The 54789-nt window shown below is 63.8% G+C and carries 57 protein-coding genes, 2 tRNA genes, 1 pseudogene and 1 riboswitch (1 of these 61 cut by a window edge); of the genes and pseudogenes, 14 read left to right on the top strand and 46 right to left on the bottom strand.

What is annotated here, in order from left to right; all coding sequences use genetic code 11:
- The 14 genes from ACTNBK_RS01545 to ACTNBK_RS01480 all read right to left on the bottom strand — a co-directional run.
- A protein-coding gene (locus ACTNBK_RS01545) for an ethanolamine ammonia-lyase reactivating factor EutA (RefSeq protein ID WP_441143003.1) crosses the window boundary here: on the bottom strand, nucleotides 1-1242 show its 5' portion. 144 nt of this gene lie to the left of the window's left edge; the window shows 1242 of its 1386 coding nt (coding positions 1-1242); the start codon lies at nucleotides 1240-1242; its stop codon lies beyond the left edge, outside the window.
- Nucleotides 1243-1438: 196 nt separating this feature from the next.
- Nucleotides 1439-2515 carry an iron-containing alcohol dehydrogenase gene (locus tag ACTNBK_RS01540; RefSeq protein WP_441143001.1) on the bottom strand — a complete coding sequence of 359 codons (1077 nt, stop codon included), beginning with the start codon at nucleotides 2513-2515 and terminating at the stop codon, nucleotides 1439-1441.
- A 141-nt stretch (nucleotides 2516-2656) separates the two neighbouring features.
- The gene (locus ACTNBK_RS01535) at nucleotides 2657-3940 is read right to left on the bottom strand and encodes an ATP-binding protein (RefSeq protein WP_441142999.1); all 1284 of its coding nucleotides are present in this window, start codon (nucleotides 3938-3940) and stop codon (nucleotides 2657-2659) included.
- Between the two features lie 30 nt (nucleotides 3941-3970).
- Entirely contained in the window at nucleotides 3971-4639 is a 669-nt protein-coding gene (locus ACTNBK_RS01530) for a response regulator transcription factor (protein ID WP_441142998.1), read from the bottom strand.
- Nucleotides 4640-4750: 111 nt separating this feature from the next.
- The gene (gene phoU / locus ACTNBK_RS01525; RefSeq protein WP_441142997.1) at nucleotides 4751-5389 is read right to left on the bottom strand and encodes a phosphate signaling complex protein PhoU; all 639 of its coding nucleotides are present in this window, start codon (nucleotides 5387-5389) and stop codon (nucleotides 4751-4753) included.
- Nucleotide 5390: 1 nt separating this feature from the next.
- Nucleotides 5391-6146, bottom strand: coding sequence for a phosphate ABC transporter ATP-binding protein PstB (gene pstB, locus ACTNBK_RS01520; RefSeq protein ID WP_441142995.1), 756 nt, complete (start codon nucleotides 6144-6146; stop codon nucleotides 5391-5393).
- Nucleotides 6147-6156: 10 nt separating this feature from the next.
- The gene (pstA, locus tag ACTNBK_RS01515; protein WP_441143031.1) at nucleotides 6157-7023 is read right to left on the bottom strand and encodes a phosphate ABC transporter permease PstA; all 867 of its coding nucleotides are present in this window, start codon (nucleotides 7021-7023) and stop codon (nucleotides 6157-6159) included.
- 15 nt (nucleotides 7024-7038) lie between these two features.
- On the bottom strand, nucleotides 7039-7905 hold the full coding sequence (pstC, locus tag ACTNBK_RS01510; protein WP_441142993.1) for a phosphate ABC transporter permease subunit PstC: 867 nt from the start codon (nucleotides 7903-7905) through the stop codon (nucleotides 7039-7041).
- Nucleotides 7906-8008: 103 nt separating this feature from the next.
- Nucleotides 8009-8878, bottom strand: a complete 870-nt coding sequence (locus ACTNBK_RS01505; protein WP_441142991.1) for a phosphate ABC transporter substrate-binding protein PstS family protein — start codon at nucleotides 8876-8878, stop codon at nucleotides 8009-8011.
- 359 nt (nucleotides 8879-9237) lie between these two features.
- Nucleotides 9238-9888, bottom strand: a complete 651-nt coding sequence (locus ACTNBK_RS01500) for an HAD family hydrolase (protein WP_441142989.1) — start codon at nucleotides 9886-9888, stop codon at nucleotides 9238-9240.
- Nucleotides 9889-9922: 34 nt separating this feature from the next.
- Nucleotides 9923-11287: an RNA polymerase factor sigma-54 gene (gene rpoN / locus ACTNBK_RS01495; protein WP_441142987.1), complete on the bottom strand. Its 1365-nt coding sequence runs from the start codon at nucleotides 11285-11287 to the stop codon at nucleotides 9923-9925.
- A gap of 152 nt (nucleotides 11288-11439) precedes the next feature.
- Nucleotides 11440-11793, bottom strand: coding sequence for a sigma-70 family RNA polymerase sigma factor (locus tag ACTNBK_RS01490; RefSeq protein ID WP_441142985.1), 354 nt, complete (start codon nucleotides 11791-11793; stop codon nucleotides 11440-11442).
- On the bottom strand, nucleotides 11774-12004 hold the full coding sequence (locus ACTNBK_RS01485; RefSeq protein ID WP_441142983.1) for a hypothetical protein: 231 nt from the start codon (nucleotides 12002-12004) through the stop codon (nucleotides 11774-11776). Before ACTNBK_RS01485 ends, ACTNBK_RS01490 begins: the two co-directional genes overlap by 20 nt.
- Entirely contained in the window at nucleotides 11991-12191 is a 201-nt protein-coding gene (locus ACTNBK_RS01480; RefSeq protein ID WP_441142982.1) for a hypothetical protein, read from the bottom strand. Before ACTNBK_RS01480 ends, ACTNBK_RS01485 begins: the two co-directional genes overlap by 14 nt.
- 103 nt (nucleotides 12192-12294) lie before the next feature.
- Here ACTNBK_RS01480 and ACTNBK_RS01475 point away from each other — a divergent pair.
- Together ACTNBK_RS01475 and ACTNBK_RS01470 are read left to right on the top strand one after the other, a co-directional pair.
- A tRNA-Thr gene (locus ACTNBK_RS01475) sits at nucleotides 12295-12370 on the top strand.
- An 11-nt stretch (nucleotides 12371-12381) separates the two neighbouring features.
- Nucleotides 12382-12466, top strand: a tRNA-Tyr gene (locus ACTNBK_RS01470).
- A gap of 597 nt (nucleotides 12467-13063) precedes the next feature.
- Here ACTNBK_RS01470 and ACTNBK_RS01465 read toward each other — a convergent pair.
- Nucleotides 13064-14722, bottom strand: a complete 1659-nt coding sequence (locus ACTNBK_RS01465) for a ribonuclease J (RefSeq protein ID WP_441142980.1) — start codon at nucleotides 14720-14722, stop codon at nucleotides 13064-13066.
- A 357-nt stretch (nucleotides 14723-15079) separates the two neighbouring features.
- A riboswitch (cobalamin riboswitch) is annotated at nucleotides 15080-15258 on the top strand.
- A gap of 108 nt (nucleotides 15259-15366) precedes the next feature.
- Here ACTNBK_RS01465 and ACTNBK_RS01460 point away from each other — a divergent pair.
- The 5 genes from ACTNBK_RS01460 (at nucleotide 15367) to ACTNBK_RS01440 (ending at nucleotide 18983) form a co-directional block, all read left to right on the top strand.
- Complete coding sequence (locus ACTNBK_RS01460) at nucleotides 15367-16491, top strand: ABC transporter substrate-binding protein (RefSeq protein ID WP_441142978.1); 1125 nt, start codon at nucleotides 15367-15369, stop codon at nucleotides 16489-16491.
- The gene (locus tag ACTNBK_RS01455; RefSeq protein ID WP_441142976.1) at nucleotides 16478-17566 is read left to right on the top strand and encodes a FecCD family ABC transporter permease; all 1089 of its coding nucleotides are present in this window, start codon (nucleotides 16478-16480) and stop codon (nucleotides 17564-17566) included. Before ACTNBK_RS01460 ends, ACTNBK_RS01455 begins: the two co-directional genes overlap by 14 nt.
- Complete coding sequence (locus ACTNBK_RS01450) at nucleotides 17563-18351, top strand: ABC transporter ATP-binding protein (RefSeq protein ID WP_441142974.1); 789 nt, start codon at nucleotides 17563-17565, stop codon at nucleotides 18349-18351. Before ACTNBK_RS01455 ends, ACTNBK_RS01450 begins: the two co-directional genes overlap by 4 nt.
- Nucleotides 18352-18425: 74 nt before the next feature.
- Nucleotides 18426-18647, top strand: coding sequence for a DUF1653 domain-containing protein (locus tag ACTNBK_RS01445; RefSeq protein WP_441142972.1), 222 nt, complete (start codon nucleotides 18426-18428; stop codon nucleotides 18645-18647).
- 3 nt (nucleotides 18648-18650) lie between these two features.
- Nucleotides 18651-18983 carry an arsenate reductase family protein gene (locus ACTNBK_RS01440; RefSeq protein WP_441142970.1) on the top strand — a complete coding sequence of 111 codons (333 nt, stop codon included), beginning with the start codon at nucleotides 18651-18653 and terminating at the stop codon, nucleotides 18981-18983.
- A gap of 739 nt (nucleotides 18984-19722) precedes the next feature.
- On the opposite strand, the gene ACTNBK_RS01435 is transcribed toward ACTNBK_RS01440, so the two are convergent.
- From ACTNBK_RS01435 to ACTNBK_RS01395, 9 genes and pseudogenes are all read right to left on the bottom strand, one after another.
- The gene (locus ACTNBK_RS01435; RefSeq protein ID WP_441142969.1) at nucleotides 19723-20634 is read right to left on the bottom strand and encodes an NYN domain-containing protein; all 912 of its coding nucleotides are present in this window, start codon (nucleotides 20632-20634) and stop codon (nucleotides 19723-19725) included.
- A 21-nt stretch (nucleotides 20635-20655) separates the two neighbouring features.
- On the bottom strand, nucleotides 20656-21465 hold the full coding sequence (locus ACTNBK_RS01430) for a M55 family metallopeptidase (RefSeq protein WP_441142967.1): 810 nt from the start codon (nucleotides 21463-21465) through the stop codon (nucleotides 20656-20658).
- 108 nt (nucleotides 21466-21573) lie between these two features.
- A complete protein-coding gene (hpf, locus tag ACTNBK_RS01425) occupies nucleotides 21574-22119 on the bottom strand; it encodes a ribosome hibernation-promoting factor, HPF/YfiA family (RefSeq protein WP_441142965.1) in 546 nt (181 codons plus the stop codon).
- A 167-nt stretch (nucleotides 22120-22286) separates the two neighbouring features.
- Nucleotides 22287-23444, bottom strand: coding sequence for an amidohydrolase (locus ACTNBK_RS01420; protein ID WP_441142963.1), 1158 nt, complete (start codon nucleotides 23442-23444; stop codon nucleotides 22287-22289).
- 108 nt (nucleotides 23445-23552) lie between these two features.
- Nucleotides 23553-24032, bottom strand: a complete 480-nt coding sequence (locus ACTNBK_RS01415; protein ID WP_130848279.1) for a S1 RNA-binding domain-containing protein — start codon at nucleotides 24030-24032, stop codon at nucleotides 23553-23555.
- A 58-nt stretch (nucleotides 24033-24090) separates the two neighbouring features.
- A complete protein-coding gene (ftsL, locus tag ACTNBK_RS01410) occupies nucleotides 24091-24369 on the bottom strand; it encodes a cell division protein FtsL (protein ID WP_294515640.1) in 279 nt (92 codons plus the stop codon).
- Between the two features lie 232 nt (nucleotides 24370-24601).
- Nucleotides 24602-24859 (bottom strand): annotated as a pseudogene (gene yabQ, locus ACTNBK_RS01405) (spore cortex biosynthesis protein YabQ); the annotation flags it as partial.
- Between the two features lie 6 nt (nucleotides 24860-24865).
- A complete protein-coding gene (gene yabP, locus ACTNBK_RS01400) occupies nucleotides 24866-25156 on the bottom strand; it encodes a sporulation protein YabP (protein ID WP_130848281.1) in 291 nt (96 codons plus the stop codon).
- A gap of 63 nt (nucleotides 25157-25219) precedes the next feature.
- Nucleotides 25220-25759: a biotin transporter BioY gene (locus ACTNBK_RS01395; protein WP_441142960.1), complete on the bottom strand. Its 540-nt coding sequence runs from the start codon at nucleotides 25757-25759 to the stop codon at nucleotides 25220-25222.
- A gap of 139 nt (nucleotides 25760-25898) precedes the next feature.
- On the opposite strand from ACTNBK_RS01395, the gene ACTNBK_RS01390 reads away from it, so the two are divergent.
- From ACTNBK_RS01390 to ACTNBK_RS01380, 3 genes are all read left to right on the top strand, one after another.
- Complete coding sequence (locus ACTNBK_RS01390) at nucleotides 25899-26894, top strand: biotin--[acetyl-CoA-carboxylase] ligase (RefSeq protein ID WP_441142958.1); 996 nt, start codon at nucleotides 25899-25901, stop codon at nucleotides 26892-26894.
- Between the two features lie 16 nt (nucleotides 26895-26910).
- On the top strand, nucleotides 26911-27423 hold the full coding sequence (locus ACTNBK_RS01385; RefSeq protein WP_441142956.1) for a transcription repressor NadR: 513 nt from the start codon (nucleotides 26911-26913) through the stop codon (nucleotides 27421-27423).
- Between the two features lie 120 nt (nucleotides 27424-27543).
- On the top strand, nucleotides 27544-28650 hold the full coding sequence (locus ACTNBK_RS01380) for a PTS transporter subunit IIC (protein ID WP_441142954.1): 1107 nt from the start codon (nucleotides 27544-27546) through the stop codon (nucleotides 28648-28650).
- A gap of 67 nt (nucleotides 28651-28717) precedes the next feature.
- On the opposite strand, the gene ACTNBK_RS01375 is transcribed toward ACTNBK_RS01380, so the two are convergent.
- The 11 genes from ACTNBK_RS01375 to ACTNBK_RS01325 form a co-directional block, all read right to left on the bottom strand.
- Nucleotides 28718-30562, bottom strand: a complete 1845-nt coding sequence (locus ACTNBK_RS01375) for a M28 family metallopeptidase (RefSeq protein ID WP_441142952.1) — start codon at nucleotides 30560-30562, stop codon at nucleotides 28718-28720.
- A 140-nt stretch (nucleotides 30563-30702) separates the two neighbouring features.
- Nucleotides 30703-31995, bottom strand: a complete 1293-nt coding sequence (locus tag ACTNBK_RS01370; RefSeq protein WP_441142950.1) for a S1C family serine protease — start codon at nucleotides 31993-31995, stop codon at nucleotides 30703-30705.
- A 21-nt stretch (nucleotides 31996-32016) separates the two neighbouring features.
- A complete protein-coding gene (locus tag ACTNBK_RS01365; RefSeq protein ID WP_441142948.1) occupies nucleotides 32017-33462 on the bottom strand; it encodes an ATP-binding protein in 1446 nt (481 codons plus the stop codon).
- Nucleotides 33463-33491: 29 nt separating this feature from the next.
- Entirely contained in the window at nucleotides 33492-34190 is a 699-nt protein-coding gene (locus ACTNBK_RS01360; protein ID WP_441142946.1) for a response regulator transcription factor, read from the bottom strand.
- A gap of 120 nt (nucleotides 34191-34310) precedes the next feature.
- The gene (locus ACTNBK_RS01355) at nucleotides 34311-35483 is read right to left on the bottom strand and encodes a cation diffusion facilitator family transporter (protein ID WP_441142944.1); all 1173 of its coding nucleotides are present in this window, start codon (nucleotides 35481-35483) and stop codon (nucleotides 34311-34313) included.
- Between the two features lie 14 nt (nucleotides 35484-35497).
- On the bottom strand, nucleotides 35498-35740 hold the full coding sequence (locus ACTNBK_RS01350) for an RNA-binding S4 domain-containing protein (RefSeq protein WP_441142942.1): 243 nt from the start codon (nucleotides 35738-35740) through the stop codon (nucleotides 35498-35500).
- 97 nt (nucleotides 35741-35837) lie between these two features.
- Complete coding sequence (locus ACTNBK_RS01345; protein ID WP_294515374.1) at nucleotides 35838-36113, bottom strand: HU family DNA-binding protein; 276 nt, start codon at nucleotides 36111-36113, stop codon at nucleotides 35838-35840.
- Between the two features lie 106 nt (nucleotides 36114-36219).
- Nucleotides 36220-37014, bottom strand: a complete 795-nt coding sequence (gene mazG, locus ACTNBK_RS01340) for a nucleoside triphosphate pyrophosphohydrolase (RefSeq protein WP_441142939.1) — start codon at nucleotides 37012-37014, stop codon at nucleotides 36220-36222.
- Nucleotides 37015-37056: 42 nt separating this feature from the next.
- Entirely contained in the window at nucleotides 37057-38685 is a 1629-nt protein-coding gene (locus ACTNBK_RS01335) for a putative polysaccharide biosynthesis protein (protein WP_441142937.1), read from the bottom strand.
- Between the two features lie 52 nt (nucleotides 38686-38737).
- Nucleotides 38738-40039: an amidohydrolase family protein gene (locus ACTNBK_RS01330; protein WP_441142935.1), complete on the bottom strand. Its 1302-nt coding sequence runs from the start codon at nucleotides 40037-40039 to the stop codon at nucleotides 38738-38740.
- Between the two features lie 31 nt (nucleotides 40040-40070).
- Nucleotides 40071-40895: a purine-nucleoside phosphorylase gene (locus tag ACTNBK_RS01325; protein WP_441142934.1), complete on the bottom strand. Its 825-nt coding sequence runs from the start codon at nucleotides 40893-40895 to the stop codon at nucleotides 40071-40073.
- Nucleotides 40896-41105: 210 nt separating this feature from the next.
- On the opposite strand from ACTNBK_RS01325, the gene ACTNBK_RS01320 reads away from it, so the two are divergent.
- The gene (locus tag ACTNBK_RS01320; RefSeq protein WP_441142932.1) at nucleotides 41106-41870 is read left to right on the top strand and encodes a (4Fe-4S)-binding protein; all 765 of its coding nucleotides are present in this window, start codon (nucleotides 41106-41108) and stop codon (nucleotides 41868-41870) included.
- A 758-nt stretch (nucleotides 41871-42628) separates the two neighbouring features.
- Here the strand turns inward: ACTNBK_RS01320 and ACTNBK_RS01315 are convergent.
- The 10 genes from ACTNBK_RS01315 to ACTNBK_RS01270 all read right to left on the bottom strand — a co-directional run bounded on the left by ACTNBK_RS01315 (nucleotide 42629) and on the right by ACTNBK_RS01270 (nucleotide 51114).
- Complete coding sequence (locus ACTNBK_RS01315) at nucleotides 42629-44395, bottom strand: NADH-dependent [FeFe] hydrogenase, group A6 (RefSeq protein WP_441142930.1); 1767 nt, start codon at nucleotides 44393-44395, stop codon at nucleotides 42629-42631.
- Nucleotides 44396-44410: 15 nt separating this feature from the next.
- Nucleotides 44411-46210: an NADH-ubiquinone oxidoreductase-F iron-sulfur binding region domain-containing protein gene (locus tag ACTNBK_RS01310; protein WP_441142928.1), complete on the bottom strand. Its 1800-nt coding sequence runs from the start codon at nucleotides 46208-46210 to the stop codon at nucleotides 44411-44413.
- Between the two features lie 16 nt (nucleotides 46211-46226).
- Nucleotides 46227-46595: a (2Fe-2S) ferredoxin domain-containing protein gene (locus ACTNBK_RS01305; RefSeq protein WP_294515469.1), complete on the bottom strand. Its 369-nt coding sequence runs from the start codon at nucleotides 46593-46595 to the stop codon at nucleotides 46227-46229.
- Between the two features lie 42 nt (nucleotides 46596-46637).
- Nucleotides 46638-47177 (bottom strand): ATP-binding protein, encoded by a 540-nt coding sequence (locus tag ACTNBK_RS01300; RefSeq protein ID WP_441142926.1) that lies wholly within the window; start codon nucleotides 47175-47177, stop codon nucleotides 46638-46640.
- Between the two features lie 44 nt (nucleotides 47178-47221).
- Nucleotides 47222-47716: an NADH-quinone oxidoreductase subunit NuoE gene (nuoE, locus tag ACTNBK_RS01295; RefSeq protein ID WP_294515465.1), complete on the bottom strand. Its 495-nt coding sequence runs from the start codon at nucleotides 47714-47716 to the stop codon at nucleotides 47222-47224.
- 160 nt (nucleotides 47717-47876) lie between these two features.
- Entirely contained in the window at nucleotides 47877-48587 is a 711-nt protein-coding gene (locus ACTNBK_RS01290) for a PHP domain-containing protein (protein ID WP_441143029.1), read from the bottom strand.
- A gap of 41 nt (nucleotides 48588-48628) precedes the next feature.
- Entirely contained in the window at nucleotides 48629-48958 is a 330-nt protein-coding gene (locus ACTNBK_RS01285) for a DRTGG domain-containing protein (protein ID WP_130848302.1), read from the bottom strand.
- The gene (locus ACTNBK_RS01280) at nucleotides 48955-50295 is read right to left on the bottom strand and encodes a [Fe-Fe] hydrogenase large subunit C-terminal domain-containing protein (RefSeq protein WP_441142923.1); all 1341 of its coding nucleotides are present in this window, start codon (nucleotides 50293-50295) and stop codon (nucleotides 48955-48957) included. The genes ACTNBK_RS01285 and ACTNBK_RS01280 overlap by 4 nt, the downstream gene beginning before the upstream one ends.
- 52 nt (nucleotides 50296-50347) lie before the next feature.
- Complete coding sequence (locus ACTNBK_RS01275) at nucleotides 50348-50770, bottom strand: ATP-binding protein (protein WP_294515461.1); 423 nt, start codon at nucleotides 50768-50770, stop codon at nucleotides 50348-50350.
- A 2-nt stretch (nucleotides 50771-50772) separates the two neighbouring features.
- On the bottom strand, nucleotides 50773-51114 hold the full coding sequence (locus tag ACTNBK_RS01270; RefSeq protein ID WP_130848305.1) for a DRTGG domain-containing protein: 342 nt from the start codon (nucleotides 51112-51114) through the stop codon (nucleotides 50773-50775).
- 365 nt (nucleotides 51115-51479) lie between these two features.
- Here ACTNBK_RS01270 and serC point away from each other — a divergent pair, with 365 nt between their 5' ends.
- Entirely contained in the window at nucleotides 51480-52565 is a 1086-nt protein-coding gene (gene serC, locus ACTNBK_RS01265) for a 3-phosphoserine/phosphohydroxythreonine transaminase (RefSeq protein WP_441142921.1), read from the top strand.
- Between the two features lie 48 nt (nucleotides 52566-52613).
- Nucleotides 52614-53783 carry a phosphoglycerate dehydrogenase gene (locus ACTNBK_RS01260; RefSeq protein WP_441142919.1) on the top strand — a complete coding sequence of 390 codons (1170 nt, stop codon included), beginning with the start codon at nucleotides 52614-52616 and terminating at the stop codon, nucleotides 53781-53783.
- Between the two features lie 62 nt (nucleotides 53784-53845).
- On the opposite strand, the gene ACTNBK_RS01255 is transcribed toward ACTNBK_RS01260, so the two are convergent.
- Nucleotides 53846-54073 (bottom strand): helix-turn-helix domain-containing protein, encoded by a 228-nt coding sequence (locus ACTNBK_RS01255; protein WP_441142918.1) that lies wholly within the window; start codon nucleotides 54071-54073, stop codon nucleotides 53846-53848.
- Nucleotides 54074-54174: 101 nt separating this feature from the next.
- Here ACTNBK_RS01255 and ACTNBK_RS01250 point away from each other — a divergent pair, with 101 nt between their 5' ends.
- Nucleotides 54175-54366, top strand: coding sequence for a hypothetical protein (locus ACTNBK_RS01250; RefSeq protein WP_441142916.1), 192 nt, complete (start codon nucleotides 54175-54177; stop codon nucleotides 54364-54366).
- The last annotated feature ends 423 nt before the right edge of the window (nucleotides 54367-54789 follow it).

Raw genomic sequence — 54789 nt, 5'->3', positions numbered from 1 at the left:
CAGGCAGAGCAGGGGACCTTCGCCCCCCATGGCCTGGCCCAGGACCTTGGCCATGTCCCGCTCCACCACCACCACGGGAAAGTACCCCGCCCCCCGCAGGGGCTCAAGCCCCGCCCGCAGGCCCCGGGCCAGCTCGGCCACCCGCTTGTAGGGGGGCGACACCTCGCCGGTGAGGGCCAGGGCCACCTGGCATAACCCCTCCTGGTCGGCGTACCGCCTGAGCTTCCGCTCCACCGCCGCCGCCAGGGTCTGGGCGTCCCCCGCCTCCTCTCCTTGGGTGAGCCGAAGGACGGGGAGATTTTTCAGGGGGAAGGCCACCTCCCGGCAGTGGATGGTGGAGCCGGAGACCTCCACCGAGTGGGCCCCCGCCCCCACCACCGTGGCCCGGATGGTTTCGGCGCCCCGGACCAGTTCATAGCCCGCCCCCTCCAGCCGCCGCCGGAGGGCGGGCCCCAGCAGAGGGCCGATGTCCCCAAAGGCCCGCCAATCTGACGGTGGGGCCCACATGCAGTCGGCCACTCCTCCTGAAAAGGAGAGGACCTTTACATCATTTGGAATGGCCCGCGCCAGCACCTCCGTCATGGCGTCCAGGAGGGGGGCCAGGTCGGCGGCCTCCACCCGCTGCCCCAGGGCCGGCACCAGACCGGACCAGGGTGCCAGCACCGGAGAGCGGTAGACTACCCGGCCCTCCCGGTCCAGCTTCAGAAGCCGCCCGCCGATGTCCAGACAGTCGGTGTCCAGAAGGGCGCCATTGTCGTAGAGAGCCAGGTTAGAGGTGCCGCCGCCGATATCAAAGTGTAATACCTTGCACCGATGCTCCCTAGAGTATTCATCCGCCCCCGCTCCCCGGGCGGCCAGGATGGATTCCAGGTCGGGTCCGGCGGTGGCCACCACGAAGTCCCCGGCAAACTCCGAGAGGGCGGCCAGGACGGTCCGGGCGTTCTCCTTCCGGGCGGTTTCCCCGGTGATGATGACCGCCCCCGTCTCCACCTCCTCCCGGCGGAGCCCCGCCTTTTGGTACTCCTCCGCTACGATGGACCGGACGCCATCGGCGTCGATGACGGTATCCGAGAGGAGTGGCGTAAAGTGTATGGCGCTGCGGTAGACGATCTCCCGCTCCGTGATGGCCACCCGGGGCACCGTGAAGGGGCTGGCCCGGTTTTCCAGAGTCAGGTGGGAAATCACCAGCTGTGTGGTGGAGGTGCCGATGTCAATGCCTACCGACCGAAGTGTTTCTCTCATTCCGGCACCTCCACCACGGGGTCCCCGCAGCGCGGGGCGGGCGTCAGCCCGTAAAATCGGAGCATTGCGGAGGTTTTCCGCAGGGGCAATTCATTTGCCCCGAGGATGTGAAGTCTAAGAAAGGGGCCCCCAGGCTGCCCCGCAGCCTGGGGAGGCAATGTGCCAATGTCAATGCCCACCGATTTCAGGGTCTCCCTCACGGCCGTCCCCCCAGTTCCCCGGCCCGGGCGAGCAGGTCCTTGACCTCCGCCGCCGTCATGGGTAAGGGGTTGGCCGCCATGCAGCCGTCGGCCAGAGCGGCGGCGGCCAGGTCATCCAGAGCCGCCTTCAGTTCCTCCGGCTCCACAGGCAGCCGGTCGGGGAGGCCGAGGGCGGCGCGCAATCGGGCCAGAGCGGCGGAGAGGGCCCTGGGAGTGCCCGCCAGGCCGCAGAACTTGGCCAGGGCGGCATACCGGGCCGCCGCCCGACGGTCTCCGGCGTTGCGGAGGACCACAGAGGGCAGCAGCACAGCGTTGAGCCGGCCGTGAGGCAGGTGGAACCGCCCTCCCAGGGCGTGGGCCATGGCGTGGCAGACCCCCAGCCCGGCGGCATTGAAGGCCATGCCCGCCATGCAGGAGGCCAGGAGCATGTCCCCCTTGGCCCCCAGGTCCCCGGCGAAGGCGGCGGGCAGCCGCTCATAGGCCAGGGCAAAGGCCTTTTCCGCCAGGGCGTCTGAGAAGGGACTGCTCCCCTTTGCCACAAAGCCTTCGGCGGCGTGGGTGAGCACGTCCATACCGGTGTCGGCGGTGACCTTGGGCGGCACCCCTTCCAGGAGGCTGGGGTCCAGGATGGCGGTCTCCGCCAAAAGCCCCTCCTCCACCAGGGGGTATTTGATGCCCCGCTCGGTGTCGGTGAGGACGGCGAAGGAGGTCACCTCGCTGCCGGTTCCCGCCGTGGTGGGGATGCACCACAGGGGCGGGCGGCCCTTGGAGAACCAGCACATGGCCTTGGCACAGTCCATGGGGGAGCCGCCGCCGAAGGCCACCACCGCATCGGGCCCAAAGCCCTCCAGGGCAGCCACCCCCTCCGCCACCAGCTTCAGGGAGGGGTCGGGCTCCACCTTGTCAAAGACCTCCACCGGCCCGGTGAGCCGCTCCAGGGCCCGTTTGGCCAGGCCGGAGGAGGAGAGAAAGCCGTCGGTGACCAGCAGCACCCGCTTCCCCGCCAGCCTTTCCAGGGCGCCCAGCGCCCCCGGGCCGAACCAGATCTCCGGCCGGATCGCAAATCGTTCCATACCCGTCCTCTTTTCTTGCCTTGATGGGGTTAGTATGGCAAAAGAAAGCAAAAATATAGGCCCCGGATAAAAAATCCGGGACCAACACAAAAAAGCCCCCGCAGGAACGGTGTGTTCCTGCGGGGGCAGCGTAGGTTTGATTTACTGTGCCACCTTGGCGCTCTCCTCGGCGGGACGGAAGGTCATGGTAAAAGTGCTCCCCTTGCCGGGGGTGCTCTCCAGGGAGATGGTGCCGCCGTAGAGGAGGACGATGTGCTTGACGATGGCCAGGCCCAGACCGGTGCCGCCGGTCTTGCGGGTCCGGCCCTTGTCCACCCGGTAGAACCGCTCAAAGACCCGCTCCTGGCTCTCCTTGGGGATGCCGATGCCGGTGTCCTTAACCACGATGTCCACCTTGTCCGCCTCCCGCTTCACGGTGACGTCCACCCGGCCGCCGGGCTCGTTGTACTTGATGCCGTTCTCCATCAGGTTGGTGAGGAGCTCCCGGAGCCGGCTGGGGGCCATGGCCACCTGGGCGTCGTCGCCGGAGATGTTCACGGTGATCTTGCCGTCCTGGGCCGCCTGCTCCAGGGCGGTCCTGCACTCCTCCGCCACGGCCAGCACGTCGGCCCGGTCGTCGGGCTGGGGCATGACCACCGACTCCAGCTCGGAGATCTTTAAAACGTCGTTGATGAGCTCGATGAGCCGGTCCACCTCCACGCCGATCATGGAGATGAAGCGCTTCTGGTCCTCCGGGTCCTTCACCATGCCCGAGTTCATCATGTCGGTGAATCCCTTGATGCTGGTGAGGGGGGTCTTGAGCTCGTGGGAGACGTTGGCGGCAAATTCGCTGCGGACGATCTGGAGCTTCTCCCCCTCCTGCTCCAGGGCCTCCTCCTTCTCCTCCAGAGGCTGTGCCGTCTTCTGGGCCAGCTTCCGGGCCAGGAGCAGGGTGAGGATCAGGGCCACCGCGGCGGCCACCAGGAAGCCCACCAGGCCCTGGAAGAAGAGGGCGTTGATGGAGGAGATGGGCATGGAGATGCGGCCGATGTTGCCGTCGGTGAACTGCTTGGCCTCGTAGAGCAGGGTCTCGCCGGTGGTCTCGCTTTTCCGCTCGGCCTCGCCCCAGCCGGTCTCCATGGCGGAGATGACCTCGGGCCGGTCGGCGTGGTTTTCGGTGACCTGGCCGTAGGTGTCGGAGAGGACGGTGCCGTCGGGGGCGATGATGGTGAGGCGCTTATCGGGGGCGGCCTCCTGGAGCTGGACGGCCCAGGCCTCAGGATCGGTGTAGTAGTTCTGGGCGTCCATCAGGTCCAGCAGCTCCACCAGGGTCTGCCGGGCCGCCGAGATCTCCCGGTCCCGGTAGGCCCACACCCCAAAGAGGCTGGAGAGGGCGATGCCCAGGGCCGCAATGAGGAAAAAGTAAGTAGTCAGACGTCTTTTCATGAAAACCTTCCTCCAAAATCGAGGGTCGGGTCAGACCATTTTGTAGCCCACGCCCCGCACCGTCTGGATATAGCCCTCCCCCAGCTTCTGACGGAGGGTCTTTACGTGCATGTCCACCGTGCGGGTCTCGCCGGCAAAGTCGTAGTCCCACACCGCCTGGAGGATGTCGTCCCGGGTGAGCACCATGCCCCGGTGGACGCACAGCAGCCGCAGCAGCTCGAACTCCTTGTAGGTGAGCTCCACCAGCTGCCCGTTCTTCCGCACCTCTCGGGCGGCGGGGTCGATCTCCAGGTCGCCGCAGGTGAGTACGCTCTCCGCCCTGGGGCGGCCGGCCCTGCGCAGCAGGGCCTTTACCCTGGCCTGGAGCTCCATGATGCCGAAGGGCTTGACCACATAGTCGTCCGCCCCCGTCTCCAGACCCTTTACCTTATCCATTTCGGAGGTGCGGGCGGTGAGCATGAGCACCGGCGTGTCCTCCAGCCGGGTATCGGTGCGGATGCGCCGGAGGATCTCCAGCCCGTCCATGCCCGGCAGCATGATGTCCAGAATGAAGAGGGAGGGCTTGTAGTCCTTGCCCTTTTCAAAGTACTCCTCCCCGGACTCAAAGCAGGCCACCTCGTAGCCCACGGAATGGAAATAATAGCGCAGCATCTCCCGGATGCTCTCATCGTCTTCGATGATCACGATGGTCTCCGCCATGGGGACACCCTCCTGTCGTACTGATGGTGCGGCCGCCGGCCGCCCAGGGCCTCATTGTCCAGTCCCAGCATATCACCTGGGGACCGGTCTTGCAAGCCCATCCGGTCCGCCTTACAGCTCGCCGGTCACGCAGAAGATGGCCCACTGAGCGATGTTCACGGCGTGGTCGGCCACGCGCTCCAGGTACTTGGCGATGATGATGAAGTCGATGGAGCTGTCGGCCTCGTCCTTGTTCTCGGCCACCTCCTCGATGAGCTCGCTCTTGATCTGCTGGAAGAGCTCATCCACCTCGTCGTCCAGGTTGATGACGGCGTGGGCGGTCTCCAGGTCCCGGCCGGTGTAGGCGCCGATGGCCTGCCGGAGCATGAGCCCCGCTTTGCACGACATGACGCCGATGTCCTGGGGCACCTTCACGTTCCCCTGCTTGGAGAGGAGGAGGGAGATCTCGGCGATGTTGGCGCACTGGTCGCCGATGCGCTGGAGGTCGGTGACCATCTTCATGGCCGCCGAGATGGCCCGCAGGTCCCGGGCCACCGGCTGCTGCCGCAGCAGGAGCTGGAGGCAGCGGTTCTCGATGTCCCGCTCCATCTGGTCCATGGAGGAGGTCATGTCGATGGCCGCCTTGGCGGTGGACTCGTCGTCACTGGAGAGGCTCTCGGTGACCACGTCGATGGCGTCCTGGGCCACCCGGGCCATGACGGTGAGGGATTCGTTGAGCTCCAGGAGCTCCGCGTCAAAGGTCTTTCTCATATCAGCCAAACCTCCCGGTGATGTAGTCTTCGGTGCGCTGGTCCTTGGGTACGGAGAACATCTGCTCCGTGTCGCCGAACTCGATGAGCTCACCCAGCAGGAAGAAGGCGCACTTGTCCGAGATACGGGTGGCCTGCTGCATGTTGTGGGTGACGATGACGATGGTATAGTCGTTCTTCAGATCGGCGATGAGGTCCTCGATCTTGGAGGTGGAGATGGGGTCCAGGGCGGAGGTGGCCTCGTCCATCAGGAGGACGTCGGGCTCCACGGCCAGGGCCCGGGCAATGCAGATGCGCTGCTGCTGGCCGCCGGAGAGGCCCATGGCCGACTTCTTGAGCCGGTCCTTCACCTCGTCCCAGATGGCGGCGCCCCGGAGGGACTTTTCCACGATCTCGTCCAGCTTGGCCTTGCTGCGGATGCCGTGGGTGCGGGGGCCGTAGGCGATGTTGTCGTAGATGGACATGGGGAAGGGGTTGGGCTTCTGAAAGACCATGCCGATCTGCTTGCGCAGCCAGGTCACGTCCACGTCGGAGGAGTAGATCTCCCGGCCGCGGTAGCGGACGCTGCCCTGGATGGTGACCCCGGGGAGCAGGTCGTTCATCCGGTCCAGGGTCTTGAGGAAGGTGGATTTGCCGCAGCCCGAAGGGCCGATGAGGGCGGTGACCCGCCGCTCGGGGATCTCGATGTTCACATGCTTGAGGGCCTGGGTCTGACCGTAGAAGAGGTCCAGGTCCTTGGCGGTCAGGATGGGTTCCATATTGTTTCTCCTATCCCCGCGCCTTCTTGAGCTTCCGGCCCAGAAGGTTGGCGGTCAGGTTGATGATGAGGGTGAGGAGCATGAGGATGGCGGCGATGGCGAAGGCCACGTCGAACTCCGCCCGCTCCTTGGCGTAGACGTAGAGGGCCACGGTGAGGCTGGCGCCGGAGGAGTGGAGGAAGTTGTCCATGGAGGAGAAGAAATTGTTGAGGCTCATGCCCATGCCGGCGGTGAAGAGGAGGGCGGCCGACTCGCCCACGATGCGGCCGATGGAGAGGATGCACCCGGTGACGATGCCGTCGATGGAGGAGGGCAGCACCACGGTGCGGATCATGTGCCACTTGCCGGCACCCAGGCCCAGGGCGCCCTCCCGGTAGGACTGGGGCACCGTCTTGAGGGCCTCCTGGGTGGTGCGGACGATGGTGGGCAGGGTCATGATGACCAGGGTGAGGGAGCCCGCCAGCAGCGAGGCCTTCAGGCCCAGGAACTGACAGAAGAAGAGCATGCCCACCAGGCCGAAGATGATGGAGGGGATGCCGGTGAGGGTCTCGGTGGCAAACTCGATGGCGGCCACCAGCCGGCGGTTGCGGGCGTACTCGGTGAGGTAGACGGCGGCGCCCACGCCCAGGGGCAGGATGAAGATCAGGGTCACCACCACGATATACACCGTGTTGAGGATGTTGGGCAGGATGCCGATGGTGTCCTTGATATAGCTGGGCTCACTGGTGAGGAAGGACCAGGTGATATGGGGCAGGCCCTTGACGAAGATATAGCCGATGACGAAGAGCAGCAGGGCACAGGTGAGCACTGCGCAGAAGTAGAGCAGGAAGCGCAGCACCAGATCATAGGGCTTTCTCCTGCCGGAAAGCGGCTTCATTTCAGTCACAGAATATCACCCCTTCTTCCGTTTGAGCAGAGAGTTGAGGACTACGTTGATGAGCATGATGAAGAGGAAGAGCACCAGGGCGATGGAGAAGAGGGCCTGGCGCTGGAGGCCGGAGGCGTAGCTCATCTCGCTGGCCACGGCGGTGGTGAGGAAACGGACGGAGGAGAAGAGCGTGGGCATATTGGCCACGTTGCCGGCCACCATGATGACGGCCATGGCCTCGCCGATGGCCCGGCCGATGCCCAACACGATGGAGGCAGCGATGCCGCTGGAGGCCGCCGGGACGCTGACCCGGAAGATGGTCTCGATGTGGGTGGCGCCCAGGGCCAGGGAGGCCTCCTCATACTCCTTGGGCACCGCCTTGAGGGCGGTCTCAGAGACGGAGATGATGGAGGGCAGGATCATGATGGCCAGGACGATGATGGCGCAGAAGAGGCTGGCGCCATCGGGCAGGTTGAAGAGCTCACGGACGGCGGGCACCAGCACCATCATGCCGATGAGGCCGTAGACCACAGAGGGGATGCCGGCCAACAGATCCACCGCGGTGCGCACCACTCTGGCCAGCCTTGCAGGGGCCACCTTGGCCAGAAAGACCGCCGTCATAAAGCCCACCGGCACGCCCAGCACGATGGCGCCGGCGGTGCCGTAGATGGAGGTGAGGATAAAGGGCAGGATGCCAAAGGAGGGCTCGGCGGCGGTGGAGGCCCACTTGGTGCCGAAGAGGAACTCCACCAGCCCGATCTCTTTGATGGCGGGCAGGCCGGAGATGATGAGGTAGACGCTGATAAAGAGGACGAACACCACGGCGATGAGGCCGCAGAGGAAAAACACCGCGTTCATAAAGACTTCCATGGGGCGCAGCTTCTGTTTCATGGGGATATCGGCCTTTCTCTAGTTTTGGACGTACGGAAAGAGCCCCCTCGCGGACCGAGGGAGCTCTCGTTCAGGCGGTCTCAGTCCGGTCTGAGCGTTCCGTTTAGGCCACGGGCACAGCGCCCGCGCCGGCGATCAGGTCGGAAGCCTCAGTGGAGGTGGCCCAGTCAACGAAGGCCTGGGCGGCATCGGAGAGCTCGGTGCTGTCGCTGAGGATGAAGTTGAAGTTACGCTGGATGGCGTAGGTGCCGTCCAGGACGGTCTCCTCGGAGGGAGCCACACCGCCCACGGTGAGGGCCTTCACGGTGTCGTCCACGGCGGACAGGGAGGCGTAGCCGATGGCGTTGGGGTTGGAGGCCACGTTGGCGATGACCTCACCGGTGGAGGTCAGCTCGTTCTGGTAGACGCAGGCGTCCTCGGTGCCGGTGATGGACTCGAAGCCGTCACGGGTGCCGGAGCCGGCCTCACGGCCGATGGGCACGATCTGGCCGTCGTTGCCGCCCAGGTCGGACCAGTTGGTGATCTCGCCGGTGAAGATCTGGGCGATCTGCTCGATGCTCAGGTCGGCCACGGGGTTCTCAGGGTTGACAATGATGGCGATGCCGTCCTTGGCTACGGTGATCTGCTTCACGCCGGTCTCGTCGTCCTTCAGGTCACGGCTGGCCAGACCGATGTCGGCGGTGCCGTGCTGGGCGGAGGTGATGCCGGCGCCGGAGCCGGAGCCGGTGTACTGGACCTGCACGTCGGGCTGGACCTCCTTGAAGGCCTCGATCAGGGAGCCCATGACGCTCTCCATGGAGGTGGAACCGTTGGTCACCACGGTGCCGGAGAGCTTGGTCTCCTCAGCGGTCTGAGACTCGGTGGCGGGGGTGGTGGTCTCGGGGGCGGGGGTGCTGGAGGAACCGCCGGAGCAGCCGGCAAACAGGCTCACGCAGAGGGCCGCGGAGAGCAGCATAGCAAGTGTCTTCTTCATGATGATCTCATTCTCCAATCCATTTGGTATTCGGGTTTGATCTCTTAGTTTCCCTTGGAACGGCTATCAGTATACCGGCCTTTTGTAAAGTCTGCCTCCCCGGATCTGTAAAGTCTTTGTAAGTCCGTTTTTCCCGCTGTTTTTTGTAAAATCCTTGCGTCGTCTCCGATTTTACATTTCCTCTTTCGTCTATTTTGCCCCATTTTTCTCCCGCCTATTGGTCACGGGACGGTTTTTTGTTCCTTTTTTCTACTTTACATTTCTCCCACAGCCGCAAAAAGCAGTGTGCGCCGGACCCCTCTTGCCGGGTCCGGCGCACACAGACTTTACATTCGGTTTTGTATGGTTCCCGCCCGACTTTACAGACCCAGGAAGGCCCGCAGATCGGTGAGATCGGGGGCGATGTGGACGTGGGGCAGGTCCCGGAAATCCTCCGCCGGGGTGGTGCCGTTGAGGACGGCACAGAAGTCGGTCCCCGCCGCCGCTGCGGTCTTGGCATCGATGACGGTGTCACCGCAGTAGAGGGCCTCCCCGGGCGCCACGCCCAGCTTTCCCAGGACGGTGTTGAGCCCCTCCGGGTCGGGCTTGTTCCGGCTGACCATATCGCCCCCCACGATGAAGGCGAACTTCTCCGCCAGGCCGTGGCCGGCGAAGATGTCCCGCAGGGTGCCGGTGTGCTTGGTGCTCACCACGGCGGTGGGGACCCCCGCCTTTTCCAGGGCCAGCAGCAGCTCCTTGGCGCCGGGGCACAGGGGGGTGCCCGCCGCCTGCATGGGCCGGGCCACCTTGGAGAACTCTGACCGGAAGGTGTTTCGGCCAGCCTGGCTGTCGTCTCCGGTGAGGAGGGTGTAGGCGTCCTCCAGCACCATACCCACGGTGTGCCGGACGGTCTCCCGGTCGGGGATCGGGTGTCCCATAGCGGTCATACCCGCTTTGAAGCCGGCATAGATGGCGTCGGTGGCGTCCCCCAGAGTGTAGTCAAAGTCAAAGATCACTGCCTTGTAGTCCATGTGTCAAAACGCTCCTTGTGTGTATGTTCTCCCGTCACTCGTACTGCTTCCGTCCGGTGGTGCTGGGGATGCCCAGCTCGTCCCGGTACTTGGCCACGGTGCGGCGGGAGAGCTCGCAGCCCTCCCGACTCATGAGCTCGCAGAGCTTCTGGTCGGAGAGGGGCTTCTTCTTGTCCTCCCCGGCGATGAGCTTTTTGAGGAGGGCCTTGGCGGCGTCGGGCGAGGAGGCATCGGCGCTCCCCCCCAGGCTCCGGGAGAAGAAGTAGCTCAGGGGGTAGACCCCGCTGGCGCACTGGATGTACTTGTCCTTTCCCGTCCGGGAGACGGTGGACTCGTGGACCCCTACCCGCTGGGCGATGTCGGCCAGGGACATGGGCTTGAGGTGGCCGGGCCCGTGGCGGAAGAAGTCCTCCTGGAGCTCCAGGATGTGCTCGGCGCACTGGAGGAGCGTAGACCGGCGCTGCTCGATGGAGCGCACCACCCACTTGGCCTGCCGCACCTTCCCCATGAGGTACTCCTTCACCTCGCTGTCCTCGCTGTCCTTGAGCATGCGGCAGTAGTAGCTGCTCACGTTCAGGGACGGGAAGAAATAGTCGTTGGTGAGGATCTCAAAGTGGTCGGGGAAGTTGACCACAAAGATGTCAGGATTGATATAGGTGAGGTTCTCCCGGGCGGCAAAGCCGCTGCCCGGCCGGGGATTGAGGCTTCGGATGACCTCGCAGGCGGCGTGGACCTCCTCCTGGGTCACGCCTAGTGTCTTGGCGATGAGGCCATACCGGTTCTTGCTCAGGGCCTCCAGGTGGTCCTTGGCGATCTGGATGGCCAGGGCGTTGTCCTCGTGCCGCCGCTGGAGCTGGAGCACCAGACACTCGGAGAGGTTCCGGGCGCCCACGCCGGCGGGCTCCAGACTCTGGACCACCGCCAGGGCCTTTTCCACCACCTCCATGGGCTGCTCCATCTGAGTGGCCAGATCTTCCAGAGGCTCGTCCAGCCAGCCGTTCTGGTTGAGAGACTCCACCAGAAAGCGCCCTGCCGCAAGCACTTCTGGGGAGAGCTCCATGACCTGGAGCTGAGAGAGCACATACAAATAGAGGTTTTCCTCCGTCTCATCGGCGTTGCCGTAGTTGGAGATGGGGTCCTTCCCATCGTCCTCCGTGTCCTGCTGATGATAGACCCGGTTCTGGGTGTCGGTGGACTCCAGCCACTCCAGCTTCCGCTGGAGCACCGAGGCCTCATCCTGACTGCCGTACTTCTCCTCCATCTCCAGCACCGGGTTTTCCTGAACCTGGTTTTCAATGTACTCCAGAAGTTCCTGGGAGCCCATCTGCAGAATCTCCATCGACTGCATCATCTGCGGTGACAGCGTCTGGGTCTGCTTCATTGACATATTCAGTTCCACACTTCCGCCCCCTCTTGCATACCAACATACATACTTTATCAGTATAGCAAATTCGAGCGGAAAAGACAATCTTAGCCCTCGTAGAAAAGGGTAGAAATCCTGTTCCATTTCCTGACTTCCATATGCCCGGAAGCCCCTCCGGGCGCCGGCCCTCACCCTGTACGTTCTGATTTTGGGCGCGATTCAGGACCTGTCTCTTCCTCCAGCAGCCGCCCGTCGCTGTAACGCAGGCACCGCCGGAGCCGGGCCTCCCCCCGCTTGATGGTGCGGGAGACCGTGGACTTGTTCACCCCCATCTGCTCGCCGATCTGACGCATGTTCAGGCCCTGCCCGTAGTAGAGCAGCAGAAACTGCCGCTGGCGGGCGGTGACGTCCTGCCGCAGCGCCTTGGCCAGATTTTCCTTGAGCTTGTCCAGCTGCTGGACGTTGTCGGCCGCCATCTCTCTGGTATAGACCGCCATGTCGGCGGCGTAACTCAGGCCCCGCTTATAACGTGTATTTGCCATTGCGGCGATACCCCCTGTCATAGTAGCGTTCACACAGGACGGCCAGATCCCTGGCCTCCCGCCACATGACCGTGAGCATGCGGATTCTACCCTCCATGGTGCTCCTCTGGTCAGGGTCCAGCTCCGGCAGCTGCGCCTGGAGTTCCCTCAGGCGTTGCCGGAGAACCGTTGCCTGGGCCCGATATTCGACGGAAATCTCAATCAGTGTCATCGTTTGCTCTCTCGTCCTCCAACCCTTGTTGTTCTGCGGCACAGGCCGGACACAGGCGGCCGCCGTTCTCCCAGAGAACGGGGTCATACCGGTACAGCTCCCCGCCGCAGCGCCGGCAGTAGGCCGCCGGCCTGGCGCGCTGGACGTCCCGCAGCGGGTACGCCCGGGTCCTCCCTCTCCTCGTCATGCTCCTCCCCAAAAAAGTTGCACGTTTTTTTCTTTTACCTGTTGACAATCAGCCTCCTTTCTGCTAGAATAAACGTCGCTGCGGACGAGCGCACATCTCATCTGCTGGTGTAGCTCAGCTGGTAGAGCAGCTGATTTGTAATCAGCAGGTCGGGGGTTCGAATCCGTCCACCAGCTCCACAACTTCATATGGAGGAGTTCCCGAGTGGCCAAAGGGGGCAGACTGTAAATCTGTTGTCGTCGACTTCGGTGGTTCGAATCCACCCTCCTCCACCACGTCGGAGCAAAGTTCGCTTTGCTCCGACGCTTTTTTATGCTTTGCATGAAAAAGCGTCATCCGCCCGCTTCCTTGCTCCTCCTCTCCAAACCGCAACCGCTACGCTGGGTTGCGGTTTGGTGGCCGCCCTGCGGGCGGCTTTTCATCTGCGGTGACCCCGTCAGGGGTTGCCGTTTTTCTTTTGCGAAGGTGGATTCGAAAGCCGGCTCTTGGCGGTGCGCCGGTGGCGCGCCGCAACCGGCGCGGTTTTTCCGCAGAAAAGCGAATCCACCCCCACTGTCTCCCCTTTCTATCTTTCTGACAAGAGGTAAAAGTGGAACAGAAAACAGAATTTTCTCCATCTTTGTGCACAGTGTGTGGAAGTAAAAAAGCTCCTCATCTCCTCTCTCCGTACCGCCAAAAGTGGTACCACTCAGAAACCGCCCCGCTGATTTTATATAGAACATATGTTCTATATCGTGCATGTATCATAGCACCATTTCGATACCAACGTCAATGCAACTTTCCGGTTTTTTCCTCGCTCCCTCCCCGGAAAAGTACGCAAAAAAGGACCGCCGTTCTCTCGAACAGCGGTCCTTTTTCATTTCGATTGGTCCTCAGACCTCCATGATGACAGGCAGGATCATGGGGTTGCGCTTGGTCTTTTTGTAGAGGAAGCCAGACAGGTCGCTCTTGATCTCGCCCTTGATGGCGGACCAGTCGGTGGTGTGGGTGCGCTCGCAGCGCTCCAGGGCCTCCACAGCCACCCGGCGCAGCTCCTCCATGAGCCCCTCGGACTCCTTGACATAGACGAAGCCGCGGGTAATGATGTCGGGGCCGGAGACCACGGCGCCGTTCTCGCCGGACATGGAGGTGACCACCACGATCATGCCGTCCTCGGCCAGGTGCTTCCGGTCACGAAGAACCACGCTGCCCACGTCGCCCACGCCGTAGCCGTCCACAAAGACCTTGCCAGCGGGGACAGTGCCGTTGAGCTTGATGGAGTTGTGGGTGACTTCGATGATCTTGCCGATGTCACTGATGACGATGTTCCGGGGGTCCATGCCCATCTCCTGGGCCAGCTTGGCATGGATCTTCAGGTGGCGCTGCTCGCCGTGGAGGGGGATGAAGAACTTGGGCTTGACCAGGGCGTGGATGATCTTCAGCTCATCCTGGCAGGCGTGGCCGGAGACGTGAAGCTCCCCTGCCCGCTCGTTGACCACCTCGGCCCCTTTGCGGTAGAGCTCGTTGATGACGTTGCCGATGGAGTTCTCGTTGCCGGGGATGGCGGAGGCGGAGAGGATGACCCGGTCGCCGGCCTGGATGTCCACCTGCTTGTGGGTGGAGAAGGCCATGCGGGTGAGGGCGGACATGGTCTCGCCCTGGCTGCCGGTGGTGATGATGCACACCTTGTTCTTGGGCAGGCTCTTGATGTGGTTGACGTCCACCAGGGTGCCCTCAGGGATGTTCATATAGCCCAGCTCGGTGGAGACCCTCAGGGCGTTCTCCATGCTCCGGCCGGTGACGGCCACCTTCCGGCCGTACTTGGCGGCCACCGAGATGACCTGCTGGATGCGGTCCACGTTGGAGGCGAAGGTGGTGACGATGATGCGCTGGTCGCAGCCCCGGAAGAGGGCGTCGAAGGAGGCGCCCACGCACCGCTCGCTCTTGGTGTAGCCGGGCCGCTCCACGTTGGTGGAGTCGCACAGCAGGGCCAGGACCCCCTTCTTGCCCAGCTCTCCCAGCCGGGCCAGGTCGATCATGCCGCCCTGGATGGGGGTGGAGTCGATCTTGAAGTCGCCGGTGTGGATGACGGTGCCGATGGGGGTCTTGATGGCGAAGGCCACGGCGTCAGCGATGGAGTGGTTGACGTGGATGAACTCCACGGAGAACTTGCCCGCCTTGACCACCTCGCCGGCCTCGCAGGTGATGAGCTTGGTCTTGTCCAGGAGCCGGTGCTCCTCCAGCTTCAGCTTCACCAGGCCGGCGGTCATGCGGGTGGCGTAGATGGGGGCGTTGACGCTGCGCAGCAGATAGGGGATGGAACCGATGTGGTCCTCGTGGCCGTGGGTGAGGAAGATGCCCCGGATCTTGTCCTGGTTCTTGATGAGGTAGGTGAAGTCGGGGATGACCACGTCGATGCCGTACATATCGTCGTCGGGGAAACCCATACCCACGTCCACCACGATGATGTCGCCGCCGTACTCATATACCGTCAGGTTCTTGCCGATCTCGTTGAGACCGCCGAGAGAAATAATCTTCAGTTTTTCTGCCATAAAAGTATGCTTACACTCCTTTTTTCAGTCGATGGATGGAAGGGATGCAGGCACAGGGGCGCAGCAAAACAAAGCCAGAGATCCGCTCCGCGCTTTCCGGCCCTGCCTCGCCGGAAAAAGAGAGCGCTCCCCCGCTGGAAGCCGCGACGCCCTATCCTGTTTTTGCCTTATAATCAGTGCCGGAGCACATAAAGCCATAAAAAGACGGTCCGTCCCCACCGTTGGAGCGGCGGGGGAAAATGACCCATTACGCGTAGTATACCACATTCCACAGGGAAAGTATACAAGAAATTTGTCCGTTGCCCCATCGAGAAGGATTGCGCTTCCAGTGGAGATATGCTATACTGGCCGTGCTGAACTGAATATGCTGCGTCTGGTGGAGCAATGCGCTCTGAAAAGGGAAGCGGGGTGAGAGTCCCCCACAGCTACCACTACTGTGTAAGGCGACAACTGGCCATATGCCACTGTGTAAACGGGAAGGCGGCCACGCGGATGAACCGAAAGTCAGGAGACCTGCCAGACTGCAATACGGGGGAGATTTTCCGGGTTAGGGGGAATTGCCTTACTTTCAGGATCTTGCTCTGTATGCAATTCAGGGCAGGATTTTTTTATTTCCCATACGGGAAGAGAAAGGAAGGCATCCCATGAAAAACCTGTGGAAACGCACCGCCTGCGGCCTGTTAGCCGCACTGATGCTGCTGGGCGCCGGCTGCTCCGGCCAGCCCGCAGCATCTCCCGCCCCAGCCGAGACCACACCTGTCCCCTCCGAGACGGCGGAGCAGACCAAGACCACCACCTTTGTGGACGATCTGGGCCGGGAGCTGGAGCTGGAGCTGCCCATCACCCGGGCCTGTGTAGCCAACCGCTACAACAACGAGCTCATCCGGGCCGTGGGCGCCGGAGACTGCGTGGTGGGCGTGGATATCTACACCTCCCAGGACAGCGTGTACTGGCCCCAGTTCGGCGAGGATGAGACCTTCGGCAAGGACGAGTACGACTATGAAAAGATCGTCTCCCTGGCCCCCCAGGTCCTGATCGTGCCCAAAAACGGTAAGGTGGAGGAGTCCATCGAGGCCCTGGAGCCCTTCGGCATCCAGGTGGTGGTCATCACCGGCTGGGACAACTCCGACGTGCCCAAGCAGATCCGCCTGTGCGGCACCCTCTTCGGCAAGGAGGAGCAGGCCGAGGAACTGGTGGACTTCTATCAGGGTCCGGTGGACTACATCAACCAGCAGCTCCAGCAGGTGACAGAGCGCAAGACGGTCTACTGGGAGTACGGCGGCGACTACACCACCTGTATCCCCGGCACCTCCAATGACGGCTGGCACAACATGATCCTCATGGCCGGCGGCGAGAACATCTTCGGTGACGCCTCCCTGGCCGGCAAGGACATCGACCCGGAGCAGATCCTCCTGGCCGATCCCGACCTCATCGTGAAGATCTACGCCGGCGAGGTGGTGGGCAACAGCGGCGTCTTTACCGCCCCGCCCCAGGAGGAGTTCGCCACCAAGGCGGAGGAGATGCTCAAGCGGGAGGGCTGGAGCGACCTGACCGCGGTGAAGGAGGGCAATTTCTACCTCAACACCGCCTTTATGAGCGGCGGTCTGGGCAAGATGATCGGCGCGGCCTACATGGCCAAGTGGCTCTATCCCGACCTGATGACCGAGCTGGACCCGGACGCCATCTTCACCCAGTGGATGGCCTATCAGGGCTTTACCCCCAACGCCCCCCACTACTACCATATGCCCGCCCAGGATGCGGCCGCCTGAGCCGGAGGAGCGGACCGCCGCCCTCAGCGGCCGCTATCTGGCCCTGAGGGCCCGGAAACGGCTATGGCTGTGCCTGGCAGTCCTGCTGCTCCTGGCCGCCGCCCTGGCCGCCTGCTGCATGGGGGTGGCCGACCTGACCCCCGGCCGACTGCTCGCCACCTGGCTGCCGCCCCTGCGCCCCCTTCTGGGGAGCGCCCCCCTCACGGAGACGGAACAAAACGTCCTGCTGATGCTGCGGCTGCCACGGGTGGCCATGGCGGTGGTGGCCGGGGCCGGATTGGGCTGCACCGGCACCGTAATGCAGGCCATCACGGGAAACGCCATGGCCAGTCCCTTCACCACCGGCCTCTCCAACGCCGCCGCCCTGGGCGCGGCGCTGGTGGTCCTCTTCGGCGGCTTCCCGGTCTATCTCCAGGAGAGCGCCATGGTCCTGGCGGCCTTTATCATGACCATGCTGTGCGCCGCGCTGGTCTACGGCATCTCCTCCCTGCGGGGCCTTGGGCCGGAGACCCTGGTCCTCACCGGCATCGCCCTCAACTACCTCTTCAGTGCCGTCAACTCCAGCATGCAGTACATCGCCAACGAGCAGCAGCTCCCCGCCATCATCCACTGGACCTTCGGCAGTCTCACCGGCGGCAGCTGGTGGGACGTCGCCATCATGGCCCTCTTCCTGGCAGTGGTCTACCCTCTCTTCGCCTCCCGGGCCTGGGCCATGAACCTCATGTCCTCCAACGGCGACGAGAGCGCCGCCGCCCTGGGGGTCCACGTGCGCAACACCCGCCTGGTCCTGGGCGTGGGCGTGGCCTTTCTCACCGCCTCCGTGGTCAGCTTCACCGGCATCATCGGCTTTGTGGGGCTGGTGGCCCCCCATATTGCCCGCTTCCTCATGGGGGGAGACCACCGGTATCTCCTCCCCTTCTCCGCCCTGTGCGGGTCCATTCTGGTGCTCGTCGCCGACACCGTGGGGCGGGTGGCCTTCTCCCCCACCACCCTGCCGGTGGGGATCGTCGTCTCATACGTGGGGGTTCCCCTCTTCCTGTACCTCATTCTGAGAGAGAGGTGGGGCAGAGCATGAGCGCTTTGGAACTCTCCGGGCTCTCCTTCTCTTACCGGCAGCACCCCGTCTTCCACAGCATCTGTCTTTCTGTGGAGGAGGGCCGTTTCTGCGCTCTGCTGGGGTCAAACGGCGCCGGAAAGACCACCCTGCTCAAATGTGTCAACCACCTGCTCCGGCCAAGCGAAGGCCGGGTGCTGTGGCGTGGTGTGGACACCGGCCGTCTCACCATGCGGGAGCGGGCCCGGATCTACGGCTACGTCCCCCAAAATACCCAGGTCAGAGCGGGACTCAACGTTTTCGAAACCGTCCTCTCCGGCCGCCTCCCCCACATGGGCCACCGGGCCTCCCCCGCCGATGTGAACGAGGTCTCCTCCCTGCTGGAGGAGCTTGGTCTGGCAGAGCTGGCTTTCCGCCCCCTCCACCAGCTCAGCGGCGGGGAGCGACAGCGGGTGCTCATCGCCCGGGCCCTGGCCCAGGCCCCGGAGGTGCTGCTTCTGGATGAGCCCATCAGCAGTCTGGATCTCCGGTATCAGTACGAGATCATGGACCTGCTGCGCCGGGTCTCCCGGGAGCGGGGACTCACCGTAGTGGCCGTCCTCCATGACCTGAACATGGCGGTGGAGTATGCCGACGAGCTGGCCCTTCTGAAAGCCGGACAGCTGTACGCCAAGGGGACGCCCCGACAAGTACTGACGGAACAGGCCGTGGAGGATGTATTCGGCATCCGCATGGAGCTGATGACCATAAAGGGCCGTTCTGTCCTGCTGCCGGTCCGGGACGCCGTGGCGCCCTCTTCCCCGTGATCTTCTCCTTTTCAAGGGGCACTCCTTATGCTACAATGGAGAGACCATTCTGACTTTTGAGAGGAGCTGTCTGCATGGAGGAGATCCGGCCCGGCCGTTACCGCCACTTCAAGGGGAAGGAGTACCGGGTGCTCTACACCGCCCGCCACTCCGAGACCCTGGAGCCCATGGTGGTCTACCAGGCCCTCTACGGGGAGCGGGGCATATGGGTCCGCCCCGCCGCCATGTGGGGGGAGCACGTGGAGCGGGAGGGCTATTCCGGCCCCCGCTTCACTTATCTGGGCGAGGAGGCATAAACCGTGAACATCCAGATCTTTGGCAAAAACAAGTGCTTTGACACCAAGAAGGCCCAGCGGTATTTCAAGGAGCGGGGCGTGAAATTTCAGGCCATCGACCTTCTGAAGTACGGCATCAGCCGCGGCGAGCTCACCAGCGTGAAGAACGCGGTGGGGCTGGAGGCCCTGCTGGACCCCAAGGCCGCTGACGCCGCCCTGGTGACCTACCTGGCCTACGACGAGGACAAGCTGGAAAAGCTGCTGGAGGACCCCAGGCTCCTCCGCACCCCCATCGTCCGCAACGGGAAGCAGGCCACCGTGGGCTACTGCCCCGAGGTGTGGAAGACCTGGACCTGAGGAGGCCCTCCATCCGAACCGGGCGCGCTCATAAAACCTTCCCCCTGAAAGGGGGAAGGTTGATGGCCCTGCGGCCTTGCGCTCTTTGTGGGGCATGGTTTCCCAGGCGCGCCAAACCACATACAAAAATGGGGCCCCCGCGCGAGCCCAGCGCAGCGGGTCGCGTGGGGAGAGGACGAGCAAGGGAGCGGAGTGAGAAATGCCCGACAGCCGGGGAAACCCCACAAGGCTGACCAGCCTTGTGGGGAAAGAACGAACAGTGGAACGAGCGAGACCTGCCCACAAGGGCAGGGCGAGGGATGTGAAACTTGTGAGGATGCAACGGTGCGGACTTTGCGAGGACGACAAAACCCGTTTCTTTTTCCCTGCTGGAAAAAGAACGGTTTTTGCAATCCAAAAAAAGGGGCTCCCAAGGGGGTTAGGTGGCTCCAAATAGGAATCCGGCGGCCCGTCTTTACGCCCCCATTGAGCACCAGCCCCGTCTACGGTAGACTACCTGGTTGGAACAGGGACAAGCCGTGGTCCTATCCAACATTTTTTCGCCGCCTGCGTAGGTGGTTATCGCAGCGTGATGGCGCTGCCCGATATTTCTTCTATTGGGGGGCTCAGCTCCGTCCCTCTTCACTCTTCACTATTACCTCTTCCTTTGTCTGTGGGGCGCGACGCCCCGGCGCGCCTGCCCTACCGCACAAAAACGCCCCTCCGGGCTGGTCAAGCCAGCCCGGAGGGGCGTTGCGTCTTATTTCCGCTTCTTATCTCTCAGGTAGATGTGCTTCGTATGCGGATTGCTGGTCTGCCGCACATCCACTTCAAAGCGGTCGATGCTCTTGATGAGCTGGGTCAGCTTGGAAAAACCGTAGTTCCGGGGATCGAAGTCGGGCTGCTGCCGGATGAGCAGGTTGCCCAGCTCCCCCATGAAGGCGTAGCCGTCCTCGTCGGCGATCATGTCCATGGCGTCGGCGATGAGGTGGACCACCTCCTTGGGCACCTTCTTCTGGGCGGGCGCCGGGGCGGGCTGGGGCTCCGGTTCCGGCTCGGAGGCAGGCGCCGGGGCGGGCTCCGCCGTCTTTTTCCGGCCATTCTTGCCACCCTTGGCGGTCTCCGTCTTGGGGGGCTCCGGCTCGGTCTTGGCAGGTGCTGAAGCACTCTCCGCCGCCTGGGCCGCCACCTCCTGCTCCGCCGTGGCCAGGGCGGCCTTGGCCTCCGCCCGGATGACCTCAATATAGATGAACTTGTCGCAGGCCACGATAAAGGGATTCGGGGTCTTCTTCTCCCCCATGCCGATGACCTTCTTCCCCGCCTCCCGGAGCCGGGTGGCCAGACGGGTAAAGTCAGAGTCGCTGGACACCAGCACGAAGCCATCGCAGCTGCCGGTATACAGGATGTCCATGGCGTCGATGATCATGGCCGAGTCGGTGGCGTTTTTGCCGGTGGTGTAGCTGTACTGCTGGATGGGGGTGATGGCGTTCTCCAGCAGGATGGGCTTCCAGGAGGCCATGTTGGGGGTGGTCCAGTCCCCGTAGATCCGCTTCACCGTGGGGGTGCCGTAGACGGCGATCTCGGCCATCACGTCCCGCATGGCGGTGCGGGAGGCGTTGTCGGCGTCGATGAGCACCGCCAGGCGCAGGCTCTGGTCGTTCTGCTGTGGCATATGGTCCCTCCTTCCGGCGGCTCAGCCGTCGCTGAGCACGAAGTGGTAGAACCGGAGCATCTCATACCAGTCGTCGGTGGAGAAGCACACCGTCTTGCCCTCCTCCAGGGTGGCGCCGGGGTAGAAGCTCTTGGAGTAGGCCAGCTTGTGCTCCCGGAAGCGGATCTGACTGTCAAAGTGGTCGGGCATGGGCACCTTACACTTGTGGGCCTTCTCCACCGCCTCCTTGGCTCCGGAGCGGATGCGCTCCACCGCCAGGTCTGGGTGGATGGACAGCACGCCGCCGCCCACGCCCTTGTTCACCGGCACGGTGACCATCTCGGGAATGAGCTCCTTGGCGAAGTCGCACAGGTCCTGGTCACCGGAGAGGAAGGCCACGGGCACGCCGTAGTACCCGGCGGTGTAGGTATTGATGAGGAACTCGCTGGCCAGGACGCCGTTGAGCAGGACGTGCTCATTGCGCAGGTTCATGGTGTGGGAGAGCGGGTTGCCGGGGCAGGAGGCCCAGGCGTGGTAGCCGGTGAAGAGGACCGCCCCAAAATCGTCGGTGTCCAGGCCGGACATCATGGAGAGGAGGTCGCCGGTCCAGCCCCGGAGGATGTGGACCTCCTTGGGGAGGGCGGAGACGTCGATATTCCGGGCGGAGTCGTGGGCGTCCTTGAGGAGGATGCCTTTGGCTCCTCCCTCCAGCGCGCCCTTGCAGGCCGCCTTGACCTCCCGGGTCATCTGCTTCTGGAAGGGGCGGTAGTCGTCCATGGTGGAACGCTCGGTCTCCGACCAGTCGGTGATGCCGCAGGTGCCCTCAATATCGGCACTGATGAATACATTCATGGGAAACATTCCTTTCCTTTCAAGTGTGCGCGTCAGGAAAAAAGGACGCCGGCCGGCGTCCTTCTTTCCTGACGGGGCGGCCTCCCGGCCGCCCCGTGACATTTGGGATCAGGTATCGTCCTCAATGAGGCCGTAGCCGCCGTCGTTGCGCCGGTACACCACGGAGAAAGCGCCGTCGGCGTCGGCGTTCTTGAAGGCGAAGAAGGTGTGATCCACCAGGTTCATCTGGAGGATGGCCTCATCCACCGTCATGTGCTTGATGGGGAAACGCTTGGTGCGGACGATCTTGAACTCGGACTCCTCCTCCTCGGGGGCGAAGTCGGAGATCTCAGAGGCGTCCACCGACCGCTCGAAGGCGTCGGTGCGCAGGCGTTTTTCCAGCCGGGCCTTGTTTTTGCGGATCTGGCGCTCCATACCGGAGACGCAGGCATCGATGGAGGCACGCATATCAGAGGTGCTCTCAGAGGCGCGGAGGATCATGCTGCCGGAGCGGACCGTGATCTCGCAGACGTTCCGGTCCTTTTCTACACTAAAGACGACGGAGGCCTCCCCTTCATTTTTGAAGTAGCGGTCCATCTTTCCCACCTTTTTCTCGGCGTAGGCGTGGACGGACGCGGGCAGAGTAACCTTCTTGTCTGTAAATACGAACTTCATGCGATTCAGCTCCTTCTTTCGCCCCGGTGGGGGCTGTGCTCGTCAGATCGTGGAACTTCCCATTTCTGACATCTTTATTATAACAGCCCTCCACGGAAAAGTCACTCACAATTTATGAATTTTTCACAAATTACGTAAAAGGTGTTCCGTCATTTTGTCAGGTCTTCTCACTTTACCTGCACACCGTCGATCAAGACATACTCTACCCTGCTCATCCAGTCCAGGGGATGGCGGTCGGTCACCACCACGTCGGCGTCCTTCCCCGGGGTGAGAGAGCCCACCCGGTCGGCCACCCCTGCCAGTCTGGCCCCATTGAGGGTGATGGCCTTCAGAGCCTCCTCGGGCTCCAGGCCGCTGCGGGCGGCCACGGCGGCGCAGAGGGTGAGGTGCTGTATGGGGATGACGGGGTGGTCGGTGCAGATGGCGATCTCCACCCCCGCCTTTGCCAGGAGAGCCGGGTTCTCAGGGGTGCTGTTGACCAGCTCCGGCTTGCTCCGGTCGGTGAGGATGGGCCCGGTGATGACGGGAATGTGCTCCCTGACCAGTAGTTCAGGGAGGAGGTGGGCCTCGGTGCCGTGGACCACCACCAGCTTCAGCCCGAACTCCCGGGCCAGCCGTACTGCCGTTGCAATGTCGTCAGCCCGGTGGGCGTGGATGTGGACAGGGACCTCCCCCCGCAGAGCCGGGAGCATGGCCTCCAGCTTGGGGTCGAAGTCGGGGGGATCGGTGTCCTCCTCGGCGTCGGCCTTGTTCTGCTTGTCCATGTATTCCAGGGCCTTGGAGCACTCCGCCCGGATGATGGCGGCGGTGCCCATGCGGGTGATGGGGGTCTCCTTCCGCTCGTTATAGACCGATTTGGGGTTCTCCCCCAGGGCCAGCTTCAGGGAGGCCGGCTCCCGCACCACCATCTCCTCGGCCCACCGGCCCACCGTCTTGACCACCAGGCCCTGGCCATTGATGGGGTTGCCGCTGCCCGGGCCGGTGAGCACCGTGGTCACCCCCGCCTCCCGGGCCTCCCGGAAGCAGCGGTCCATGGGATTGAGGCCGTCCAGGGCCCGGAGGTGGGGGGTGCAGGGGTCGGTGGACTCGTTGTCGTCCTCCGACTCAAAGCCCAGGCCGTCCCCGCACATCCCCAGGTGGCAGTGGGCGTCCACGAAGCCGGGGACGATATGTCCCCCCGCCGCGTCCAGCACCGGGCCCGTCCAGTCCTTGGGACACTCCTCCATGGGGCCCACCGCCTTGATCTTGCTCCCCTCCAGCAGCACATAGCCGTTGGGGATCACCGGAGCGTCCATGGGGTGGACCACACCGTTTTGAATGAGCATAGATTCGCCGTCCTCTCTCTTTTTTGTGTATCACGCAAAACAGGGCGCGGTCGTAAGACCGCGCCCTGTCAGATCCATGGCAGAACTGCCGTCTGCGGACCGGTCGCCTTACCGGCGGCCGCCGCCCCGGCGGCTGCTGCGCTTTTCAGTATACTTCATCTCGGAGAGCTTGCTGTCCGAGGCCTGCATGAAATGCTTGAGCCGCTCCTCAAAGGTCTCCGGCTCACTGGGCTGACGGCTGAAGCCGCCCTGGCGTCCGCCACCCTGACGGGGGCCGCCGAAACCGCCGCTCCGGGGTGCACCGCCCTGACGGGGGGCGCCCGGTCCACCGGTCCGCTGGGGCCGGGGCGGGGGATCCATGGCCTTCTTGATGGACAGATTGATGCGGTTGTTGTCATCGATGCCGATGACCTTGACCTTGACCTCCTGTCCCTCCGTGAGATGATCCTTTACGTCATTCACGTAAGTATAGGCGATCTCGGAGATATGCACCAGACCCGACCGACCGCCGGGCAGCGACACGAAGGCGCCGAACTTCGTGATGCCTGTCACTTTTCCTTCTACAATAGAACCTACACCAAACTCCATACTACTTCCATGATCCTCCTTGAATTTTCACCCGGTCTCTCTCTGAACAGACGGCCCGTCAGTTGGTGATGACGATGACCTTCTCTCCGGGTACCACCAGGCCTAGTTTATCCCTGGCGATGTCGGCGATCCGGTCGGGATCGTCGGGATTGGCCACGTCCTCGGCCAGATCGGCGTTGACCTGGGTCTGCTCGGCCACCTGACGGCTCAGGGTGTCCCGCTCGGCCTGGGTCTGACGGATCCGGCTCTGCAGGTTGAGCAGAGACGTGGCCAGATAGATGAGCAAGGCCAGAATCACCAGCTTGGTGAGCAGTCCGGCTTTCTTGGTCTTTGGCATGGTCTCTCCCCTCCCATCTCCCGTCTCTGGAACGGGTAAGGTCGTCCATCTCTCCGGGTATCAGGTTAAGTTTATACCATTCTCGCCGATAATGGAAGTATTTTTTTGCGAAATTCTGAATTTTTTTCCCAAGCCGTACAACCTGGTCCACCGGTAGGAGGATCAGACGCAGCAGCAGGGCCGCTCCATCGGCGGCCAGTCCCACCACAAACAGCGCAGGCGGACTGAGCAGCAGAAAATAAAGCAGCGCCCCCAGGAAGAGGGCTACCGCCATATAGATGCGCACCTCGCCGCCGCCGGCGGCGGTGGCGTAGCAGAAGAGGCCCACCGTGACCAGGACCCAGAAGCCCAGGTCCAGCAGGGCGCCCACCAGGGGGAGGCGGAGGCGCCGCCGCAGGACCCGGAAAACGTCGTAGACCAGGCCCAGACACCCCCCGAGGGCCGCCGCCCCCAGGAAGGTCCGGACCTGGTCCGCCAGATCGATGCCCATGGCCGGCTACCGGAACAGCCGGGCCAGGAAGCCCGCCCGGGGACCGCCGTCATCTTCATAGGTGAGGGAGTCCACCATCCCCTCTACCCGCAGGTCGCCCCCGTCCAGGCTCAGCTTTTCGATATGGAGCTCCTCCCCACGCACCACCAGGGTCCCCAGGGAGGTGCGCATGACGATGGCGTTCTCGTCAAAGCTCTCCACCTCCTCCACCCCCGACACCGAGAGGGAGGCCCTCCCCTCCAGGATCACGTGGTGGTCTGCCGCCTCCTGCCGCGGCCGCTTCTCCTCATATTGCATACCCTTCCCGCCTTTCCCGGTTTTGCTACCAATATATGGGATATGTGGGTGGGATATGCCCCCTCAGCGCCGCCCCAGTGCCCGGCGCAGGGGCCGGTAGAGGGCGGTAACGCCGGCAATCTTCAAAAAGTCTCCGGGGAGGAAGATAAGCATGCCGCTCCACAAAAGGGCGGGAAGGGCCATGGCCTTGCCCAGGTACACGTTGAGGATGAACCACAGGTAGGGCAGACCCACCAGGTAGAGGGTCCCCAGCCCGGCCAGGGCGGCCAGAGCCACCCGGACCGGCCCCGCCTCCCCCCGGCTCACCATGCCGATGACCCAGGCGGCGGGGATAAGGCCCAGCAGAAAGCCGAAGCTGGGCTGGAGCACGTAGCCCAGTCCGCCGCCGCCAGTGAAGATGGGCAGGCCCACCAGGCCCAGAACCACGTACACCACCTGGGACACCGCCCCCCACTTGGGCCCCAGCAGCACGCCGGAGAGGGCGGTGGCGAAAAAGAGAAGGGTAATGGGAACCACGCCAACGGGAATTTTGATAAAGTTGGCCGCCGCCGTCACCACGGCGAAGAGGGCGGCCAGGACCAGCATCCTGGTCTGATCTCTCATGATCTCTCGCTCCAATTGTAAACTATTTTTGACGTCCGGTTTACGATACCACATCCCCGCCGGTTTGTAAACCCTTTTTTCTATCTGGTTGACCATCAGGCCCGTGGGGGGTATAATGGGTAAGAAAGGAAGTGGATCCATGCTTCAGGATGAAATTTTGGCCCTGCTGCGCTCCGAGCCGGAGGCCTACCGCTCCGGGGAGGAGATGAGCCGCCGTCTGGGGGTGAGCCGGGCGGCGGTATGGAAGGCGGTGGAGGCCCTGCGCCGGGCGGGGTATGAGATCGTCTCCGCCCCCAACCGGGGCTACCGTCTCTCCGCCGCCCCCGACGACCTGCGCGCCGGGGAGCTGACCGCCGCCCTCTCCGGCCGCCTGGTGGGCCGGGAGGTGGTGTGCCTGGACACGGTGGACTCCACCAACAGCGAGGTCAAGCGCCGGGCCGCCGATGGGGTGGCCGAGGGTCTGGCCGTCCTCTCCGACGAGCAGACGGCAGGCCGGGGCCGCCGGGGCAACGCCTTTCAGTCCCTGAAGGGGAAGGGGCTCTTCTGTTCCGTCCTCCTCCGGCCCCGGGTGCCCCTGGATGCCCTGAGCCAGCTCACCGCCTGGACGGCGGTGGCGGTGTGCCGGGCCATTGAGGCCTCCTGCGGCCTGGAGTGCGGCATCAAGTGGACCAACGACATCATTCTGGACGGCAAAAAGCTCTGCGGCATCCTCACCGAACTGGAATTCGAGGCTGAGAGCGCCGCGGCAGTGGCCGTGGTGGTGGGGATCGGCGTCAACGTGGGCCAGACCGAGGCCGACTTCGGCCCCGACCTCTCCTCCATCGCCACCTCCCTCACCCAGGCTCTGGGGCGGCCGGTGCGCCGGGCGGAGCTGGCCGTCCATCTGCTCGCCGCCCTGGACGAGATGTACGCCGCCTTTCCCCAGGGGAAAAACGAATATCTGGCCGAGTACCGCCGCCGGTGCGTCACCACAGGACATGAGGTGGCCCTGGTGGGGCCGGGGGGCGGCCGGGAGCCCGCCTTCGCCCAAGGGGTGGACGACGACTTCTCCCTGGTGTGCCGCCTGCCCGACGGCAGTGAGCGGACGGTGACCGCCGGCGAGGTGTCGGTACGAGGGCTGTTGGGCTATGTCTGAGGAACGGAGGGAGCATATGAACGCCGGTGTACGCCGTGAAAGACTCATGAGGCTGCTGGAGGAGGCCGACCGGGCGGTGAGCGCCACCGCCCTGGCCCACACCCTGTCGGTGAGCCGTCAGATCATCGTGGGGGACATCGCCCTCCTCCGGGCGGCGGGGGAGCGCATCACCGCCACTCCCCGGGGCTATGTACTGGACCGCAGCGCCACCGGGGAGCTGCGGACAGTGGCCTGCCGCCACACCACCCCGGAGGACATGGCCAGAGAGCTCAACATCATGGTGGACAACGGCTGCACCGTGGTCAACGTCATCGTGGAGCACCAGGTCTACGGGCAGCTGGTGGGCCAGCTGGACCTTTCCAGCCGGTATGATGTGTCGGAGTTTATACGGGCGGTAGAGGCTTATGGGGCCAAACCCCTGTCCGACCTCACCGGCGGCATCCATCTGCACACCCTGCGCTGCCCCGACGAGGGGGCCTACCGCCGAGTGACCCAGGCCCTCAAAGAGGCCGGCATCCTATTTACCTGATGGACGTGAACAAAGGCCCAGGCGGAAAAATCCTTGACTTTTCCGCCTGGGCCGTTATAATACTGTCTATGTGTCAAGACACCTATCCAGACATTATAGAGAGAAGGAGCTGGCGAGGATATGGAAGGTTTGAAAGGCTTCCTCCAGCGGAAAAACATTGTGATCTCGGCCCGGCGCTATGGGATCGACGCCTTGGGCGCCATGGCCCAGGGCCTCTTTTGTTCCCTGCTCATCGGCACCATCCTGAACACCCTGGGGACCCAGTTCGGCATCCCCTTTCTGACGGCCCAGATCATCAAGATCAACGACGTGGGCTACACCGTGGGCGGGCTGTGCTCCTTCATGAGCGGCTCGGCCATGGCGGTGGCCATCGGCTACGCCCTCCAGGCGCCCCCCATGGTTCTCTTCTCCCTGGTGACGGTGGGCTACGCCTGCAACGCCCTGGGCGGGGCTGGTGGACCGCTGGCCGTCCTCTTTGTGGCCATCATCGCCGCCGAGTTCGGCAAGGCGGTGAGCAAGGAGACAAAGATCGACATTCTGGTCACCCCCATTGTCACCATCCTCATCGGCATCGGCGCCGCCTGGATCATCGCTCCCCCCATCGGCGGCGCGGCCAACGCCTTCGGCCAGCTCATCATGCGCACCACCCTTCTCCAACCCTTCTGGATGGGTATTCTGGTCTCCGTGCTGGTGGGCATCGCCCTTACCCTGCCTATCTCCTCGGCGGCCATCTGCTCGGTGCTGGGTCTCACCGGCCTGGCCGGCGGCGCCGCCGTGGCGGGCTGCTGCGCCAACATGGTGGGCTTCGCCGTCCTCTCCTTCCGGGAAAACGGCTGGGGCGGCCTGGTGAGCCAGGGCATCGGCACCTCCATGCTCCAGATGCCCAACATCGTCAAAAACCCAAGGATCTGGCTCCCCGCCATCCTCACCTCCGCCATCACCGGCCCCCTGGCCACCTGCTTCTTCGGCCTGGAGATGAACGGCGCTCCCATCAACTCCGGCATGGGCACCTGCGGCCTGTGCGGACAGCTGGGGGTGTGGACGGGCTGGGTCTCCCCCAGCGAGCAGGCCATCGCCAACGGGGCGCTGGCCATCGCCCCCTCAGCCTTCGACTGGGCGGGCCTCATCCTCATCTCCTTTGTCCTCCCCGCCGTGCTGTGCTGGGCCTTCGGCCTCTTCTTCCGAAAAATCGGCTGGATCAAGGAAGGAGACCTGAAGCTGGACTAAGCGACAGATCCATACCGAAGGAGCCGCTCCGCCGATGGCGGAGCGGCTCCTTTATTCTACTAACAGTTCAACCGGCGGCGGTCAGTTCGCTCTGGAGCAGCTGGCCCAGGGTCTCCAGTGAATAGGTCTCATAGCCCTCCTCCGTCACGCAGGAGAGGTAATAGGCGTAGGGATCGCCCTCCCCATACCAGAAGGCGCCGGCGGGGGCTCCTCCCTCATGGCGCAGCAGACGGAGCCGCTGGTCCGCCGTGGTCTCCACCTCGTAGCCTTCCAGGTAGCCCTCCAGGGAAAAGGCCCACGGCTCCGTCAGGGAGATCCGGGCCTCCAGCACGATCCCCTGTTGGTCGGCGTACCGCAGGTAGAATTCGCTGTCCCCCTGCATTCCGGTCCGTTTCTGCACCAGGTCGTCCGTATACCCCGCGTCCTCCTGGATCAGGCTGACGTTCTCCACCGTATACGGCCACCCTCCTTCCACGAAGGTAAAGCCGTTCTTCTCCGCCGGGATGTCAAGCCGTTCATACCGCGCCCGGACCACCTCCAGGTCGTCCTCAGGTCCGTCCTGCCAGTAGCCGAACCGCTCCTGGCCCACCTGGAACACCACCATCTCGCCCGGCCCCGGCTGTTCCCGGGCATAGAGCAGGGCGCCCTCCTGGCCGGCCGCGTTCCAGAGCTCCCGCCGGGCCTGCTCCTCCTCTTCCTCCGAGCGCTCCTCCCAGGAGACCAGCCGCGCCTCCGTCAGGTAGGACACCACACCCTCCGCAATCTGCTCCAGCCGCTCCGGGTCCAGGTTGTCCACCGTGTCTGCCGGCGTGTGTATGATCCCCTCATAGTGCTCCACTGCCTCACCCAGGGAGATGGCGGGGATCTGGCTTCGGAGGAGGGCGGCGTGGTCGCTGTTCCCCACCTGCACCACGGAGCCGCTCAGGCCGGCCCGGGCCAGGGCCTCGACCATCTGCTCCGCCATGGCGGTGTCGGTGTCGCTCACCTCCAGCGCTTCCGCCCCCTTCGCCCCCAGGGTATCCAAGTTGACGCCGTTCACCGCCCGATAAGGGAGCTCCTCTTCGCAGAAGGCGGCACTCCCCTTCAACCCCATGTCCTCCCCGTTGAAGGCGCAGAACACCACGTCACAGGGAGTCTCGATCTTCCCCTCGGTGAGGGCTCTGGCGGTCTGGAGCAGAACGGCCACGCCAGAAGCGTTGTCCATGGCCCCGGGATAGACCACGTCCCCATAGCCGCCCACATGGTCAAAGTGGGCGGTGACCAGGATGGCCGCGTCCCGGGACTTGCCTGGATAGACGCCGACGACGTTGGAGAGGGTGCTCTCCCGGGTCTCCAGGGCACCCTGGACCTGAATGTAGGTACCGCCGCTCAGCTCCTCAAAGAGCCCCTCCGGTACCCGGATGCTGGTGCCCATGGCCTCCGCCGGGTAGAGGGTGGCGGTGGCGCCCAGGGCGCAGATGATCTGCCCCACCACCGCTCCGTCGGGGCCCAGGATCTCCAAAACATTCTCCTCCTCGGCGGCGGGCCGGAGCTCCCCCTCCAGGTCCAGCTCCCCCTGTACCGCCAGAGGGTAGAAATCCGCCCCGGAGCGGTACTCCCTGGTACTTCCGTCAGCGAAATGGGCGGTGAGGCACTGGGTCTGCTGGTACGGGTCGAAGGTCTCCTGCTCGTAGGGCTGGAAGTAGTCCTCCAGGCCGTCCAGGGGCTGGAGTCCCAGCGCCTGGAACTGCCCGGCGATATAGTCCGCCGCCGCCTGATTTCCCGCCGTGCCGGCCAGGCGGCCGGCACAGTCCGACCCCGTCAGGGCGTTGAGATCCGCTTCCACACCGGTCTCCGCAGCCGGGGCGCAGGCGGTCATGAGGATCATCGTCAGCAGTGCCAATGCCAGAGGCTGTATCTGCCATCGTCTCATCCCTCATCTTCCCCTTTCTTTCTCGTTTGTGAGGCAAAAAACGGCAAAAAAGCCCGCTGCAGAGCCCTTGGGGTCCTGCAACGGGCTCTTTCCGTCCGTCAAAATCTGTATGCTGCCGGGAAAAGGTGCCTACCCGGGCGTTATCCCTCCAACTGGTACTGCTCCATCAGCTCCACTGCCACGGTGAGGGTGTCCTCCCCCCGGCGGACCTCAAAGTCGATGGCGTCCCCCGCCTGAAGTTCATCCCGGATGGCCAGCAGGTCGTCGTTGGTGTGCAGTGGGACGCTGTTGGCGGAGAGGAGAATATCCCCCGCCTCCAGTTTGCCTTTGGCGTCGGAGCCGGCGGCGACGCTTACCACCAGAAGGCCCTGGTCCACACCGTACTCCTCCTGCTCAAAGTCGTACATGGCCCGGACGGTGACCCCCAGGGTGGGCCGGCCGGTGACCACGCCCTCGGCGATGAGGGCGTCCACCACCGGCTTCACGGTGGTGGTGGGGATGGCAAAGCCCAGGCCCTCCAGGGTGTTGTCGGAGACGTTGGAGATGAGCTTCATGTTGGTGATGCCGATGACCTGCCCCTGGTCGTTGACCAGAGCGCCGCCGGAGTTGCCGGTGTTGAGGGCGGCGGTGGTCTGGAGGAGGGTCATGGTGTTGCCGTCCACCTCCATATCCCGGTTGATGGCGGACAGGATGCCGTCGGTCATGGTGCCACGGAGCTGCTCCCCCATGGGGTTTCCGATGGCCACCACCGTGTCCCCCACCACCATCTGGTCAGAGTCGCCAAAGACAGCGGGGGTCAGGTCGTCGGCCTCCACCTTCAGCACCGCCAGATCGGTGCTTTCATCGCTGCCCACCAGCTTGGCCTCAAAGCTCCGGCCGTCCTCCAGGGACACATCGGCCCGGAAAGCCCCCTCAATGACATGGGCGTTGGTGATGATGTAGCCGTCGGCGGTCATGACCACACCGGTGCCCTGGGAGGAGCCCATGGGCAGCAGGGCAGTGATGGAGACCACCGAGGGGCTCACCTGCTGGTAGATCTCCTGGAAGGAGAGAGGTGCCGTCTCTGGCCGGTCGCTCAGGGTCAGGGTGGTGCCATCCCCGTTGGGGTAACGCTGCAGCTCCAGGTCCACCGCAACCGTCTGCGTGTTTTCCATATAGCCCTCTGCCGGAGCCATGGCGCTGATATCCAAGGGCCGGGCCTGGATGGCCAGGGCCACCGCCAGTCCCCCCAGCACCAGGGTGAGGCCCAACAGCACCGCCGCGGCGCCTCGCTCGGAGCGGCACTTGCGGGGCCGCCGCTTCTCCGGCGGCTCCGGGACCGGCTCAGGCTCCGGCCCCGCCGGCAGATCCCTGACGGGTTCCTCCGTGGCCTGGGTGGCCGGGCCGGCGGTGGGCCGCCCTCCGTCGGGTCCGTCATAGTAGTAGTGGTACATAGGTCCCTCCTCTCCGGGCGATCACGCCAGGGTCAGTGTGAAGGTAAATTCCGTCAGGCCGTCCTCGCTGGTCACGGTGATATTTTCTTTGTGGCTGTTGAGGATGGTCTTGACGATATACAGCCCCAGGCCCACACCGTCCCGGTCCTCGCTGCGGGAGCGGTCGGTCTTGTGGAAGCGGTCGAACACCAGGGGGATTTCCTCCGGGGGAATGGTGTCGCCGTGGTTGCGGACGGACACGTAGGCCTTCCCCGCCCGGGGCACCACCGAGATGCCCAGGGTGGTCTCGGGGTAGGAGAATTTGATGGCGTTGTCCAGCAGGTTGTAGCACACCTGGGTGATGGCGTCGGGGTCGCCCCACACCTGCACGGGGTCGTCGGGGAGCTGGGTGTCCACATCCAGGTGCCTGTCGTTGATCTTGGTCTCCAGGCTCACCAGCACCCGGAGCATGACCTCGGAGACGTCGAACTGCTCCTGGGCGGTGACCCGCTCACTGGACTGGAGACGGCTCAGGTCCAGCATCTTGCGCACCAGCCGGGAGAGCCGCCGGGTCTCGGAGGAGATGACCTTCAGGTATTCCTTTTCCCGCTCGGGGGGAATGGTGCCGTCCAGAATGCCGTCGGCAAAACCGGCGATGGTAGTCATGGGGGTCTTGAGCTCGTGGGAGATGTTGGCCACAAACTCACTGCGCTTGGCCTCGGCCTGGGCGATGGAGTCGGCCATGGCGTTGAAGGCCTCGGCCAGCTCCCCCACCTCGTCACACCGGCCGTTGCAGTCCACCCGAGTGTCGTACTCCCCGTGGCCGAACTTCCGCACCGCCTCGGCCATGTCCTTGAGGGGCCGGGTCATCTTCAGGGAGGTCACCGAGGTGGTGATGAAGGCGATGAGCATGACCACCACAGAGGTGAAGAGGAAGATGGAGGCAAAGGCCCGCCAGATCTCGGTGATGCTGGCCGACTCGGCGGCCACAAAGACCATGCCGGCCATGACCTCCTGGCCCATGTAGTCCAGCCGGAAGGGGACACCGGCCACATAGCGCTGCTCCGGGAAGGTGCCACCCAGGGTGGTCATGGCCTCAAAGGAGCCGGTGGCCTGGATGCTCTGGACCACATTGGCGGGCAGCTGCATCTGGGTGAGGTCGGCCAGCTCACCGGCGTTGCCGGCGGCGTAGAGGATCTGACCATTCTGGCTGCTGAGGAGCACGGTGGCCCCCGTTACCGACACCACCGCCTCCACCGCCGGCTGGAACCGGTCAGTGCCCAGGTAGAAGCCCCCCTGCTCGCTGTCGATGCCCACCTCGTCGCTCAGGACGCTGGCAATATACCGGGCGTTGTTGCGGATAGACTTCTGCCGCTCGCTGACGGTGTAGCGGTAGGAGAGCGTGATAAAGGCCGAGCCCAGCATGGCAAAGGACACCAGTATCACCCCGGCCATGATGAGGAATTGTCGCTGATAGAGGCTTTTCAAGGGCAGGGCGCCCCCTTTCTTCTGCGGGTTCAGGTGTTCTCCGGGGTGAGGACCTCAAACTTGTAGCCCACGCCCCACACAGTCTTGAGGCTCCACTGGTCGCTGACCCCCTCCAGCTTCTCCCGCAGGCGCTTGATGTGGACATCTACGGTCCGGGAGTCGCCGAAGTAGTCAAAGCCCCACACTTCGTCCAGCAGCTGATTGCGGGTAAAAACCCGGTTGGGGGAGGCCGCCAGGTGGTAGAGGAGCTCCAGCTCCTTGGGGGGCGTGTCCACCCGCTTGCCGTCCACCAGCAGCTCGTAGGAATCCAGGTTGATGACCAACTTGTCGAAGGTGAGCTTCTTCTCCCCGCTGCCCTCCTCGGCGCCGTAGCGCCGGAGGACGGCGTGGATGCGGGCCAGGACCTCCTTCATCTCGAAGGGTTTGACAATGTAATCGTCGGCGCCCCCCTCCAGACCCTGGACCTTATCGCTGAGCTCGCCCTTGGCGGTGAGCATAATGACGGGGGTCTTGTCCCCCTCCCGGATCTTCTTGAGCACCGACCAGCCGTCCATCACGGGCAGCATGATGTCCAGCAGCACCAGGTCGGGCCGGAAGGACCGAAAGAGCTCCACGCCCTTCCCGCCGTCGGCGGCCACCTGGGTATCAAAGCCCTCTTTTTCCAAATAGAGGTGCAGCAGCTCCGCGATGTTGCCGTCGTCCTCCACGATGAGCACCTTTGTGGGCATAGGGACCTCCACCTTTCTTCTCATGGCATTGCGCCGCCGGCCTCTGCCGGCGGCAGTCTCTTATGGTCATTATAGCCCATTCCCCGGCGGAAGGGTGAATTTTTTGTAAAAGCCGTCCCCTCACTCGGCGTAGGAGCGGTCCACGCTGACCACGGGGAAGTAGGGCCCGCCGGGCAGCTCCCCCATGCGCCCGGCGATGCGGGATTTGACCTCTTCGTCGCTGAGGTCGCAGCTGTGGGGCACCACCACGTCGAAGATCAGATTCTGGTGATGGGGGCCCTGGGTCATGCGGAAGTCATGGATGGTCATATCCGGGTCGATCTCCCGGACCAGCCCGGCAACCTTGGCCTTCAGCTCGTTGGTCAGGGGGTCCTTGGTGGCGATGGGGTCCATATGGATCACCGCCTCGATATGGAACTTCTCCTTCAGCTCCCGCTCAATGTCGTCGATGACGTCGTGGACGGCCAGCATGTCGGCGTCCATGGGCACCTCGGCGTGGAGGGAGAGCATGCTCCGGCCCGGGCCGTAGTCGTGGATGATGAGGTCGTGGATGCCGGTGACCAGCTCATGGGCCATCACCGTCTTCTCGATGGCATGGACCAGGGTGGGGTCGGGGTTCTGGCCCAGCAGGGGGTCCAGGGTGTCCTTGGCCGCCCCCCAGCCCGCCCGTAGAATAAAGATGGCCACCAGGATGCCCACCCAGCCGTCAATGTGGAGGCCGGTGAAGCCGCCCACCAGAGTGCCCAGCAACACCGCCGAGGTGGCCGCAACGTCGGAGAGGGAGTCGGCGGCGGTGGCGCACATGGCCGCCGAGTCGATACGCTTGCCCAGGGTCCGGTTGAAGTAGAACATCCACAGCTTCACCAGGATGGCGGCGCACAGGATGCCCACAGACACCCAGGAGAGGGTGATGTCCTCCGGGTGGAGGATCTTCTCCAGGGAGCTCTTGGCCAGCTCCACTCCCACCAGCAAGATGGCGGCGGCCACGATGAGGCCCGAGATGTACTCGATACGTCCGTGGCCAAAGGGGTGGTCCTCATCGGCCTTCTTGGCCGCCATGTGGAAGCCCACCAGAGTGACCACAGAGGAGCCGGCGTCGGAGAGGTTATTGAAGGCGTCGGCAGTGATGGCGATGGAGCCGGTGATGAGGCCGGCCAAAAACTTCCCCAGTGAGAGGAGCAGGTTGAGGAAGATCCCCACCCCGCCGGTGAGCAGCCCATAGCGCTGCCGGATATCCGGGTCCTCCCAGTCATCGGGCCGGGAGATAAATTTCTTCACCAAAAAATCGACCATGCCGCACCCTTCTCTCAGCCCAGTTCCCGGTACATGGCGGCGGCGTCGTTCTTGCCCACGTTCTCGGCCACGGTGAGGACCTCAATCCGGGTCACCCGCTCACCGAAGCGGAGCTCCACCACGTCGCCGGGCTTCACCTCATAGGAGGCCCGCACCGGCCGGCCGTTCACACTCACCCGCTCATTGTCACAGGCCTCATTGGCCACCGTCCGCCGCTTGATGAGGCGGGAGACCTTGAGCCATTTGTCCAAACGCATATTATGTTCGCTCCTTTCCCCGGCTGCCGCCGGGTGTTGAAAAGCGGCTCCGGAGAACCGGAGCCGCCTGGGATCTCTTGATTGCCGAAAACAGTCCTTACTTGGAGACGGCGTCCTTCAGAGCCTTGCCGGGCTTGAAGACGGGGACCTTGGAGGCGGGGATCTTGATGCTCTCCTTGGTCTTGGGGTTGCGGCCGATGCGCTCAGCGCGCTTCTTCACCTCAAAGGCGCCGAAGCCCACCAGCTGCACCTTGTCCTCGTTGACCAGGCTCTCCACGATGGCGTCGATGGCGGCGTTCACGGCAGCTTCGGTGTCCTTCTTGGACAGGCCGGCCTTCTCGGCAGCGGCGTTGATCAGTTCAGCTTTATTCATTTGCGATACTCCTCCTAAGTGATGTGATCGGATCTAGTGTTCCCATTCCAACCGTTGTATTTACTCAAAGCCCGCGGGCTCCGGCGTCGGGCGCCGGTACGGGCGTTTAAGCCTCTTGCTGTTTGACGGCGTCCCAGAGGGCGTCCATCTCGGCCAAGGTCATGGACGAGAGCTCCTTCCCCTGGGCCCGGGCGGCCTCTTCCACCGCCCGGAAGCGCCGGGCGAACTTGTCGCAGGCCGCCGTCATGGCAGTTTCCGGGTCCACCTTTACAAAGCGGGCCACGTTCACCGCCGCGAACAGCAGGTCTCCCAGCTCCTCGCTGACGTTGCTCCCCTCGGCGATGGCGGTCTGGAGCTCGTCGGTCTCCTCCCGCAGCTTGGCCATGGCGCCGTCCACGCTGTCCCAGTCGAAGCCCACCTTGGCGGCCTTCTTCTGGATCTTCTCCGCCCGCCACAGGCCGGGCAGGCTCCGGGCCACGGCGTCCACGCTGTCGGCCGCCGTCTCCTGGTGCTTTTCCTTCTTCTTCAGCTCATCCCAGTTGGCCAGCACCTCTCCGGTGCCGGTCACCGTCACGTCCCCAAACACGTGGGGATGGCGGTAGATGAGCTTTTTGCAGATGCCGTCGGCCACCCCGTTGAGGTCGGTCCGGCCTTCCTCCTCCTCCATGCGGGCGTGCATCACCACCTGGAGCAGCAGGTCCCCCAGCTCCTCCTTCAGGTGCTCGGGGCTCTCCTCGTCGATGGCCTCAGCCACCTCGTAGGTCTCCTCCAGCAGATCCCGCCGGATGGACTTGTGGTCCTGCTCCCGGTCCCAGGGGCAGCCCCCGGGCGCGCGCAGGATACGGACGATCTCCACCAGGTCTGATACGTCATAGCTGGGTTTCTGTTCAAAATCTATCATATTTCCGCCCCTTCTGCAAGTTCTTTTTTATGGTCCCTGCTTTTAGAGCCGCAGCAGCTTGGCGATCTTGTCGCCCTTGGGCATGAGGGACAGATCCTCCCTGGAGATGGCCTTCAGCACCACCACCAGCACGGCGTATACCACCACGCCCACACCGATGGCGGCCATAGTGGACAGGGTGTTGCCGAAGAGGCGGCTCACCAGGCCGTAGACCGCCCACACGGCGAGGCCCATGATGCCGGCCGCCACCATAGGCTTGGCAAAGACCCGGATATACTCCGGCGGCGACGGGATGACCCGCTTGATGAGCAGCAGCTCCAGCACCGCCACGATGATGTAGCACACCAGGGTGCCCACGGCGGCGCCCACGGCCCCGATCTGGCGGACCATGAAGTTGTTGACGATGAGCTTGGCGGCACAGCCGGCGATCATGATGAAGATGGGCAGGTTCACAAAGCCACTGGCCTGGAGCACCGAGTTGCACACCAGCATGACGCACACGAAGATGGAGGCGATGCCCAGGAGCATCATAGAGGGGTCGGCGATGGTGTGGTCGGACTCAGAATAGAGCAGGTACATGATGGGGGAGGAGAGCACGGTGAGGCCGATGCCGGCGGGCAGGGCCAGCAGCATGCCCACCCGCATGGAGGACTCGGCGATGCGCCCGGCGCCCTGGTAGTCCCTCCTGGCCCGGCAGGCCGAGATGGCAGGGATGACGCTGGCGGTAATGGCCACCATGAAGGAGGAGGGCAGGTTGTAGATGGTGATGGCCTTCTGGTAGGCGCCGTAGGCGGCCACCACGGGGTCCACCACATCGGGATCGATGAGCTTCTGGGCCTCATACCACTGGGCGGGCTGGGCATTCATCACGTCCCGGAGGATGTTCTGGACCTGGGCGGTGTCCAGCCAGGAGGTGATGGGGGTCACCGAGGCGCACAGGGTGATGGGCACGGCGATGACCAGCAGGCGCTTGAGGATGGTGCCGGGCGCCTCGGGCACATCGGTGGGGTGGCCGGGCTCGCCGCGGCGGCGCATGACGTGCTCCACGATGAGGTAGATGAGGCAGATGCCGGCGCCGCAGGTGACGCCGAAGATGGCGCCGGCGGCGGCGTCCGAAGAGGAGGCGCCCGCCTTCACCAGCAGCCAGGCCAGAGCCAGGCCGATGACCAGCTTGCCCAGGGCCTCAATGATCTGGGACACCGCCGTGGGCACCATGTTGGCATGGCCCTGCGCATAGCCCCGGAAGGTGGAGAGGACGCAGACGAAGAAGCAGGCCGGGGCAATGGCCCGCACCGCCTGGACGGCGGCGCCGTCGCCCTGGAGGTCGGCCAGGGGCTGGGCCAGGGCGAACATGACCAGGAAGCTGATGGTACCCAAGATGAAGAAGGTCACCAGGGCCACATTGAAGATGCGGTGGACCTGGTTGCGCTTTCCAAGGGTGCTGGCCTCGGAGATGCTCTTGGAGAGGGCCACCGGCAATCCCGCAGTGGAGATCATCAGCAGCAGGTTGTAGATGACGTAGGCGTTGTTGAAATGGCCAAAGCCCTCGTCGTCCAGGATGTTCCCCAGGGGGATCTTGTAGAGGGCGCCGATGAGCTTGACGATGGCGATGCCGGCAGCCAGGATGGCGGCGCCGCCGAAGAAGGTGCTTTTCTTTTCACGATTACCCAATGGGTCGCACAGCCTTTCGCAATGAGTCTATGGACAGGAGACAGGATGGGGATTACCGCCCGAAGAGGAGAGGCAGGGCGTAGCCGGCCACCTCTTTCTTCACCTTTTCGATGTCGATGGTGAGGAACTCCCCGTTTTTGTATATGACCTTGCCCCGGGCCATATTCATGACCACGTTGGAGCCGTGGGCGGCGTAGGCCAGGTTGTTGGCGGCGTCGTGGCAGGGGATGAGGTTGAGGGCCTCACTGTCCAGCAGGATGAGGTCGGCCTCATAGCCCTTCTCGATGCGGCCGGTCTTGCGGCCCAGGGCCTTGCCGCCGTTGACGGTGGCCATCTCCAGGGCGTCCCAGGCGGTGAGGGCCAGGGGGTCGTGGCGGACACCGTTCTGCAAAATGGCGGCCAGCTTCATGTCCCCGAAGAGATCGGTGCAGTTGTTGGAGCTCACGCCGTCGGTGCCCAGGGCCACGTTGACCCCGGCCTTCCGGAGGTCCACCACCGGGGCCACACCGGAGCCCAGCTTCAGGTTGGATACGGGATTGTGGACGGCGGTGACCCCCTTCCGGGTCAGGATGGCCCAGTCCTCGGGGGTGGTCCAGACGCAGTGGGCGGCGATGGCCCTGACGTCAAAGACGCCGTGCTCGGCCAGGACGGCGGCGGGAGTCTTCCCACCGTGGCGGGCCCGGCACTGCTCGTGCTCGGCCTGGGTCTCGGAGAGGTGGACGTGCATGCCCAGGCCATGGTCGGCGGCATACCGGGCCATCCAGTCCCACAGCCCTGCGTGGGAGGTGTACTCCCCGTGGATGGAGGCGTCCACCTGGATGCGGCCGTCGTCCCGGCCGTGCCACTTCTCGGTGAGCTCCCGCTGGACGATACAGTCGTGGTTCTTGTCCGGGTCAAAGGGCTCCTCAAACTGGACGCCGCCGCAGGATACGTTGGCGCTGATGCCGGCGCTCTCCACCTCTCGGAGGACGGCGTCGGTGTGCATATACATGTCGGCGATGCAGGTGACGCCGGAGGCGATCATCTCGGCCAGACCCAGGGCGGCACAGCAGCGGATGGCCCGGTCGTCCCACTTGGCCTCCACCGGGAAGATGAAGTTGTTGAGCCAGTCCTGGAGGTTGTTGCCGTCGCCGTAGCCCCGCATGGCGGTCATGGGCACGTGGGTGTGGGCGTTCACCAGGCCGGGCATGAGGATGCCCCCCTTGCCGTCGATGCACTTGCCCGTGAAGCCCTGGGGCCGCTGGGCCCCGAAGTCGGTGATCTTGTGGCCGTCCACCACCACGTAGGCGTTGGGCAGCACGGTGTGGTGGGGGTCCATGAGGACGGCGGTGACGTTGTAGATCATGGTAGACATGGAAAAGCGCGCTCCTTTCCGCCGGGACGGCTCACAGCCGGCCCAGGCACTCCAGCACCAGACGGGAGAATTTGTCCTTGCAGGCCTCGGCGGCGTCCAGCACCTCCTGCTCCGAGAGGGGCTGGTCCAGAATACCGGCGGCCAGATTGCTCACCAGGGTGAAGCCCAGCACCTGCATGCCGCAGTGGCCGGCGGTGATGACCTCCGGGGCGGTGGACATGCCCACGGCGTCGGCCCCGGCGATCCGGGCGAAGCGGACCTCCGCCGGGGTCTCATACTGGGGGCCGGGGAAGTACATGTAGACGCCCTCTTTGAGGGCGATGCCCAGGTCGGCGGCCGCCTTCCGGGCCAGATCCTGGAGGGCGGGGGTGTAGAGGTGGGTGGAGTCGGGGAACCGGGGCCCGAACTCGGGCAGGTTCTCCCCCCGGAGGGGGGACTCCATGAAGATCTTGATCTGGTCGGTGATGAGCATGAGGTCACCGGCCTTGAAGTCCAGGTTGACGCCGCCGGCGGCGTTGGTGACGATGAGGGTGTCGCAGCCCAGCAGCCGCAGCACCCGGACAGCGTAGGACACCTCCTCGTAGGAGTAGCCCTCGTAATGGTGCATGCGGCCCTGCATGACGGCCACCTTCTGGCCCCGGAGGTTGCCGAAGACCAGCTGGCCCTTGTGGCCGGGGGCGGTGGACACCTTGAAATGGGGGATTTCCCCGTAAGGGACCCGGATGGGGTCCTCCACCACATCGCCCAGGAAGCCCAGGCCGGAGCCCAGGATCATGGCCACCTTGGGGACAAAGCCGCCCAGCCGGGCGCGGATAAAATCGGCGCTCTCCTGGTATTGAACGAAGGGAATGCTCATATGGTCGCCCTCCTTTGTGAGATTGGGTCGTCTTGACGTACACGCATTTTACACCAGCTGTGGAAAAAAAGCAAGAAAAGCCGGCATTTTGCGGCTCAAAAGCCCCACGGGACAGGGACTTGGCGAAAGTTCCCCTTGTCAGCGGCCCGGTCCTGTCATATAATGTAGGTCCGCAAGGCACGTCCACAATATTTTTGGGAGGCAGATCATATGGCACTGACACAGGCAGACATCGCCCGGGTAAAGGCTCTGGGCTTTCTGCGCAACCGCGGCACCGAGCTCTTCTCCGGCCGCATCGTCCCCAACGGCACCGTCTTTTCCGCATGGGAGCTCATCGCTACCGCAGAGATCGCGGCACGCTTCGGCAACGGCAAGGTGATCCCCACCGTCCGCATGACCCTGGAGCTGCCCGGCATCCCCTATGAGCGCATCGACGAGGCCATCGAGTTCGCCGCTGCCCGGGGCCTGCGCTTCGGCGGCACCGGCGCCAAGATCCGCCCGGTGATCTCCTGCAAGGGCACCACCTGCGTCTTTGGCATGTACGACACCCAGGCCATGTGTCGCGCCATCCACGAGCAGTACTACCTGGGCTGGGACAAGGTCTCCCTCCCCCACAAGTTCAAGATCGCCGTGGGCGGCTGCCCCAACAGCTGCGTCAAGCCCAGCCTGAACGACTTCGGCATCGAGGGCCGCCGCACCCCTGACGGCGTCCGCTTCCAGATCTATGTGGGTGGCACCTGGGGCCGGACCACCCGCATGGGCTCCGCCTTCCCCCGCCTGGTGGAGAAGGATGAGATCTTCCCTCTCATGGAGAAGGCCATGCTCTGGTTCCGGGCCAACGCCTACCAGAGAGAGCGCCTGGGCGCCGCCATCGACCGCATCGGCGAGGACGCCCTCTTCGCCGCCCTGGAGAGCAATGATCTCCTGGACCGCAAGGACGAGATCCTCTCCGCTCCCCTCCTTCAAAAGCCCTAATCCTTTTTCTTGTTCGTCCTTTTCTTGAAAGAAAAGGACCAAAAGAACTTTGGTATCGCTCCGGAACGGGTACGAAACAAACGCTTCTGCCCGGTGACGGAAGCAAAAACGAAACAGAGACGCAAGCGGGCGCTGCCACCGGCAGCGCGCCCGCTTTTCATTTCGGATCGAGAAGAAGAGAGACCAGCGGGCGACCACAGGTCGCCCCTACCCATGGCCGCGACTCACACCACGCGGCGTAATTCGCACCCACCACGCCGCAATCCCCACCCACGCAGGCGGCGAAAAAAGTTGGGATAGGACCACAGCTTGCCCCTGTTCCGCCGGCGGAGTCTCCTGTGGACGGTGCTGGTGCTCAATGGGGGCGTAAAGACGGGCCGCCGGATTCCTATTTGGAGCCACTCAACCCATACGGGAGCCCCTTTTTCTTTGGATTCCAAAAACCGTTCTTTTTCCAGCAGGGAAAAAGAAACGGGTTTTGAACGTCTCTCCCGTCCTTTCACCTCACAGAAAGAAAATCAGACGTAAACCAAGCTTAAAGTCCCCCCTCATCCGTCATTTGCTTCGCAAATGCCACCACGGGCTAAGGAAGAAGTCATTTCTTCTGACTGTCCACCGGACAGTCAGACCCCCAGGGGAAGGCTTAAATCAGCCCTTTTCGCATTTTTGCACAGAACAAAATAGAAATGGAAGAAGCCAAAGGATGACAAATCCCCGCCCCGCCGGCATCACCGACGGGGCGGGGGTTCCTTTTCTCCTCAGAATTTGTTTTCGGTGCGGTAGCGCTTCTGGGGCACATAGGTGCAGTGGAGGAGCTCATGGGCCTTGTGGCCGCCGGGCTTGCCCAGATAGTCCTTGTAGACGGTCTGGAGCACCGGGTTCTCATGGCTCTTCCGGATGGGCATGTTCTCGTCCTGCTTGTAGAGGGCGGCGGCCCGGAGGGCCGGGATGTCGGTGAAGGAGCGGACATCGGCGGGATGGAGGGGCTGTCCGCCGCCGTTGATGCACCCGCCGGGGCAGGCCATGAACTCGATGAAGTCATACTGCATGGTGCCGTTCTTCACCCCGTCCAGCACCAGCTTGGCGTTGTGGAGCCCGGAGGCGGCGCACACCCGCACCGTCCGGCCGGGCAGCTCATAGGTGGCCTCCTTGATACCCTTCATGCCGCGGACCTCCTTGAACTCCAGGGGCTTCATCTCGCCGCCGGTGAGGATCTCTACCACGGTGCGCAGGGCGGCCTCCATGACGCCGCCGGAGGCGCCGAAGATGACGGAGGCGCCGGTGGAGAGGCCCAGCATAGGGTCGAACTGCCCGTCGGGCAGGTGGTCGAAGAGAATGCCGGAGCGCTGGATCATGCGGGAGAGCTCCCGGGTGGTGATGGAGATGTCCACGGGCATGCAGCCGTTGGCCATCCGCTGCTCCTCCCGCTGGACCTCATACTTCTTGGCGGTGCAGGGCATCACCGACACCACCACAATGTTCTTGGGATCGATGCCCATCTTCTCGGCGTAGTAGCTCTTCACCAGGGCGCCGAACATCTGCTGGGGGGACTTGCAGGTGGAGAGGTTGGGCAGCATGTCGGGGTGGTGCTGCTCACAGTAACGGATCCACCCGGGAGAGCAGGAGGTAATCATGGGCAGGGTGCCGCCCTCCTGGAGCCGCTCCAGGAACTCGGTGCCCTCCTCCATGATGGTGAAGTCGGCGGCGTTGTCCACGTCGAAGACCTTGTCGAAGCCCAGGCGGCGCAGGGCGGTGACCATCTTGCCCTCCACGTTGGTGCCGATGGGCATCTTGAAGCACTCGCCCAGGGTGACCCGGACGGAGGGGGCGGGACCCACCACCACGTGCTTGGTGGGGTCGTTGAGGGCGGCCCACACCTTGCCGGTGTCGTCCTTCTCGGAGAGGGCGCCGGTGGGACAGGCCACGATGCACTGGCCGCAGGAGACACAGTCCACCTCGGAGAGGTCCCGGTCAAAGGCGCAGCCGATGTGGGTGGCGAAGCCCCGGTCGTTGCAGCCGATGACGCCCACCTCCTGGGTGGTCCGGCACACGGCGGTGCAGCGGCGGCACAGGACACACTTGGAGTTGTCCCGGACCAGGTGGGGGGCGGAGTCCTCGATGCGAGGCAGCAGCTCGTCGTTGGCGTAGCGGACGGCGTCGATGCCCAGCTCGGCGGCCAGCTCCCGGAGCTCGCAGTGGGCGTTCCGGGCGCAGGTGAGGCAGTCCATCCGGTGGTTGGAGAGGATGAGCTCCAACGTGAGCTGGCGGGAGTGGCGGACCTTCTCGGTGTTGGTCTGGACCTCCATGCCCTCGCTCACCGGGTAGACGCAGGAGGCCACCAGGCTCTTGGCCCCCTTGACCTCCACCACGCAGATGCGGCAGGCGCCGATCTCGTTGATGCCCTTCAGGTAGCACAGGGAGGGGATCTTGATACCGGCGTTCCGGGCGGCCTCCAGGACGGTGGTCCCCTCCGGCACGGTAACGGAAATGTCGTTGATCTTCAGAGTCACCATTTTCTTATCCATCTTCTGCTCCCCTCCTTAATGCTTGGAAATGGCGCCGAACCGGCAGTTGTCCATACAGGCGCCGCACTTGATGCACTTGTTGGGGTCGATGACGTGGGGGGCCTTCACCGCGCCCATGATGGCGTTGGCGGGGCAGTTCTTGGCGCAGAGGGTGCAGCCCTTACACTTGCCGGGGTCGATGACGAAGTGGAGCAGGTTCTTGCACACGCCGGCGGGGCAGCGCTTCTCCACCACGTGGGCGATGTACTCGTCCCGGAAGTGGTGCAGGGTGGAGAGCACCGGGTTGGGGGCCGTCTGGCCCAGACCGCACAGGGCGGACTGCTTGATGTGCTCACACAGCTCCTCGATGGTGGCGATGTCCTCCAGGGTGCCGTTGCCCTCGGTGATCTTGCACAGCAGGTCGTAGAGCCTCTTGGTGCCAATGCGGCAGGGGGAGCACTTGCCGCAGGACTCGTCGATGATGAACTCCAGGAAGAATTTGGCGATGTCCACCATGCAGTTGTCCTCATCCATGACGATGAGGCCGCCGGAGCCCATCATGGAGCCGATGGCGCCCAGGGAGTCGTAGTCCATGGGGGTGTCGATGAGGCTGGCGGGGATGCAGCCGCCGGAGGGGCCGCCGGTCTGGGCGGCCTTGAACTTCTTGCCGTTGGGGCAGCCGCCGCCGATGTCCTCGATGACGGTGCGCAGGGTGGTGCCCATGGGGATCTCCACAAGGCCGGTGTTGGTGATCTTGCCACCCAGGGCAAAGACCTTGGTGCCGGTAGAGCCCTTGGTGCCGATGGCGGCGAACTTGTCCGGGCCGTTGTTCAAAATCCAGGTGATGTTGGCGTAGGTCTCCACGTTGTTGAGGAGGGTGGGACGCTGGAAGAGGCCCTTGTTGGCGGGGAAGGGCGGCCGGGGGTGGGGCTCGCCCCGCTTGCCCTCGATGGAGGTCATGAGGGCGGTCTCCTCGCCGCAGACGAAGGCGCCGGCGCCCAGGCGCAGCTCCAGGTCGAAGTCGAAGCCGCTCTCAAAGATATTCTTGCCCAGCAGGCCGTACTCCCGGGCCTGGTCGATGGCCACCTGGAGGCGGTGGACGGCGATGGGGTACTCCGCCCGGACGTAGATGTAGCCCTGGTGGGCGCCGATGGCGTAGCCGGCGATGGTCATGGCCTCAATGACGCTGTGGGGGTCGCCCTCCAGCACGGACCGGTCCATGAAGGCGCCAGGATCGCCCTCGTCGGCGTTGCAGCAGACAAACTTCACCCCGTCGGGGCTGACGGCGTCATGGGTCATCTGCCACTTGCGGCCGGTGGGGAAGCCGGCGCCGCCGCGGCCCCGGAGGCCGGAGGCCAGCACGGCGTCGATGACCTGCTGGGGGGTCTGCTCGGTGAGGGCCCGGCCCAGGGCCTCGTAGCCGCCGGTTCCGATGTACTCGTCGATGCTCTCCGGGTTGATGACGCCGCAGTTGCGCAGGGCGATGCGGTACTGGTTTTTATAGAAGCGGGTGTCGGAGAGGCTGGTGACCCGCTCGGCGTTCTCTCCCTCCTTGTGGAGGAGCCGCTGGACGATGCGGCCCTTGACGATGTGCTCGGAGACGATCTCGGGCACGTCGTCGGGGGTAACGTGGGTGTAGAAGGCGCCCTCGGGGTAGATGAGGACCACGGGGCCCATGGCGCACAGGCCGAAGCAGCCGGTCTTGACCACCCGGGCCTCCTGGTCCATGCCCTGGGCCTTCAGCTCCCGCTCAAAGGCTTCGATGATCTTGGGGCTGTTGGAGGAGGAGCAGCCGGTGCCGGTGCACACCAGGATGTGGGATCGGACAAAGTTCATCTCTTACCCCTCCTCCTTATTCCGCCGCCCCGATGGTGTACTCGGTGACGGGGTTGTGGTTGACCAGATGCTCGGCGACGATGCGGGGCACCTTCTCCGGCGTCAGCTTCACGTAGGTGACCTTTTCCTCTCCGGGAACATAGACCTCGGCGATGGGCTCCAGGCGGCAGACGCCGATGCACCCGGTCTGGGTGACGGTGACGTTCTTCAGCTCCCGCTTGGCCACCTCCTCCAGGAAGGCTGTGAGGACGGGACGGGCACCGGCGGCGATGCCGCAGGTGGCCATACCCACCACGACCCGGATGTCGTCGGCGCTGTTTTCACGGATATCGATCTGCTTCTGCATTTTCTCACGGATGGCTCTGAGTTCTTCCAGGCTCTTCATCGTTTCACTCCCTAACGTGTTGGTCTTGGTCCTTGGGACGGCTCACGCCGTCTCCCCTTCTCCCTCCGCCACATAGGAGCGCATCCACTCGGCCACCTCCGGCTCCGAAAGGGGGACGTCGGGCCCCAGCACGGCCCGGATCTCCGCGGTGTCGAAGCGGAACTCCCCCCGCCCGGTCCGCCGGGTGTAGGTGAGCTCCATCCCCTCCGGCAGGCCCTGGGCCAGTAGGGCCACGGTGGAGGCGGTGTCCCCCAGGGGGGGACAGTCGATGTGGTCGGTGTGGAAGGTGGCGGTGACGGTGGTCCCCACCCCCAGCTGGCTCTCCACCCGCAGGGCTCCGCCGGTCTGCTCCGCCGCCAGGCGGAGGAGAGGCAGGCCCAGGCCCACCTTCCGGGTGGTGCGGGTGGTGGTGAAGGGATCGGTGACATTGGCCAAAAACTCCGGGGACATGCCCCGGCCGTCGTCGGCCACCGTGAGCTGGAGCAGCCCTCCGTCCTCCTCCACCGTCAGGTCCACATGGCGTGCCCCGGCGGCAATGGAGTTCTGGGCGATGTCCAGCAGGTGGAGAGAGAGCTCTTTCATCCCGCAGCCTCCTCACGGCGACCCGGCCCTGTCACCGGGCGCGTTTATTCGTAGCGGTCCAGAATGGCCCCCACCTGATCGGGGGTCAGGCGGCCGTAAACATCGTTGTTGATCATCATGACGGGGGCCAGGCCGCAGGCGCCGATGCACCGGCAGGCATCCAGGGAAAACTTCCCGTCGGGGGTGATGGAGCCGGGCTTGATGCCCAGCCGCTGCTGCACCGCCTCCAGCACGTCGGAGGCACCCTTTACGTAGCAGGCCGTGCCCAAACACAGGCTGATCTGGTACTTGCCCTTGGGGTTGAGGGTGAATTGCGCGTAGAACGAGGCCACTCCGTAGACCTCACTGAGGGGAATATCCAGCCCCTCGGCCACCATGATCTGGACCTCCTCCGGCAGATAGCCGAAGATATCCTGGGCCGCCTGGAGCACGGGCATGGTGGCGCCGGGCTGTCCCTTGTGCTCGGCGATGACCGCCCGCAGCCGTTCCTCTTGCTCCGGGGTACCGTTGTAGGGTACAACGGTCTTCACGTTTGGCATAGTCGCGTTCCTCCTTTTTCCCATACCATGGATCGCCCATCCGGCGGGAGACCGGTGGGATTTCCTCTATTCTAATCGCTGTTTTCGGCCACTTCAACCATTTTCTGAAATGGAACAAACTTTTTACGAATATGACAATGCCCTTTCTCTGTTTCCACGGCTACCTGCCGCCCCGGCGCAGCCAGGCCAGCACCGCCGCCCGGGACCGGGCGGGCACCTCCATGAACTGCTCCGCCTGGACGATCTGGTGGAGGTAATGGGCATCGGTGCCGGTGACCGTCCCCACCCCCCGCAGGTCCCGCCGGGCGCGGGTGAAGTCCGGCGGACACCGCCGGGAGACCTCCGCCAGGGGAAAGCCCATGGCCGGGTCCCACAGGCCCAGGTTGGAGAGCAGGGAGAAGCTCTCCCGGTCGATGTGGGCGGGGTAGGCCACCCCGCCGAAGGACTCCACCAGAGCGGCGGCCTCGTAGACCCCGATGGTGGTGGCGCCGGCCAGCAGGGCCGTCTCCTCCCCCACCACGTTGTCGTCCACGTCCATGAGGAGCTGCCGGCCGAAGATGGTGGGATCATTGGTCCGGCCCTCCATGCGGCGGTAGACCTCCGCCTGGAAGGCCATGGCCCGGTCCAGGTCGGGGAGCAGGCACACCACGTGGACCTCCTCCAGGGTGCACAGCTCCATACCCGGGATGGCCAGCAGGCCGTATTCCTCGGCAGCCTCGCAGAAGGCGGGGCAGTTACCGCAGGTGTTGTGGTCGGTGAGGGCGGCCACATCCAGGCCGGAGAGCTTGCACATGCCCGCGATGGTGGCGGGGGTCATGGCCTCGTCCCCGCAGGGGGAGAGGCAGGAGTGGAAATGAAAATCAAAATACAGTTGGATGAGCGCCCACCTCCCCGCTGGGTCTATGTTGTCTGTTACCGCATGAGCTGCTTGAGCACGGCGGCGGCATCAAAGGTGGAGAGCTTCGTCCCCAGGATGTTGATATTCTGCTGCTCGGCCCGCTGCCGCAGGGCCTCGTCGGGCTTGACGCCCTCGGTGAGCACCACACAGGAGACCTCCGCCATCAGGGCCACGGCGGCCACGTTCTGGTTGGACATGATGGTCAGCCACACATTGCCGGTCTGGGCACGGCCCATGACCCAGCTGAGCAGGTCGCCCACGTAGCCGCCGCTGACCTCCCGCTCGGGTTCGGGCATGATGAATTCTGTCAGGGCCATCACATGGGCCAGTTCTCTTACGTTCAATTCCGGGAACCTCCTTCTGGTTTCTTGCCTGGGACCCGACGCTGCCGGAAGGGCGCGGGCAGGTATTCGTCTGCGTCTCCGGTGCCCGCCATGTACTGCATGCGCTCCCGGACTTTAAAGATACAATCCTCCATACTGGCCCGACCCTGGACCACGTCCTCGGCCAGGGCGTGGCAGGAGGGCGCGCCGCAGGAGCCGCAGTCCAGCCCCGGCAGGCTGCGCTCCAGCTCCTCGATCTTGACCAGCTTCTCCAGGGCGGCGCCCCGGTCCTGGTCCAGCTGGAAGGAGGGTAAGTACTGGAGCTCCCGGTCTACCCGGACCAGCTCCCGGTCGCCGCTGCGGAAGTCGTACCGGCTCCGGGAAACGGGCAGCCCCTTCATCAGCTTCTTGATCCGCATCCGGGCGCCGTAGGGGTTCTCCACCGTGAGGCAGCCCCCCACGCAGCCCTGGGTACAGGCGCACAGCTCGATGAAGTCGGCCTCGGGGAGGCGGCCGTCCTCGATCTCCTCCAGCATGTTGATGCAGTTCTCGATGCCGTCCACCGCCAGGTAGCTCTGACCCAGCCGGGCGGCCGACTCTCCGCCGCAGCAGGCCCAGCCCACTCCCATGATCCCCGCCGAGGTCATGGGCTTGACCTCCTCCAGGTCCCGCATGGGGCCCAGCAGCCGCAGGTAGATGTCACGGATGGCAAAGGCCCCGTCCAGCACCGGCTTTTCCAGGCCCTCCGGGGTGTGGGCCGCCGTTACCTGCGAGGAACAGGGGACGATGGAGAAGATGCCGATCTCCTCCGGAGGAAGGCCCGTCTCGGCCACGGCCTCCCGCCGGGCCAGGATGGCGGCCAGCTCCACCGGGGTGATGGTGGGGTTGACGTTGGGGATGAGCTTGGGGAAGCGGGTGCGGATGAGCCGCAGGATGGTGGGGCAGGCGGAGGAGATCTGAGGCATGACCTTGTTCTCCCCGCTGCTGATGGCGTGGCGGGCGTAGTCGGAGAGGATCTCCGCCGCCCGGGCCGTCTCAAAGACCTTCTGGAAGCCGATCTTCAGAAGGCCGTTCAATACGATGTCAATGTCGTCCAGGTACTGGAACTGGCCGTAGAGGGCGGGGTCGGGGAGGGCCACCCGGTACTGGTACTTCTCCAGCTTTTCCAGGCTGTCGCTCACCGACTTGATGGCCTTGTGGGGGCAGACCTGGATGCACTTGCCGCAGTCGATGCACCGCTCGTTGAGGATGGTGGCCTTGCCGTTGCGGACCCGGATGGCCTCGGTGGGGCAGTTCTTGATGCAGGTGGTACACCCCCGGCAGCGCTTGTATTCCAGAATGACGGAATGTTTCATCATCGTGGGATCACCCCGTTTCCAAGGGGCGTCCTGACGCCGGACGCCCGGTTTTTCAGTTGATGTGGATCTTCATGGTCACCGTGGTGCCCACGCCCACCTGGGTGTCAATCTGCATGTCGTCGGAGCAGCGCTTCATATTGGGCAGGCCCATACCGGCGCCGAAGCCCAGGTCCCGGGCCACGTCTCCGGCGGTGGAGAAGCCCTCCTCCATGGCCTGGTCCACGTCGGGGATGCCGGGGCCATGGTCGGTGAGGCGGATGGTGATGGTGTCCATCCCCACGTCCACCTCCACCTGGCCGCCGTCGGCGTGGATGACCATATTGATCTCGCCCTCGTACATGCAGATGGAGGCCCGGCGAATGACCTCCGGCGGCAGCCCCAGCTTCTTGAGGGTCATCTTCATCTTGCTGGAGGCCTCGCCAGCCTGGATCAGGTCGCCGCCGTCCACCTCATAGTTCAGCTTCAGATCTCCCATGGTCACTCCCCCGCCAGTCCTCTGCTGTACAGCAGGCCGCAGGCGATGAACATGCGCATCTCGGAGCGCATGACCACGATCTCCCGCTCCCTGGCAAGCTCCAGAATGTCCTCGCCCGGCATCTTCCCACGGACGAAGATGATGCACTTCATGTCCATCATCTCGGCGGTACGCACCACCTGGGGGTTGACCATACCGGTGAGCAGCAGCGCCTGGTCCTTCACATAGGCCAGTACATCGCTCATGAAATCGCTGGCGCAGGCCGACCGGACCTCCCGGTCCAGGTACTCCTCGCCGCACAGCACCGTGGCGTTCAGGATGTCTCTGATCTCAAACAGATCCATACGCGCTCCCCTTTCGTCGGCCCGGCGGGCCGCACTGGCTGCCTCCGCGGCGGCGGACCGTTCCCCTTGGTCACACCGGGCAGAGCTTGCTGCTTAACTGTGTTTATTCTATCACATCCCGCCGCCAGATGAAACAGCTTTTTCCACCCCTCCGCCGGGGCCGTTCTTTTTTCCGGCACGAGCGCATTATACAAAGATGGCGGCTTCCGGCGGCCGTTTTTGTGTCTGTCTATCATTGACATTTGTTTTTCATGTGGTATATAATATTCTTTAACACAGTAAAGCGGTTGAAGCCGCGGCACTGGGTGTGGGGCGGGCGCCCCAGGCAAAACCGCCCCAAATTACAAATAGGAGGCTTGTCAACCATGAGTAATGCCCGCGTATACAACTTTTCCGCCGGTCCCTCTATGCTCCCTCTCCAGGTCCTGGAACGGGCGGGCTCAGAGATCACCAACTACCAGGGCTCCGGTATGTCAGTCATGGAGATGAGCCACCGTTCAAAGGTGTTTCAAAAAATCTTTGACGACACCCAGGCCAAGTTCCGCCGCCTGCTGAAGGTCCCTGAGGGCTACAAGGTCCTCTTCCTCCAGGGCGGCGCCTCCACCCAGTTCTCCGCCGTGCCCCTGAACCTCATCGGCAAGACGGGCAAGGCCGACTACGCCGTCACCGGCAACTTCTCCAACCTGGCCTACAAGGAGGCCAAGAAGTACGGCACCATCAACCTGGCCGCCTCCAGCGAGGACAAAAACCACACCTACATCCCCGCCCAGAGCCAGCTGAAGCTGGACCCCGAGGCGTCCTATTTCTACTACTGCGCCAACAACACCATCTACGGCACCGAGTGGCAGTACGTCCCCGACACCGGTGACGTGCCCCTGGTGTGCGATATGTCCTCCGACATCCTGTCCCGTCCGGTGGACGTGAGTAAGTACGGCGTCATCTTCGCCGGCGCCCAGAAGAACATGGCCCCCGCCGGCCTCACCGTGGCCATCGTCCGGGAGGACCTGGCCGGCCATGAGCTGCCCTACACCCCCAAGATGCTGGGCTATCAGCTCATGATCGAGAAGGACTCCATGTACAACACTCCCCCCTGCTGGTGCATCTACATCCTGGGCCTGGTGCTGGACTGGCTGGACGAACAGGGCGGCGTGGAAGGCATGGAGGCCATCAAGCACGGCAAGGCCCAGATGCTCTATGACGTCATCGACAACTCCAAGCTCTTCACCTGCGCCGTGGAGAAGGACTCCCGCTCCGACATGAACGTGACCTTCCGCTCGGCCAGCGAGGAGCTGGACGCCAAGTTCGTCGCCGAGGCCACCGCCGCCGGCTTCACCAACCTGAAGGGCCACCGCAACGTGGGAGGTATGAGAGCCTCCATCTACAACGCCATGCCTGTGGAAGGCGTGGAAAAATTGTGTGATTTTATTAAGGCCTTTGACAAGAACAACTGAAGCGGTCCCTTGACCGCTCCAAATACTGAATATTGGAGGGAATCCACCATGTTTCGCATCAAAACCATGAACAAGATCTCTCCCACCGGCCTGGCCGTTCTGGACGCCACCCGGTTTACCGTCTCCGACAACGTGGAAAACGAGGACGGCATTCTGGTCCGCTCCGCGGACATGCACGAGTACGCCTTCCCCAGCGCCCTGCGGGCCATCGCCCGGGCGGGCGCCGGCACCAACAACATCCCCATCGACCGCTGTTCCGAGGCGGGCATCGTGGTCTTTAACACCCCCGGCGCCAACGCCAACGCCGTGAAGGAGCTGGTCATCTGCGCCCTGATGCTCTCCTCCCGTGATGTGGTGGGCGGCATCGAGTGGACCAAGGCCCAGCTGGCCGCCGGCGAGGACGTGGCCAAGGTGGTGGAGAAGGGCAAGAGCCAGTTCGTGGGGCCCGAGATCGCGGGCAAGAGCCTGGGCGTCATCGGCCTGGGCGCCATCGGCGTGCAGGTGGCCAACATCGCCACCAAGCTGGGCATGGAGGTCTACGGCTACGACCCCTACCTCTCCGTGGACGCTGCCCTCTCCCTGTCCCGGATGGTCCACCATGTCACCGACCTCACCGCCATCTACAAAAACTGCGACTACATCACCATCCACGTGCCCCAGACCCCGGACACCAAGGGCATGCTCAACGCTGCCGCCTTTGACCAGATGAAGACCGGCGTGCGCGTCATCAACCTGGCCCGTGGCGGCCTGGTCAACGACGAGGACATGATCGCCGCCCTGGAGAGCGGTAAGGTGGCCCGGTACGTCACCGACTTCCCCGACAACACCATCACCGCCGCCAAGAACGTGGTGCCCATCCCCCACTTGGGCGCCTCCACCCCGGAGAGCGAGGAGAACTGTGCCCTCATGGCCGCCCAGCAGCTCCGGGACTACCTGGAGACGGGCAACATCCGCAACTCCGTGAATCTGCCCACTCTGGAGCAGGACTGGTCCGGCGAGACCCGGCTGTGCATCATCCACCGGAACATCCCCAACATGCTGGCCTCCATCACCAACACCCTGGCCAAGGACGGGGTGAACGTGGAGAACCTGACCAACAAGTCCAAGGGCAACTACGCCTACACCATCGTGGACGTGGGCCAGCGGGTGGGCGACGCCATAGCCGACGAGATCCGTGCCGTGGATGGCGTCCTCCGGGTCCGGGTCCTCAAACACTGAGCAAAAACAGAACAACACACAAAAACTCCCCCGCGCCCACGGCGCGGGGGAGTTTTCTGTCTTTATAGGTCGGCTTCCTCCACGATCTCAAAGAGGTCCTCCACCCCGCAGTCCAGGGCGGTGATGATCTTGGAGAGATTGTCAACATCGTAGCGCAAAACACTGTTTTTATAATAACCATCAATGGTTTGATATTTGATACCCGTCTTTTGGGCCAGCACATAGCGCGTCATTTGGCGCTCTTCCAAATAACGGTCTAATTTTAATTTTAGTCGTTTCAGAATTATCACCTTATTTCAGTATATACATACTAAAGGTAATAATTCTAATTGACAATTTCCCGCGAGGGGTATACACTCTTTATTGGATATAATAGAGAGGAGATGTGTCTATGTCTGACTATCAAAAGCTCTATTCCATTCTCTTCAACGCCATCACGGATACCCTGGAAGATCTGGGAAAGCAGAACTACGGCATGGCGGCGGAACGCCTGATGCACGCCCAACTGACCACGGAGGCGCTCTACATCGAATCCGGCCCGAAAAAAGAGAAACTCAAGGCGGAAAAAGCGAGCAACATATAGCGGGAGTGGACAACATGTCCGCTCCCGTTTTCCGTCCGTCTCTCTCGGTGGTCCTCCTGCCCCCCCGGCGGCACGGGCGTTACGGAGTAAGCCCGGGACGCAAGAAGCCGGGCGATAGAAGAGCTCCGGGGGGTACATCCAATAGGGGGGCCGCAGCCCCCCTGTGCTTGGTCGTTTTAAGGGGTGGATTGTCAAGGAGGGGGAAATCGAAATCCCCCTCCTTGACTGACTCTTTCGCCCCTTTCTGGTCATTCAGAAAGGGGCCCGCCGGAGGCCGTTCTCCATCGGAGATGGTAACGAAACGATTTTCTTTTAATCAAAGTAATTTCTGTCTGCATTGTTGTCCTCCCTGCCGGGGGCGTTCCTTTCTGCTTGTGCAGAAAGGAACCAAAGACACCCCAGAGAGGGGGGATTCCGATTTCC

Source organism: Intestinimonas sp. HCP28S3_D6 (genome assembly GCF_052065695.1).
In the GTDB taxonomy this organism is placed as follows: Bacteria; Bacillota; Clostridia; order Oscillospirales; family Oscillospiraceae; genus Intestinimonas.
This window is presented reverse-complemented; position numbering and strand designations above follow the sequence as displayed.

Bases quoted from the DNA above. Each gene is read 5' to 3' on its own strand.
- ACTNBK_RS01465 (WP_441142980.1), bottom strand. From the start codon at position 14,722: ATGGCAGAAAAACTGAAGATTATTTCTCTCGGCGGTCTCAACGAGATC.
- ACTNBK_RS01420 (WP_441142963.1), bottom strand. From the start codon at position 23,444: ATGCTCATTCAAAACGGTGTGGTCCACCCCATGGACGCTCCGGTGATC.
- ACTNBK_RS01490 (WP_441142985.1), bottom strand. From the start codon at position 11,793: ATGGCAAATACACGTTATAAGCGGGGCCTGAGTTACGCCGCCGACATG.
- ACTNBK_RS01260 (WP_441142919.1), top strand. From the start codon at position 52,614: ATGTTTCGCATCAAAACCATGAACAAGATCTCTCCCACCGGCCTGGCC.
- ACTNBK_RS01395 (WP_441142960.1), bottom strand. From the start codon at position 25,759: ATGAGAGATCAGACCAGGATGCTGGTCCTGGCCGCCCTCTTCGCCGTG.
- mazG (WP_441142939.1), bottom strand. From the start codon at position 37,014: ATGATAGATTTTGAACAGAAACCCAGCTATGACGTATCAGACCTGGTG.
- ACTNBK_RS01250 (WP_441142916.1), top strand. From the start codon at position 54,175: ATGTCTGACTATCAAAAGCTCTATTCCATTCTCTTCAACGCCATCACG.
- ACTNBK_RS01345 (WP_294515374.1), bottom strand. From the start codon at position 36,113: ATGAATAAAGCTGAACTGATCAACGCCGCTGCCGAGAAGGCCGGCCTG.
- ACTNBK_RS01300 (WP_441142926.1), bottom strand. From the start codon at position 47,177: ATGAAAGAGCTCTCTCTCCACCTGCTGGACATCGCCCAGAACTCCATT.
- ACTNBK_RS01480 (WP_441142982.1), bottom strand. From the start codon at position 12,191: ATGACGAGGAGAGGGAGGACCCGGGCGTACCCGCTGCGGGACGTCCAG.
- ACTNBK_RS01315 (WP_441142930.1), bottom strand. From the start codon at position 44,395: ATGGATAAGAAAATGGTGACTCTGAAGATCAACGACATTTCCGTTACC.
- yabP (WP_130848281.1), bottom strand. From the start codon at position 25,156: ATGCAATATGAGGAGAAGCGGCCGCGGCAGGAGGCGGCAGACCACCAC.
- ACTNBK_RS01535 (WP_441142999.1), bottom strand. From the start codon at position 3,940: ATGAAAAGACGTCTGACTACTTACTTTTTCCTCATTGCGGCCCTGGGC.
- ACTNBK_RS01415 (WP_130848279.1), bottom strand. From the start codon at position 24,032: ATGGAGTTTGGTGTAGGTTCTATTGTAGAAGGAAAAGTGACAGGCATC.
- ACTNBK_RS01270 (WP_130848305.1), bottom strand. From the start codon at position 51,114: ATGGATCTGTTTGAGATCAGAGACATCCTGAACGCCACGGTGCTGTGC.
- ftsL (WP_294515640.1), bottom strand. From the start codon at position 24,369: ATGCCAAAGACCAAGAAAGCCGGACTGCTCACCAAGCTGGTGATTCTG.
- ACTNBK_RS01450 (WP_441142974.1), top strand. From the start codon at position 17,563: ATGAGCGCTTTGGAACTCTCCGGGCTCTCCTTCTCTTACCGGCAGCAC.
- ACTNBK_RS01460 (WP_441142978.1), top strand. From the start codon at position 15,367: ATGAAAAACCTGTGGAAACGCACCGCCTGCGGCCTGTTAGCCGCACTG.
- hpf (WP_441142965.1), bottom strand. From the start codon at position 22,119: ATGAAGTTCGTATTTACAGACAAGAAGGTTACTCTGCCCGCGTCCGTC.
- ACTNBK_RS01275 (WP_294515461.1), bottom strand. From the start codon at position 50,770: ATGGGAGATCTGAAGCTGAACTATGAGGTGGACGGCGGCGACCTGATC.
- ACTNBK_RS01330 (WP_441142935.1), bottom strand. From the start codon at position 40,039: ATGTCTACCATGATCTACAACGTCACCGCCGTCCTCATGGACCCCCAC.
- serC (WP_441142921.1), top strand. From the start codon at position 51,480: ATGAGTAATGCCCGCGTATACAACTTTTCCGCCGGTCCCTCTATGCTC.
- ACTNBK_RS01500 (WP_441142989.1), bottom strand. From the start codon at position 9,888: ATGGACTACAAGGCAGTGATCTTTGACTTTGACTACACTCTGGGGGAC.
- pstC (WP_441142993.1), bottom strand. From the start codon at position 7,905: ATGAAACAGAAGCTGCGCCCCATGGAAGTCTTTATGAACGCGGTGTTT.
- ACTNBK_RS01310 (WP_441142928.1), bottom strand. From the start codon at position 46,210: ATGAACTTTGTCCGATCCCACATCCTGGTGTGCACCGGCACCGGCTGC.
- ACTNBK_RS01430 (WP_441142967.1), bottom strand. From the start codon at position 21,465: ATGAATGTATTCATCAGTGCCGATATTGAGGGCACCTGCGGCATCACC.
- ACTNBK_RS01485 (WP_441142983.1), bottom strand. From the start codon at position 12,004: ATGACACTGATTGAGATTTCCGTCGAATATCGGGCCCAGGCAACGGTT.
- ACTNBK_RS01355 (WP_441142944.1), bottom strand. From the start codon at position 35,483: ATGGTCGATTTTTTGGTGAAGAAATTTATCTCCCGGCCCGATGACTGG.
- ACTNBK_RS01370 (WP_441142950.1), bottom strand. From the start codon at position 31,995: ATGTACCACTACTACTATGACGGACCCGACGGAGGGCGGCCCACCGCC.
- ACTNBK_RS01435 (WP_441142969.1), bottom strand. From the start codon at position 20,634: ATGCCACAGCAGAACGACCAGAGCCTGCGCCTGGCGGTGCTCATCGAC.
- ACTNBK_RS01380 (WP_441142954.1), top strand. From the start codon at position 27,544: ATGGAAGGTTTGAAAGGCTTCCTCCAGCGGAAAAACATTGTGATCTCG.
- pstB (WP_441142995.1), bottom strand. From the start codon at position 6,146: ATGGAACCCATCCTGACCGCCAAGGACCTGGACCTCTTCTACGGTCAG.
- ACTNBK_RS01530 (WP_441142998.1), bottom strand. From the start codon at position 4,639: ATGGCGGAGACCATCGTGATCATCGAAGACGATGAGAGCATCCGGGAG.
- ACTNBK_RS01325 (WP_441142934.1), bottom strand. From the start codon at position 40,895: ATGAGCATTCCCTTCGTTCAATACCAGGAGAGCGCCGATTTTATCCGC.
- ACTNBK_RS01445 (WP_441142972.1), top strand. From the start codon at position 18,426: ATGGAGGAGATCCGGCCCGGCCGTTACCGCCACTTCAAGGGGAAGGAG.
- ACTNBK_RS01390 (WP_441142958.1), top strand. From the start codon at position 25,899: ATGCTTCAGGATGAAATTTTGGCCCTGCTGCGCTCCGAGCCGGAGGCC.
- ACTNBK_RS01360 (WP_441142946.1), bottom strand. From the start codon at position 34,190: ATGCCCACAAAGGTGCTCATCGTGGAGGACGACGGCAACATCGCGGAG.
- ACTNBK_RS01385 (WP_441142956.1), top strand. From the start codon at position 26,911: ATGAACGCCGGTGTACGCCGTGAAAGACTCATGAGGCTGCTGGAGGAG.
- ACTNBK_RS01540 (WP_441143001.1), bottom strand. From the start codon at position 2,515: ATGGAACGATTTGCGATCCGGCCGGAGATCTGGTTCGGCCCGGGGGCG.
- ACTNBK_RS01375 (WP_441142952.1), bottom strand. From the start codon at position 30,562: ATGAGACGATGGCAGATACAGCCTCTGGCATTGGCACTGCTGACGATG.
- pstA (WP_441143031.1), bottom strand. From the start codon at position 7,023: ATGAAGCCGCTTTCCGGCAGGAGAAAGCCCTATGATCTGGTGCTGCGC.
- ACTNBK_RS01280 (WP_441142923.1), bottom strand. From the start codon at position 50,295: ATGATGAAACATTCCGTCATTCTGGAATACAAGCGCTGCCGGGGGTGT.
- ACTNBK_RS01305 (WP_294515469.1), bottom strand. From the start codon at position 46,595: ATGAAGAGCCTGGAAGAACTCAGAGCCATCCGTGAGAAAATGCAGAAG.
- ACTNBK_RS01350 (WP_441142942.1), bottom strand. From the start codon at position 35,740: ATGCGTTTGGACAAATGGCTCAAGGTCTCCCGCCTCATCAAGCGGCGG.
- phoU (WP_441142997.1), bottom strand. From the start codon at position 5,389: ATGAGAAAGACCTTTGACGCGGAGCTCCTGGAGCTCAACGAATCCCTC.
- ACTNBK_RS01320 (WP_441142932.1), top strand. From the start codon at position 41,106: ATGGCACTGACACAGGCAGACATCGCCCGGGTAAAGGCTCTGGGCTTT.
- ACTNBK_RS01505 (WP_441142991.1), bottom strand. From the start codon at position 8,878: ATGAAGAAGACACTTGCTATGCTGCTCTCCGCGGCCCTCTGCGTGAGC.
- ACTNBK_RS01455 (WP_441142976.1), top strand. From the start codon at position 16,478: ATGCGGCCGCCTGAGCCGGAGGAGCGGACCGCCGCCCTCAGCGGCCGC.
- nuoE (WP_294515465.1), bottom strand. From the start codon at position 47,716: ATGCCAAACGTGAAGACCGTTGTACCCTACAACGGTACCCCGGAGCAA.